At 29.2% G+C, this 57,671-nt stretch carries 47 protein-coding genes (1 of these 47 running past the window's edge); 12 read left to right on the top strand and 35 right to left on the bottom strand.

Annotation, left to right across the window (positions count from 1 at the left end):
* From H8S20_RS11760 to H8S20_RS11750, 3 genes are all read right to left on the bottom strand, one after another.
* Window positions 1-324: the 5' portion of a calcium-binding protein gene (locus H8S20_RS11760; protein ID WP_186860236.1), read on the bottom strand. Its footprint begins 201 nt before the window's first position; the window shows 324 of its 525 coding nt (coding positions 1-324); its start codon is at window positions 322-324; its stop codon lies beyond the left edge, outside the window.
* A 66-nt stretch (window positions 325-390) separates the two neighbouring features.
* Complete coding sequence (locus H8S20_RS11755) at window positions 391-2,625, bottom strand: sensor domain-containing protein (protein ID WP_243177645.1); 2,235 nt, start codon at window positions 2,623-2,625, stop codon at window positions 391-393.
* A 131-nt stretch (window positions 2,626-2,756) separates the two neighbouring features.
* Entirely contained in the window at window positions 2,757-4,040 is a 1,284-nt protein-coding gene (locus tag H8S20_RS11750) for a uracil-xanthine permease family protein (protein ID WP_186860235.1), read from the bottom strand.
* 305 nt (window positions 4,041-4,345) lie between these two features.
* Between H8S20_RS11750 and H8S20_RS11745 the strand changes: the two genes are divergently transcribed.
* Window positions 4,346-5,065: a polysaccharide deacetylase family protein gene (locus tag H8S20_RS11745; protein WP_186860234.1), complete on the top strand. Its 720-nt coding sequence runs from the start codon at window positions 4,346-4,348 to the stop codon at window positions 5,063-5,065.
* A gap of 197 nt (window positions 5,066-5,262) precedes the next feature.
* On the opposite strand, the gene H8S20_RS11740 is transcribed toward H8S20_RS11745, so the two are convergent.
* From H8S20_RS11740 to H8S20_RS11725, 4 genes are all read right to left on the bottom strand, one after another.
* Window positions 5,263-6,627 carry an MATE family efflux transporter gene (locus tag H8S20_RS11740; protein WP_186860233.1) on the bottom strand — a complete coding sequence of 455 codons (1,365 nt, stop codon included), beginning with the start codon at window positions 6,625-6,627 and terminating at the stop codon, window positions 5,263-5,265.
* A gap of 328 nt (window positions 6,628-6,955) precedes the next feature.
* Complete coding sequence (locus tag H8S20_RS11735; protein ID WP_032119603.1) at window positions 6,956-7,144, bottom strand: DUF4250 domain-containing protein; 189 nt, start codon at window positions 7,142-7,144, stop codon at window positions 6,956-6,958.
* A gap of 13 nt (window positions 7,145-7,157) precedes the next feature.
* Window positions 7,158-7,730, bottom strand: a complete 573-nt coding sequence (locus tag H8S20_RS11730; protein ID WP_032119582.1) for a metallophosphoesterase family protein — start codon at window positions 7,728-7,730, stop codon at window positions 7,158-7,160.
* A gap of 286 nt (window positions 7,731-8,016) precedes the next feature.
* A complete protein-coding gene (locus tag H8S20_RS11725; RefSeq protein WP_186860232.1) occupies window positions 8,017-9,312 on the bottom strand; it encodes an NCS2 family permease in 1,296 nt (431 codons plus the stop codon).
* Window positions 9,313-9,517: 205 nt separating this feature from the next.
* Between H8S20_RS11725 and H8S20_RS11720 the strand changes: the two genes are divergently transcribed.
* The 4 genes from H8S20_RS11720 to H8S20_RS11705 all read left to right on the top strand — a co-directional run bounded on the left by H8S20_RS11720 (window position 9,518) and on the right by H8S20_RS11705 (window position 12,601).
* Window positions 9,518-10,465, top strand: coding sequence for a metal ABC transporter substrate-binding protein (locus H8S20_RS11720; RefSeq protein WP_186860231.1), 948 nt, complete (start codon window positions 9,518-9,520; stop codon window positions 10,463-10,465).
* A complete protein-coding gene (locus H8S20_RS11715) occupies window positions 10,465-11,256 on the top strand; it encodes a metal ABC transporter ATP-binding protein (RefSeq protein WP_032119585.1) in 792 nt (263 codons plus the stop codon). Before H8S20_RS11720 ends, H8S20_RS11715 begins: the two co-directional genes overlap by 1 nt.
* Window positions 11,256-12,098, top strand: coding sequence for a metal ABC transporter permease (locus H8S20_RS11710; protein WP_186860230.1), 843 nt, complete (start codon window positions 11,256-11,258; stop codon window positions 12,096-12,098). The genes H8S20_RS11715 and H8S20_RS11710 overlap by 1 nt, the downstream gene beginning before the upstream one ends.
* Before the next feature lie 65 nt (window positions 12,099-12,163).
* Window positions 12,164-12,601, top strand: a complete 438-nt coding sequence (locus tag H8S20_RS11705) for a Fur family transcriptional regulator (protein ID WP_366456139.1) — start codon at window positions 12,164-12,166, stop codon at window positions 12,599-12,601.
* Window positions 12,602-12,717: 116 nt separating this feature from the next.
* Here H8S20_RS11705 and H8S20_RS11700 read toward each other — a convergent pair whose 3' ends face one another.
* A complete protein-coding gene (locus tag H8S20_RS11700; protein ID WP_186860229.1) occupies window positions 12,718-13,521 on the bottom strand; it encodes a DUF4037 domain-containing protein in 804 nt (267 codons plus the stop codon).
* A gap of 80 nt (window positions 13,522-13,601) precedes the next feature.
* Entirely contained in the window at window positions 13,602-15,584 is a 1,983-nt protein-coding gene (pulA, locus tag H8S20_RS11695) for a type I pullulanase (protein WP_186860228.1), read from the bottom strand.
* A 281-nt stretch (window positions 15,585-15,865) separates the two neighbouring features.
* On the opposite strand from pulA, the gene H8S20_RS11690 reads away from it, so the two are divergent.
* The gene (locus H8S20_RS11690; protein ID WP_186860227.1) at window positions 15,866-16,753 is read left to right on the top strand and encodes a hypothetical protein; all 888 of its coding nucleotides are present in this window, start codon (window positions 15,866-15,868) and stop codon (window positions 16,751-16,753) included.
* 208 nt (window positions 16,754-16,961) lie between these two features.
* Window positions 16,962-17,405 (top strand): hypothetical protein, encoded by a 444-nt coding sequence (locus H8S20_RS11685; protein ID WP_186860226.1) that lies wholly within the window; start codon window positions 16,962-16,964, stop codon window positions 17,403-17,405.
* A 242-nt stretch (window positions 17,406-17,647) separates the two neighbouring features.
* Here H8S20_RS11685 and H8S20_RS11680 read toward each other — a convergent pair whose 3' ends face one another.
* Both H8S20_RS11680 and H8S20_RS11675 read right to left on the bottom strand, forming a co-directional pair.
* Window positions 17,648-19,666, bottom strand: coding sequence for an amylo-alpha-1,6-glucosidase (locus H8S20_RS11680; protein WP_186860225.1), 2,019 nt, complete (start codon window positions 19,664-19,666; stop codon window positions 17,648-17,650).
* A 141-nt stretch (window positions 19,667-19,807) separates the two neighbouring features.
* The gene (locus H8S20_RS11675) at window positions 19,808-21,331 is read right to left on the bottom strand and encodes an FAD-dependent oxidoreductase (protein ID WP_186860224.1); all 1,524 of its coding nucleotides are present in this window, start codon (window positions 21,329-21,331) and stop codon (window positions 19,808-19,810) included.
* Between the two features lie 107 nt (window positions 21,332-21,438).
* Here H8S20_RS11675 and H8S20_RS11670 point away from each other — a divergent pair, with 107 nt between their 5' ends.
* Window positions 21,439-22,404 carry a tocopherol cyclase family protein gene (locus H8S20_RS11670; protein ID WP_032119593.1) on the top strand — a complete coding sequence of 322 codons (966 nt, stop codon included), beginning with the start codon at window positions 21,439-21,441 and terminating at the stop codon, window positions 22,402-22,404.
* A 39-nt stretch (window positions 22,405-22,443) separates the two neighbouring features.
* Here H8S20_RS11670 and H8S20_RS11665 read toward each other — a convergent pair whose 3' ends face one another.
* The 5 genes from H8S20_RS11665 to H8S20_RS11645 all read right to left on the bottom strand — a co-directional run bounded on the left by H8S20_RS11665 (window position 22,444) and on the right by H8S20_RS11645 (window position 27,050).
* Window positions 22,444-22,596, bottom strand: a complete 153-nt coding sequence (locus tag H8S20_RS11665; RefSeq protein ID WP_032119594.1) for a zinc-ribbon domain-containing protein — start codon at window positions 22,594-22,596, stop codon at window positions 22,444-22,446.
* 298 nt (window positions 22,597-22,894) lie between these two features.
* Window positions 22,895-23,719 (bottom strand): energy-coupling factor transporter transmembrane component T family protein, encoded by an 825-nt coding sequence (locus H8S20_RS11660; protein ID WP_032119595.1) that lies wholly within the window; start codon window positions 23,717-23,719, stop codon window positions 22,895-22,897.
* Window positions 23,716-25,422 carry an ABC transporter ATP-binding protein gene (locus H8S20_RS11655; RefSeq protein ID WP_186860351.1) on the bottom strand — a complete coding sequence of 569 codons (1,707 nt, stop codon included), beginning with the start codon at window positions 25,420-25,422 and terminating at the stop codon, window positions 23,716-23,718. The genes H8S20_RS11660 and H8S20_RS11655 overlap by 4 nt, the downstream gene beginning before the upstream one ends.
* 152 nt (window positions 25,423-25,574) lie before the next feature.
* The gene (locus tag H8S20_RS11650; protein WP_032119597.1) at window positions 25,575-26,138 is read right to left on the bottom strand and encodes an ECF-type riboflavin transporter substrate-binding protein; all 564 of its coding nucleotides are present in this window, start codon (window positions 26,136-26,138) and stop codon (window positions 25,575-25,577) included.
* Window positions 26,139-26,192: 54 nt separating this feature from the next.
* Window positions 26,193-27,050, bottom strand: a complete 858-nt coding sequence (locus tag H8S20_RS11645) for an SAM hydrolase/SAM-dependent halogenase family protein (RefSeq protein ID WP_186860223.1) — start codon at window positions 27,048-27,050, stop codon at window positions 26,193-26,195.
* 254 nt (window positions 27,051-27,304) lie between these two features.
* On the opposite strand from H8S20_RS11645, the gene H8S20_RS11640 reads away from it, so the two are divergent.
* Window positions 27,305-27,925 carry a DNA-3-methyladenine glycosylase gene (locus H8S20_RS11640; protein ID WP_186860222.1) on the top strand — a complete coding sequence of 207 codons (621 nt, stop codon included), beginning with the start codon at window positions 27,305-27,307 and terminating at the stop codon, window positions 27,923-27,925.
* Window positions 27,926-28,086: 161 nt separating this feature from the next.
* On the opposite strand, the gene H8S20_RS11635 is transcribed toward H8S20_RS11640, so the two are convergent.
* From H8S20_RS11635 to H8S20_RS11600, 8 genes are all read right to left on the bottom strand, one after another.
* Window positions 28,087-28,542, bottom strand: coding sequence for a methylated-DNA--[protein]-cysteine S-methyltransferase (locus H8S20_RS11635; RefSeq protein WP_186860350.1), 456 nt, complete (start codon window positions 28,540-28,542; stop codon window positions 28,087-28,089).
* An 18-nt stretch (window positions 28,543-28,560) separates the two neighbouring features.
* Window positions 28,561-28,905 (bottom strand): hypothetical protein, encoded by a 345-nt coding sequence (locus H8S20_RS11630; protein ID WP_186860221.1) that lies wholly within the window; start codon window positions 28,903-28,905, stop codon window positions 28,561-28,563.
* Window positions 28,906-29,080: 175 nt separating this feature from the next.
* Complete coding sequence (locus H8S20_RS11625) at window positions 29,081-29,968, bottom strand: polysaccharide deacetylase family protein (RefSeq protein WP_051986947.1); 888 nt, start codon at window positions 29,966-29,968, stop codon at window positions 29,081-29,083.
* Between the two features lie 197 nt (window positions 29,969-30,165).
* Complete coding sequence (locus tag H8S20_RS11620; RefSeq protein ID WP_186860220.1) at window positions 30,166-31,338, bottom strand: galactokinase; 1,173 nt, start codon at window positions 31,336-31,338, stop codon at window positions 30,166-30,168.
* Window positions 31,339-31,377: 39 nt separating this feature from the next.
* On the bottom strand, window positions 31,378-32,901 hold the full coding sequence (galT, locus tag H8S20_RS11615; RefSeq protein WP_186860219.1) for a UDP-glucose--hexose-1-phosphate uridylyltransferase: 1,524 nt from the start codon (window positions 32,899-32,901) through the stop codon (window positions 31,378-31,380).
* A 34-nt stretch (window positions 32,902-32,935) separates the two neighbouring features.
* Window positions 32,936-34,156 (bottom strand): ROK family transcriptional regulator, encoded by a 1,221-nt coding sequence (locus tag H8S20_RS11610; protein WP_186860218.1) that lies wholly within the window; start codon window positions 34,154-34,156, stop codon window positions 32,936-32,938.
* Window positions 34,157-34,494: 338 nt separating this feature from the next.
* Window positions 34,495-35,001, bottom strand: coding sequence for a DedA family protein (locus H8S20_RS11605; protein ID WP_032119610.1), 507 nt, complete (start codon window positions 34,999-35,001; stop codon window positions 34,495-34,497).
* Between the two features lie 100 nt (window positions 35,002-35,101).
* Complete coding sequence (locus H8S20_RS11600) at window positions 35,102-36,829, bottom strand: glycoside hydrolase family 13 protein (RefSeq protein WP_186860217.1); 1,728 nt, start codon at window positions 36,827-36,829, stop codon at window positions 35,102-35,104.
* 115 nt (window positions 36,830-36,944) lie between these two features.
* On the opposite strand from H8S20_RS11600, the gene H8S20_RS11595 reads away from it, so the two are divergent.
* Window positions 36,945-37,616: a helix-turn-helix transcriptional regulator gene (locus tag H8S20_RS11595; RefSeq protein ID WP_186860216.1), complete on the top strand. Its 672-nt coding sequence runs from the start codon at window positions 36,945-36,947 to the stop codon at window positions 37,614-37,616.
* Between the two features lie 422 nt (window positions 37,617-38,038).
* On the opposite strand, the gene H8S20_RS11590 is transcribed toward H8S20_RS11595, so the two are convergent.
* The 5 genes from H8S20_RS11590 to H8S20_RS11570 all read right to left on the bottom strand — a co-directional run bounded on the left by H8S20_RS11590 (window position 38,039) and on the right by H8S20_RS11570 (window position 43,857).
* A complete protein-coding gene (locus H8S20_RS11590; RefSeq protein ID WP_186860215.1) occupies window positions 38,039-39,478 on the bottom strand; it encodes a DEAD/DEAH box helicase in 1,440 nt (479 codons plus the stop codon).
* 366 nt (window positions 39,479-39,844) lie between these two features.
* A complete protein-coding gene (locus H8S20_RS11585; RefSeq protein WP_186860214.1) occupies window positions 39,845-40,627 on the bottom strand; it encodes a zf-HC2 domain-containing protein in 783 nt (260 codons plus the stop codon).
* 5 nt (window positions 40,628-40,632) lie between these two features.
* On the bottom strand, window positions 40,633-41,112 hold the full coding sequence (locus H8S20_RS11580) for an RNA polymerase sigma factor (RefSeq protein ID WP_186860213.1): 480 nt from the start codon (window positions 41,110-41,112) through the stop codon (window positions 40,633-40,635).
* A 193-nt stretch (window positions 41,113-41,305) separates the two neighbouring features.
* A complete protein-coding gene (locus H8S20_RS11575; RefSeq protein WP_186860212.1) occupies window positions 41,306-41,968 on the bottom strand; it encodes an NAD(P)/FAD-dependent oxidoreductase in 663 nt (220 codons plus the stop codon).
* Between the two features lie 203 nt (window positions 41,969-42,171).
* Window positions 42,172-43,857: a Mur ligase family protein gene (locus H8S20_RS11570; protein ID WP_186860211.1), complete on the bottom strand. Its 1,686-nt coding sequence runs from the start codon at window positions 43,855-43,857 to the stop codon at window positions 42,172-42,174.
* 169 nt (window positions 43,858-44,026) lie between these two features.
* On the opposite strand from H8S20_RS11570, the gene H8S20_RS11565 reads away from it, so the two are divergent.
* Window positions 44,027-46,000 carry a sensor histidine kinase gene (locus H8S20_RS11565; protein ID WP_186860210.1) on the top strand — a complete coding sequence of 658 codons (1,974 nt, stop codon included), beginning with the start codon at window positions 44,027-44,029 and terminating at the stop codon, window positions 45,998-46,000.
* Window positions 46,001-46,019: 19 nt separating this feature from the next.
* The gene (locus tag H8S20_RS11560) at window positions 46,020-46,700 is read left to right on the top strand and encodes a L,D-transpeptidase family protein (protein ID WP_186860209.1); all 681 of its coding nucleotides are present in this window, start codon (window positions 46,020-46,022) and stop codon (window positions 46,698-46,700) included.
* Between the two features lie 27 nt (window positions 46,701-46,727).
* Here H8S20_RS11560 and H8S20_RS11555 read toward each other — a convergent pair whose 3' ends face one another.
* The 6 genes from H8S20_RS11555 to H8S20_RS11530 all read right to left on the bottom strand — a co-directional run bounded on the left by H8S20_RS11555 (window position 46,728) and on the right by H8S20_RS11530 (window position 57,488).
* Complete coding sequence (locus H8S20_RS11555) at window positions 46,728-48,386, bottom strand: ribonuclease J (protein WP_186860208.1); 1,659 nt, start codon at window positions 48,384-48,386, stop codon at window positions 46,728-46,730.
* Window positions 48,387-48,588: 202 nt separating this feature from the next.
* The gene (locus tag H8S20_RS11550; protein WP_186860207.1) at window positions 48,589-50,097 is read right to left on the bottom strand and encodes a DUF1846 domain-containing protein; all 1,509 of its coding nucleotides are present in this window, start codon (window positions 50,095-50,097) and stop codon (window positions 48,589-48,591) included.
* A gap of 352 nt (window positions 50,098-50,449) precedes the next feature.
* A complete protein-coding gene (locus tag H8S20_RS11545) occupies window positions 50,450-51,784 on the bottom strand; it encodes a CoA-disulfide reductase (protein WP_186860206.1) in 1,335 nt (444 codons plus the stop codon).
* A gap of 83 nt (window positions 51,785-51,867) precedes the next feature.
* Entirely contained in the window at window positions 51,868-55,083 is a 3,216-nt protein-coding gene (locus H8S20_RS11540; protein WP_186860205.1) for a DEAD/DEAH box helicase, read from the bottom strand.
* Window positions 55,084-55,177: 94 nt separating this feature from the next.
* A complete protein-coding gene (locus tag H8S20_RS11535) occupies window positions 55,178-56,560 on the bottom strand; it encodes an MATE family efflux transporter (RefSeq protein ID WP_032119623.1) in 1,383 nt (460 codons plus the stop codon).
* 100 nt (window positions 56,561-56,660) lie between these two features.
* Entirely contained in the window at window positions 56,661-57,488 is an 828-nt protein-coding gene (locus tag H8S20_RS11530; protein WP_186860204.1) for an HAD family hydrolase, read from the bottom strand.
* Window positions 57,489-57,671 lie beyond the last annotated feature (183 nt).

Here is a 57,671-nt window from a genome sequence, read left to right as displayed (position 1 = left end):
TGGAGATACACCATTAAGTACATATAGATTTATTTTTGCTGATGATATCAATGTTCTATTTTTATTAGCTAATCTTGATACTACAGTTATCTTTCCTAAAGTTTCATTATCATTTTCATCATTTTTGTCATCCTGATAATTATTATAATACCCTCTAGAGTATTCCTTGTCATAGTCATATACTTCTTGAAAAGTTGTCTCAATAACATTCTCTTTTAAAATATCATCTTGATGCTGTTCACTTCTATACTTTGAATCATTATTGTTGATATTAAATTTTTCTAAATCATCCTTATCATAATCATCATCTATTCTTATTTTCATAAAAAACCTCCAAAATGTCGTATATTGACATAATACGCATTTGGAGGTATTTTGGTGATATTTTTATTATATTAAAAGCATGTCTTTTATTTCATCAAATTCAGTTGGCTTGCTAAAATAATATCCTTGGATTATATCACAATTAATATGATTTAAATAATTAAATTGTTCTTTATTTTCTACGCCTTCTGCTACTACCTTCAAGTTCAAGTTATGAGATAGTTCTACTATACTTTTCGCAATATTATCACTCTTTTTATCTAGTCCTATCCCATCAATAAAACTCTTATCAATTTTTAATACATCTATTGGAAGTCTCCTTAAATAATTTAAAGAAGAATATCCTGTGCCAAAATCATCAAGTGCTATTGTTATTCCTAGCTTCTTCAATTTTGAAATAGTATCTATATTTTTAGACACTGACTTCATTATAACGCTTTCAGTAATCTCGAATTCTATATACTCTGGGGAAATATCATATTCATTTAATTTTTTGCATATATAATCAACAAAATTATCATCTCTTAATTGTACATCTGATATGTTTATTGCAAAATGGAACCTTTCCTTAGTAAGCAAGCTTAGCTCCTTACATTTCTTCAAACTTTTCTCTATTATAAATTTACCAATATCTATAATCATTCCACTACTTTCAGCAATAGGTATAAATTGATTGGGTGGAACAAATCCTAACTCCTTGCTGTTCCATCTTACTAATATCTCAAATCCATCAATTTTATCATTAATTAAAGATACTTTAGGTTGGAAATTTAAATAAATTTCTCCTTCACCTATAGCTTTTCTTAAAGCTTTCTCAATTTCAAATCTCCTATGTACTGAATTTAAAATACTTTCATTGAAAAATTCGTATCTATTTTTTCCATTTTCCTTAGCTTTATACATAGCTATATCAGCATACTTTAATAATGAATTTATTGAAGTAGCATTATCCGGATATATACTTATCCCTACACTAAATGAACAATATATATCTTTATTATCAATTTTAAGAGGCTTCTTGAATTCATTTATTATATTATCTAGAATTAAATTAACTTTATATAACTCTTTAATATTCTCTATAATAATTACAAATTCATCGCCACCAAATCTTGCTAAGCTATTTTCCTTTTCTAATACAGTATATAGTTTTTCACATACACTTCTAAGCACTAAATCGCCTATATAATGTCCGTATGTATCATTTATAATTTTAAAATTATCTAAATCTATAAATACCAATGCCAATTTACTATTCTCGCTACACCTAGCTATTGCTGATTGTAATTCATCCATAAAGTATCTTCTATTAGGCATACCTGTAACATCATCGTAATAGCTCATAAAATGAATTTCCATTTCACTTTGCTTTCTCTTCGTAATATCCGATAAGGATCCATATATATTTATTTCGCCATTATCAACGATTACTTTTTTACCTTTGCTATTAATCCATGTTGTCTTATTATCTTTTGTCAATATTCTATACTCAACTTCATAAAATTCACTAGTGGAATCTACAAGAACTTTATTGATGACTCTAGAGTAATTTTCTTTATCTCCAGGATGAATAATATCTAGCCATTCATTATAAGGAACTATAATCTCTCGATCATAACTATGTACATTTATATATTTTTTTATCTTACTATCAAAATTTATTATACCTTTTTTAAAATTTAGACAAAAAACTATATCTTTAGAACCTTCTATAACCTGCTTATATTTTTCAAAGCTATCTTGCATTACAATATCTTTTATTCTCTTTTCAGTTACATCGTTTAAAACTCCTGTTAAATAGAAAACTCCTCCCTTTATCTTTCCTTTACCCCTATATGAAAGATACTTAATGGCTCCTTCAAAGTCCTTAACTCTATACGAAAGCACCAAATCTACCTTCAATCTATTAAGGCAAACATTATCTATTTCTCTCTTTACTTTCTCCCTATCTTCATCTAGTACATATTTATACCATTCTTCACACTTTAAATAATTGTTATCTATACTTAATAAAGACGTCATCATATCCGAAATATATATTTTACCCGTCTTTTCATCCCATTCCCATACAGCTCCGTTCATTGCCTCTATAGCCATAACATATCTTTCAGCACTAATCCTAAGTTCATCTTCTTTTTCTTTTACTTCGCTTTTTCTTCTTTCATTTATATAAACTATACTTATAATTGCAAATATCCCGAATAGCTTTGTAATGTAAATCTTATCACTAAGTAAAATCAATATACCTATAGCAAAAATTACAACCCCGTCTAAAAATTTTTTTACTCTATTATTTATCATATTTTTCCCCATAACTTATAATAGTTTATAGTTTAATTATACCATATTTTCTCATAATAATACAATTAATCTAAATATGTATAAGAGTAAAACAAAATACGAAGGATATCTCCTTCGTATTTTGTATATATTTATTCAAATTTTGAAATAATTACGTTTAATAATACTCCCACAATACTTGCTAAGCTTAATCCTGATATGCTTACAGCATCTGTTATTTTTATTCCTATAGCCGTACCAAATATATTTCCTGAAAGTCCTATTAAAAGAATAGTTCCCATTATAATTATGTTTACTATGTTCAATTTAACTTTCTCTCTTTTTATAGTTTGTAAACCTACTATAGCTATCATTGAGAATAACATTAAACTAATTCCACCCATAACAGCACTTGGTATAGTTCTTATAGCTGCGCCTACTTTATCTACAAATCCTAAAATTATTGCGAATACTGCTGCTAATCTTAATATTGCTGGATTATAGTTCTTAGTTATTGCTAATACTCCTGTATTTTCACCATAAGTTGTATTTGCAGGTCCACCTACAAATGACGCTGCTAAAGTAGCCAATCCATCACCTAATAATGTTCTATTTAAACCTGGATCCTCAACAAAGTTCTTACCTACAACTTCACCGTTTGTAGTTATATCTCCAACATGCTCCATTAATACTGCTAGTACTACTGGTACTACTATTAATATTGCTGACATATCAAACTTTGGTAATGTAAAGTTTGGTACTGCTATAAAGCTAGCATTTTGTATTGCTGCTACATCAACTAAGTTTAATCCTAAACTTATACAATACCCAACTACTACTCCTACTAATATTGCTACCTGCTTTAAGAATCCTTTTCCAAATGTTTTTATAATTAATGTTACTGCTAAGGTTATTACTGCTACCATTAATGCTGTTGAAGCACCTGCTTGTCCAGCTACTAAACCATTAACGCCTGCCATGTCTAAAGCTGTTGGTATTAGATTTAATCCAATAACCATAATCATTGGTCCTACAACTCTAGCTGGTAATACTTTTCTTATTTTATCTAATCCAATTTTTTTGATTAAGAATGAAATTGCTATATAAATTAATCCAACTACAACCATTCCACCTTGTGCATATCTTAAATCCCCATTAAATTGTGCTCCTACAGCAACAATTACTGGTATGAATGCAAAAGATGAACCTAAGAATACCGGCACCTTCCCTTTTGTGCATGCATGGAATATAAGCGTTCCCATTCCTGCTGAGAATAATGCTACTGATGGATCTAAACCTGTTAATATAGGTACTAAAACAGTTGCTCCAAACATCGCTATAAGATGTTGAATTGCTAAAACCCCATTCATTAATCCTTCTGTTATTTTTTTTACACCACTTTTTTCTGTCGTTAATTTTTCAGTTATTTGTGCCATAGATGCACCCTCCTTACATTTTATTAAGGAGAAATTTAACTTTCTCCCTTTTCAGCCTCTCTGGACTGCTTTTAAAGGCTATATAAAAAGCTCCTTACCATCGGTAAGAAGCTATAATAATCCCGTAAAATTATGTACTAAGTTTCATTTCTTACCGATCTCTCTGGATCAATTTAAAGACTATTTTCTTATTCATTATATTAAACGCACATTATTTTTGCAACATTTTTTTGTTTGTATTTTAATTTTATTTTTTTTATAGTACATACTAAACATATATTTATATGAAAGGATATGGAGATAATATGAAAAAAATATTTTTATTTAAAAATTTAATTATTATGTTTATAACTGTATTGTTACTTAATTTTTCTAGTTCAGTTCTTTGTGATGACGAGTTTCTAGAGTCAAAAGAAAAAGAGATATATCTTACCTTTGATGATGGTCCTAGTGGAAAAGTTACCTCAGAGATTTTAGATGTTCTTAAATCAGAAGGTGTTCCTGCAACCTTCTTTATAATAGGGAATCAAATAGATAATCAAGAAGATCTTATCTTAAGAATGAGAGATGAAGGTCATGGTATAGGCTTACATAGCTATACACACGAAAGAAATAATCTTTATTCAAATAATGATGGATTTATAAACGAAATGTTAAAAGTACAAAAAAGACTATATGACGTAACAGGTGAATCTTATACTATACTAAGATTTCCCTTTGGTTCAACTAACAATACTTATACATTAACAGCTTCAATGGTTGACCTTGTTCACAATAATGGATTTAAGATATATGATTGGACCCAAGATACCTTAGACGGCGCAAACCCCAAATCTTCACCAGACTCAATATATTCACATGCAATATCTGATAAAGATTCAATAGTTTTATTAATGCACTGTGCTAATGTAAACAAAACATCACCACAAGCATTACCTCAAATAATAAAATATTATAAAGATAAAGGATATACCTTTAAAAAGATAACAGAGGAAACTCCAGAACTTTATAGACTAAAGAAATAAAGTGCGAAACACTTCAATGGAAAATTATAAATGATAAATTATAAATTAAGGAAAATTTCCTTGAGAGGAATTAAAAAAAGAAACTGCCTTAGCAGTTTCCACCTTAATTTAGAATTATGATTTTATAATTTTTCATTAAATAAAGTGCTTCGCACTTTTATTCAATTATGACTTTTCTTATTTATACCACCTTGTTGCTACGCAAGTTCCATTCTTTTTTGTTTAATAGGCTTAAGCACCATAAATATGAATATTGTAACTAATATTAAACCTTTAATTATACTTGTTAAACTTATAGCCCACCAAACTCCGTTTATTCCAAGAAGATTTGCTTGAGATAAGTATAACGCTAATGGTATTCTCATCCCTGTAAATACTATTCCTACTACTGAAGGAGGTATTGTCTTTCCAACTCCGAAGAACGCTCCTGCTGTAGTTATTTCAATACACATAAATAATTGTGAGTATCCTAGTATTCTTAAGTACTCAGCACCTTGTATTATTGCCTCTTGCTCTTGAATAAATATAGAGAATATTTGCTTACCAAATACAATTAAAAGAAATGATGTTACTACTCCAAGAGATAATGATAAAATTAAAGTATATTTATATCCATCTTCAACTCTCTTATATTTTTTAGCACCATAATTTTGACCAGTAAAAGCTGTTAACGCCGATGCAAAACCGCCTGCTGTCATCCATGATATAGATTCAACTTGTGATCCAACCTTTTGGACAGCTATTGGTACTGGTCCCCATGTTGCAACTATTCTTCCTATTAACATTCCAAAGAAAGAAAATAAGCAATTTTGTAACGCATTAGGAGTTCCCCATTTAGTTATTTCTTTCATACAAGCAAAGTCTATATACTTCTTGTCCCAAACCTTTAATCTATATCCTTCTTTTATAAATACATATATAAATATTGATGTTACTACAAATTGTGCAAACACAGTCGCCACAGCAGCACCTACTACACCTAAAGGTCTTATAGGCCCAAATCCAAATATTAATATTGGATCTAATATTATATTTATAATTAATCCTATTGTATTTGCTATAAATGGTGTCTTACTATTTCCCTCTGCAGTAATTATCCCAGTAAACTGTGGATTTAAAAAAGAAAATATCATTCCTATACTTATTATTATAAGGTAGCTAACAGCCATAGATATTATCTCAGGATCATTTAAGTTAAAAAATCCAATTAATCCATCTTTAAAAATTAAAAGTATTAAAGTATATATAATTGCGATAACAATAGCCATTGTTAAACTATTATAAACATATTTTTCTCTTAAACTATTATCCTTCTTCCCAACAGCTTGTGATACTCCCACTTCTGCTCCAGTTTTAGTTACCAACACTAAAGAACTACCAAACCACGCAAAAAATCCTGCTGTTCCAATTGCAGCAACCGCAGCACTTCCAACTCTACCTATCCATATCATATCTACCATACTATAAGCCATTTGTATAAATGATGTTCCTAATATAGGTAATGATAACGCAAATAAAGTCTTAAAAATATTTCCCGACACTAAATCTACCTTTTTTTTCATCTTGCCCTCCTCATAAGTTGGTCCAAAAAATAAAAAGACGAAAATCGCCTTTTTTATTTAACCACACAACTATAAAAATAAAATAATTTAAATTGCTTATTTATTATCTCGATTTTCTTGTTGCTCTTGTTGCTTTTTATCATTAATTAATGTAGCAACTAACGCAGCACTTGCAGCTACTAATATTGCTATTTTCCCTGTTTTTTTGATTCCCATATCTAAATCTCAATCCTTTCAATTGATATTTTAAAATATAATATATTCCATTATACATTAAGCATAATTCAAAATCTATTAAAGTTTCTTTAATTTAATTCTATTTTTTTCTTTACTTAAATTGATTTATGCTATTTTGATAAAAATATCCTGACTTGTTTAATTTCTCTTCTAATTCACTTCTATTTATATCTATATCATCACAAAACATATCTAAAGATGAGTAAAAATCTCTAAGCTTTAGATTTAATATGCTAACCAACATATGCGGATCCATATTTAAAATAGTTTCTCTGTCCATCTCGTTCTCTCCCCTATATCTTATAAAGTTTACATGTAAACTCATCATCTTCTATTTCAATTATAGCAAAATTAACCTTCCCTCCAATAGCTAATCCTAAAGAACCTGGATTTAATATTTTTTTACCATAAAAGTTCTCTATAAATAACTGTATGTGAGTATGTCCAAAACATATTATGTCCATTCCATCTGGATAATCATCCATAAACTCATTAAATGTTCCACCATTATATATTAAAGGTGCACACTTATTTGAACTCGGTCTACTATGTACCATAAGTATCTTTTTACCTTCAACCTCTACAACACGTTCTTTAGGCTGAGTTTTTATCCACTCAACATACTTTTTATCTATTTCTGTTGCAAAGTCTCCTATTTCTAAACAATATGCTTCATCATGGTTACCAATTATACTTTCAAATCTAGAATCATTCATTATATGATCCATTATTTTATCAGGGTCTTTCCCCCTAACAAAATCCCCTAAATTTAACACTTTATTTATACCTTCAGCATCTATTATTTCTAAAAATCTATTAAAAGCTTCAATATTACCATGTATATCTGAGCAAATCGCCACTTTCATAACATCACCCTTTTTTCTCGTTTTAATATATATTATACAAATTAAGCTAAAGTATATCTATACTTTAGCTTAATTTATAATTATTAATCATGTTTTTTTTGATTGCTTATTGCTGGTACTGGTGGTACATCATTTTTCTTTGGTGGTTGGAAATTATCATTTTCCCAAGTTGCTCTTTGACCTTTTTTTGCCATAGAATCACCTCCTACTTTCATAATTTAGTATGAGGATAATTCGAATAAATTATTACCACCTTTTTTTGAATTAAAATTTTATCTATCTTCTTTTAAACTAAAATAAATTTTAAAACAAATATTATTCCAACTATAACTGTTGTAAATGAAATATCTTTATATTTTCCTGTAAATAATTTTAGTGCTATATATGAAATTACTCCAAACACTATACCATCTGATATTGAATATGCAAATGGCATCATTATTATTGTTAAGAAAGCCGGTACAGCCTCTGTATAATCTTCTAAATCAATTTCTTTTATCGTCTCAATCATAAATAATCCAACTATAACTAAAGCTGATGCAGTTACAGCAGGAGTTATAACTCCAAAAAGTGGTGCAAAGAATAGTGCTATTCCAAACATAGCTGCTGTTGCAACTGCTGTTAGTCCAGTTCTTCCACCTTCAGCCACTCCAGCTGCACTTTCCACAAAAGTACTAACTGTACTAGTACCTAAACAAGCACCGACAGTAGTTCCTATAGCATCTGCAAAAAGAGCCTTTTTAATATTAGGAACTCTTCCATTTTCATCCAACATTTTAGCCTTTGTTGCGACACCTACTAAAGTACCTATTGTATCAAACATATCCATAAATAATAAGGTAAATAAAACTATTACCATATCAAAGCTAAATATATTATGCCATTCAAATTGCATAAATGTGCTTGATATTGATGGTGGCATACTTACTATACTTTCTGGCATAGGAGTAACTCCCATTGGTATTCCTATAACAGTAGTTATAACCATTCCTAAGAATAATGCCCCTTTTACTTTTCTAGCTACTAATATACCTGTTATTACTATTCCTATTATAGCTAATAATCCTGGTCCTGATATTATATTACCTAATGATACTATAGTTCCTCCATCAGCAGGATGTACTACTATGCCAGCTCCTTCTAATCCTATTAATGCTATAAATAAACCTATACCTACCGAAATTGCTTTCTTTATATTTGCTGGAATTGAATCCACAATTGCTTCTCTTACATTAAATATTGTTAACAATATAAATATTAAACCTTCTAGTAAAACTGCTGTTAAAGCAAATTGGTATGAATACCCCATACCTAAAACTACTGTAAATGCAAAGAATGCATTTAACCCCATCCCTGGAGCTTGTGCAAATGGTAGTTTAGCATAAAGTCCCATTATTAATGTTCCTATTATTGCTGATACTGCTGTAGCTGTAAATACTGCCCCTTGGTCCATACCTGCCGCAGACAATATGCTTGGATTTACTATTAATATATAAGCCATTGTCATAAAGGTTGTAATACCTGCTACTACTTCTGTCCTTACATTAGTATTGTTTTCTTTAAGTCTAAAAAACTTATCCATCTTTCTCCACCTTTATTAAAGTTTTTGTGCACATACTATAATACTATACATTCGACAATTTTCAAGCTTTTTCGCGAACATTTTTTTATTAATTTAAATAATAGTTCATAATTTGGCGTAATATTTTATCTTTACCTTTTCCTAAAAAAGTGTATAATATACTTATAAATGCAAACTATTCTCATTTGAATTTAGGAGGACAAGAATGAAAAGAAAATTTACTAAAGTTACATCCCTATTATTACTAACATTAATAATGTTTATGGGATGCGGCTCTTCAAAGGAAAAATCAAACAATACATCAAGCGATAAAATTAATATAGTTACATCTTTTTATCCAATATATATTTCTACTTTAAATATAATTAAGGATGTGCCTAATGTTAATTTAATTAATATGACTAAAGCACAGACTGGTTGCCTACACGATTACCAATTAGCACCTGAAGACTTAAAAACTTTATCTACATCAGATATATTTGTAGTAAACGGAGCTGGTATGGAAGGTTTCCTTGATAAAGTTATATCTAATGAAAAAGATTTAGATATAGTGGATGCTAGTGAAGGTATTCAGCTATTAACTGCCGATGCTGAAGGACATAGTCATGATGACGAAGATCCTAATCACGATCACGAAGATAATCCCCATGTTTGGGTAAGTATAAGTAACAATATTAAACAAGTACAAAATATAGCAGATGGATTAGCTAAATATGATCCTGTTAATGCAGATAAATATAAAGCAAATGCAAAAGAATACATAAGTAAACTTGAATCTTTAAAATCAGAAATGCAAGAAGGTATAAACTCTCTTCCAAATCGTAATATAATTACGTTCCACGAAGCATTCCCTTACTTTGCTGAGGAATTTGATCTTAATATAGTTGGAGTTATAGCTTTAGAACCTGGAACAGAACCTTCTCCAAAAGAATTAGAAGAGACTATTGAGCTTGCCAAAAACAATAATGTAAAAGCTTTATTTACTGAACCTCAATACACAGCTAAAGCAGCTACTACTATTTCAAAGGAAGCTGGTGTTCCTATATATACTTTAGACCCTATAGTTACCGGTGACTCTAACCCTGATTCTTATAATGATTATATTAATAAGATGAAACAAAATCTTGAAACTTTAAAAGAGGCGTTAAAATAATGGAAAACTTGAATTATTCTAATCATAATAAATGCTCAGATTTCTGTTGTACTAAAGTTGAAAACTTATCAGTTACTATTGGTACAAACAAAATTTTAGAAGATATTAACCTTCACTTTCATTGTGGAGAATTAACTTCAATAATCGGACCTAATGGAGCTGGTAAAAGTACGCTTTTGAAGGCTTTATTAGGCGAGATTAAACATACTGGAAAATTAACTTACGTAGGTACTTCATCAAAAGGAGTAACAACTCCTATTATTGGTTATGTCCCTCAATATTTAAACTTTGATTTAAGTACACCTGCAAGTGTCCTTGATTTGTTCATAGCTTGTAACTCAAAAGCTCCTGTTTGGCTATATTCTTCAAAAAAATACAGAAATAAAGTTTCTGAAAGTCTCTCAAGAGTAAAAGCAGAATACTTAATAGATAGGAAGCTAGGAGCTTTATCTGGCGGAGAACTTCAAAGAGTTCTATTAGCATTAGCTTTAGATCCTATGCCTAATATTTTACTTCTTGATGAGCCAGTATCTGGAATTGATCAAAACGGACTTGAATTATTCTATGATATATTAATGGATGTAAAATCAAAATATGATTTATCTATTATACTAGTATCTCATGACTTAGACTTAGTTGCTAAATATGCAGATAAGGTTGTTTTATTAAAAGGTACTGTTCTTTGTAGTGGAACGCCTAAAGAAGTTTTTACAAATAAAACTACAAGCAAAATCTTTGGATTGTCTTGGTACGATGAAGATGATTCTAAAAATAAAGGAGGTAAAAAATAATGCTAGAATCTTTATATAGATTTATAGATATCATACTTCCATTTCAATGGGTACAATATGATTTTATGAAAAATGCATTAATTGCTGTTTTATTAGTTACTCCTTTATTTGGAATACTAGGTACTATGGTTGTTAATAACAAAATGGCTTTCTTTGCTGATTCTTTAGGACACGGTGCTTTTACTGGAATCGCAATAGGAATACTTGTTGGTGGAATAAGCCCAACTTGGGGCGCTACTATATTCTCAATATTTTTTGCAATTGCAATTACATTAATAAAAAATAAAGGTAATTCTTCAACAGATACTATAATAGGAGTATTTTCTTCTATAGCTATTGCTTTAGGATTAGTTCTTATGAGCTTAGGAGGAAATATGAATAAATTCTCATCTTATTTAGTTGGAGATCTGTTAAGTATTTCACCTAAAGAAATATTAATGTTAGTAGTATTATTTGTAGTTATTTTATTAATTTGGTCATTTATATTTAATAAACTACTTTTAGTTAGTATTAATAGTTCTCTAGCCAAAAGTCGTGGAACTAACAATTTATTAATTGAATTGTTATTTACTATAACAATAGCTGTTGTTGTTACTATAACAGTTAATTGGGTAGGCCTTTTAATAATTAACTCACTTTTAGTTTTACCTGCAGCAGCTGCACGCAATGTTTCAAAAAACATACGTCAATACCACTTAATCTCAATCTTAATATCTATATCATCAGGTATTATTGGTTTAGTATTATCTTATTATTTAAATACTGTTACTGGTGCAACTATAGTATTAATTTCAGCAGTAATGTTCTTTATCACTTTAGGTTATAAGCAAAAATTTGTATAAATTTATTAAACTCTTTGTCCTAAGGTCTATAAGATGTTATTATAAATCTATTATACTTTGAAAGGGTGGGGATTTTGAATAATAAACCTAACTTCAGCAATTTGTTGAAATGCAAAGGGCTTAAAGTTACTAAACATAGAAATTCAGTATTAGAAGTTATCGAAAGCAGTAACAGACCAGTTACAGCTGAGGATATTTATATTATTCTTAAGCAAAAAGATATTTCTATAAATCTATCTTCTATTTATAGAATTCTAGATACACTTGTTGCTAATTCTTTAATAAATAAATTTATTTTTGAAGAAACTAATAAGACTTGTTACGAAATGAACGATATGCAACATAAACATTATCTTATATGTAATGGCTGTAAAAAAGTATTTCCTATCTCCGGTTGCCCTCTTCATGCTTATGAGTCACAACTTGAAGATACGTTAGACTTTACAATTACAAATCATAAACTTGAGATTTATGGATACTGCAAAGATTGCAAAAAAAAATAAAGTGCGAAGCACTTTATTTAGTTAAAAGTTAAGAGTGTAAAGTTAGAAGTTTAGAAATAAAGTCAAAAACTGCATAGCAGTTTTATCCATAACTTTTCACTTTTAACTCTTCACTATTAACTCACCTTAATCCCTTCTTCAATTAAAAATTCTTTAAGATCATCAACTATCTCATCCATATTTCTTAAAATACTTCTATCACATGTACAGGAATTTTCTATTAATGTATTTATCCCTTCACTCAATAACTTTGGTATCTTCTTACACTTAGAGTTAATTATTGATATTAACCTTTTATCTCCAGGATGAGGCATTTCATTAACAGCAAAAACCACATCAAAGTAGCTATCTAAGAACTTACATATTTTATGACTTACACTTATTAAATCTCCCCTATTTATAGCCTTATCTATTTGATTATAATAAGATGCTATACTATCTCTTAGAATATAATAATTTTTATCTATAATATTCAATTTTAATTTTTCAGGATAAGCTACCCTATATCTCTTTTGAAGATTTTTAAAAGTATTTTCCTTATCATAAGCTATAAACGCTCCTGAAACTACCTTCCATAAACATGTTGTATATCCTACAGATGCTTTACACTTATCAACAACATTAAATAGATTTTCTTTTAATGTATCAAGTGTATAGTAACTTACATCTATTTGCGTTGTTGAATTTCTTAATATAAAGATATCTTTTTCTCCATACTTTCCACTATTAGTTTCAATAGTATCCGAAAACTTCTTTAAAATTTCTCTTCTACTATTAATATCAATTTCATCTTTTAAAATCACATCAACATCTATATCATAAAAAAAATCATTTTTCCCACTAGCCCCTGATCCTGTTAATGTTATTGCCAACACTTCATCGAACCTTTTGTACTCGTTTACAAGTTGGTAAACTATCATATTAACTCCCATACTCTCACCCCAATTTAATATATTCACTTTAGAAGATATAAAAACTCATATCTTCTAAAGCTATAAATTTATTTTGCGATAAGTACATAAGCAGATTTCGCTTTAACATTAAGTCTATAATCTGTTATTTCCCTTATCTCATCTATACCTGCTTTTTCTTCGTTTACAACTAAACTCCACTTCCTATGTGGTATATTAACTTGTACATCTTTGTTATTGCTATTGAAGATTACTAAAATATCATTTTTCTCATCTATTTTCCCTTTAGTATTTAATATATATGCAACAACATTACTATCTGTGAACTCTTTTCCATTTTCTAAAAATTTAATATTATCATTTATGTCCTTATTTGAATCCATTCTAAAAGCTTTGTATGTTTTTCTTAATTTAATTAACCCTTTATAATATTCCATTAAGTCTTTATATTTCTCTCTTCTATCCCATCTTATCTTGTTTACATAATCAGAAGATTCAAAACTATTTTCTATAAGTCGTCCTTCTTCATCTTCTTTAGTTCTAGCTATTTCTTCACCAGCATGAATAAAACTTATTCCTTGTGAAGTTAAGACTATAGCTGCTGATAATTTATTCATCTTTATAAGTTCATCTTCTGATAAATCTTTGCTTACTGTTTGTATTTTATCCCATAATGTTAAATTGTCATGAGCTGAAGCATATGTTACAGTTTGATAAGGTTCATTAGCCCAAAACTCTCTAGCATACATAGCTTTATTAACATCTACTTCCGGATGTTTCGTAGATGCCACTACTGCAAATTTAATAGCTTCCTCAAGGCCTTCTCCTCCATTTATAAACCCAGCCTCCTCTTCATAAAAAACATGTCCTTTTATACCATCCCTACAGTCATCACTAAATGCAGCTATTTGCATTTCATCATATTTGAATGTATTTTTCTTTAATGCGGCTTTATCCTCTGGCAAAGGTGTTGCTCCACCAACCCATCCTTCACCGTATACTATTATAGACTTATCTATTTTATCTAATTCTTCTCTTATTTCCTTCATAGTTTCAATATCATGTAATCCCATAAGATCAAATCTAAAACCATCTATATGATATTCCTTTGCCCAATACACTACAGAATCTACCATATATTTTCTAAACATATATCTATCAGATGCAGTTTCATTTCCACAAGCCGATCCATCTGTATAATTTCCCTCTTCATCTTCCCTATAATAATATTTAGGAACAGCTAAATTTAGAAATGAATTTAAATCATAAGTATGATTATAAACCACATCCATAACAACTCTTAATCCTTCTTTGTGTAACTTCTGTACTAGCTCCTTAAATTCTTTTATTCTTACTTCTCCTTTATAAGGATTAATTGAATATGAACCTTCAGGAACATTATAATTCTTAGGATCATATCCCCAATTAAATTGTGGTATATGAAGCTTAGTCTCATCTACTGATCCATAGTCGAAAGCAGGCAAAAGATGAATATGAGTAAATCCCATTTCTTTCAAATGATTTAATGGTGTCTTATCTTGAATAAATCCTTTGAACTTACCTCTTAAATTAACTTCTACACCTGATGATTCATCTATTGTAAAATCTCTCACATGGACTTCATATATTATTGTATCTGTCCAGCTTTTTAATTCTGGCTTCTTATCTTCATTCCATCCATCTGGATTAGTAGAATATAAATCTACTACCATAGATCTATTACCATTAACCCCTACAGCTTTCGCATATGGGTCCACTAACTCCTTCTCTTCTCTATCTATATTAACTATATAATTATAAAATTCTCCGCTTAAATCTCCTTCAACTTCTAATGTCCAAGTTCCTTTAATATCTTTATCCATTCTTACTACTTTTTTAGCCTCGCAAGTATAGTTATAAGGGTCTTTACCATAAAAAGCGATTTTAACTTCTTCTGCAGTAGGTGCCCATAATATAAATTTTGTTTTATTCTTAGAATATATTGATCCTAATTTCCCATCATAATTATATAAATCTTGAAATTCTTTACTTTCAAAATACTTTTTTACATCTACAACTTCTCTCATCTTCATAATATGATCCTCAACTCTTTCTTAAGTTCTCCGGAAACGATTCCAGTTATTTTTTCAGCTTACTCTTATTTGCTTCTCAATACTATTTTATTATATCATATTTTATTCCCTAATAATGTTAAATATTAATATATTTTATTTTTTTGTATAAACTTCCAAATTAATTAGAAATTTATATTAGTATCATCAATTATTTACCTTATTAATATCTACGACTTTTTCACATAATAAACATATATGACAGGGTAAATATTGTCCTGCCAAAACAAAGGAGGAATATTATGAAGAAAAAAAATTTATCACTAATGTTAATGTCTTTAGTTATCGCTTCTGAGACTTTAATATCTATGCCTTCAGCAACAATTAAAGTTTCAGAATTAAAACCTGTAGAAGTTTCAAACCCTTCAGCGACTTCTAACAAAGGTGGAGACAGGGAATCTAAAGAAGATAAAACTAAGAAAGAAAAACATTATAAAGAAAAAGAAGAAAAGAAAGAAATGAAAAATGAGCAAAAAAATGAGAAACCTCAAGCTCCAGCTCAAAATAAAGAAGAAAAACCTAAAGATCAAACACCAACTACTCCTACTAAAGAGCAAAAACCAACAGAAGATATGAACAAAAAAACTCCAACTCCAGCTTCACCTTCACAAGATTTAAATAAAAAGCCTTGCGAAGATAAAGCTAAAAATCAAGTACCACTTGCTCCTGCGAAGGAAGAAAAGCCTTCAGAAAATATTAATAAAAAACCTATTGAGAAAGAAAAAACTCCAACTATGCCTTCTCAAGATTTAAATAAAAAACCTGCAGAAGATAAAAGTAAAACTCCAGCAGAAACTACTCCTGCTAAAGAGCAAAAACCTGCAGAGGATATAAAGCAAAAAACTCCAGCTACACCTTCACAAGATTCAACTAAGAAACCTTGTGAAGATAAAGCTAAAGACTCTACAAAAACTAAAGAGCAAATGCCAGCTGCTCCTACTAAAGAATTAAAACCAAAAGCTACAGAAGATAAAAAAGATAAGAACGAAAAAGAAGCCAAAGAAAACAAAAAATGTAAAGATAAGAAAGATAAACACGGTCATAAAAAGCATAAACATGACCACGAAGAAAAACATGATAAAAATAAAAACAACTGCAAAACTCCTTGTAGAGATTCAGAAGATCAATAAATATATTATATAATTGATATCATATTAATAAATATACATTAATATTTTGTTTATATAAAAGTATTAAAAATTTTTAATATGACTATAATTTATACTTTTAAAAAGTTCTACTACATATATGTAGCAGAACTTTTTATTTTAAGAATTATATAAATTTAAATAATATAGTAAATTATGAGAAATAATATATTTAAAGGAGTGATATTAAATGTTCAAAAGAAAACTTATAACGTTAATACTAATATCTTTAATAATAGAAAGTCTTACTATTATTAAACCTCTCATAAATTCCACTGCTTCATATAATCTTCCTTGTACTTGTGATGATGAGTTTAACTCTTTTTATACAGATGATGATAGTTCAAACAGTAAATATATTGATATTTTTTGGACTGAGAGCAATATAAAACTTTTAAACGAAAATGAACGAAAAATTTTAGATGATATCCAAAATAGAATGATTACTAACAACCGATTAGGTAAAGAAGATATTGAACAAATGTCTACACTAAAAGATGTAGTTTTTAAAAACAAATTAACCGAGGATGAATTTACTGACTTTAAAGAAATTATAGAAAAGAAAAGAAGTAGAGAAAAACTAACTACCGAAGAAGTTGTTAGGCTTAAATCCTATTTCAATTCTATACAATAACCACTTATTTTTATTTTTTTATGCAAATTATGTAATTATTAAAGCAACTACTGTAATAATAAAATCTATAAAGCCATTTACTGAACTTTGTAAAAAAGAGTTGTAGCTATACCGCTACAACTCAAAACTCATAAAAAAACTCATAACACTTTTAATAACGACACTTTAAGGCATTACTCTGTCGCCTACTTATATATTATAATTAAAATATAATTTAGTCAAATTTAACTTTTATCCCTATATTAGTAAATGATGTAAGGTAGTACATCATTCACATATGCTCTTAAAACTTCTGCTATGCTCCACGCTTGAGAATAACACCCTCTGCTTGTTGCTGCAAAATCACCATCAAAAATTTCGGCTATTCCATTTATACAACCATCCTTCATTGTATCCTCAAATACCTTGCACATATACTCAGCTTTTTCTACTGCCTCTTTAGAATAATCATTCACTTTACAATAAGCAGTTATAAAACCTCCTATTAAAAATCCCCATGTTGTTCCCATATGATAAGCACAATCTCTATCAAAAAGCTTACCTATATATTTACTTTTATAATCTTCATCCATAAAAGATAATGATCGTAACCCATAAGTAGCATATAAATGTTTATAAACTATATTTACAATACTCTTTTCTTTTTCTCTGGTTAATATTGAAAATGGTAATGAAACAGCCCAGATTTGATTTGGTCTAATTCTATCATCATTTTCATCAACTACGTCGTATAAACATCCTTTTTCTTCATTCCAAAATTTCCTGTTAAATGATTCCTTAACTTTTTCTGATAATATTTCATACTGCCTACCATCTTCTCCAAACTCCTTAGATAATATCTCCATTATCTTTAATGCATTAAACCATAAAGCATTAATCTCTACAGGCTTTCCATGCCTAGGTGTAACTACATAGTCTCCAACTCTTACATCCATCCAAGTTACTTGATCCAAGCCTCCCCCAGCATGAATTAGTCCATCTTTATCCATACCTATTGAGAAATCAGTGCTCGTTGAATATGCTTTATAAATTTCTTTTAATTTTGGATATATCTTTTCTTTAATAAAATCATAATCCTCTTCATTTCCTGTGTAATTTAAGTATTGATAAACAGCTTGAAAGTACCAAAGTGAAGCATCAACAGTATTATATCCTGGTTCTGTATTGATATCTGGAAATACATTGGGTACTAATCCATTTTTAATATATCTTGCAAATGATTCCAATATCTCTTTTGCATCATTAAATCTCTTTGTAACTAAAGTAAGTCCTTCAAAAGCTATCATAGTATCCCTTCCCCAATCAGTGAACCAAGGATATCCTGCTAGTACTGTTTTAAGGCCTGTACTTTCTCTCTTAACTATAAAGTGATCTGCTGCTTTAACAAGATTATTAGCAAATCTATCTTCCAAATCAGCTTGTCTCACTAATCCTTCTGCTCTATCTTTATATTCTTTTACTATATCAAATCCTGATTTAGTATCCAAATCTTCTATCGTGCATTTAACATAAAACTTCTTTTTTTCGAAAGGCTTTAAATTAACTTGCACTTCATAAGGAGTATAATGATTATCTACACCTAAAAAACCAGTCCTATGATCTATCATATAAAAATGATTTTCCTCAATTAAGTAATTAGGTGTTGCCATACTTGTAGGAATTAAACTTCTATCATAAAATTCTCCTTCAGAAGAATAAAACTTAATTTCCCTATCCTTATCTTTATTAGGTATTAAAGATAAACTTCTATTTCCTAAATTTATATCAAATTTTAATTCATTTTTTTCACTTACATCTGTTGATGCTCTATAATTAAATAGTGGAACTATTCTTATTTTTGCTTCATCCATTCCATTTTCTATTTCATAACATATAGCTACAGTATTATGCCCGTATTCTACTGCTATTGTTTTCTTTATACTAATATCCTCAACCCTATATATGTATTCTGGAACAGAATCAAATGTAAATCTTTCTAGATACTCTTGTCCATTTTTTGAACTTCCTATATATTGTTGAGACGTCAAATCATACTCTCTCCCATTAATTTCTATTAACTCTTGAGTTCTTGTAAGTATAAGGGTTCTATTAACTGGTGCATTTAATGATGCCACTAAATAGCCATGGAAGCATTGTGCTCCTCCACCAGCAACTGTATGATTAGCAAAGCCCCCTATCCCATTTCCTACCATCCAAATTAATTCGTTTCCTTCTTCTATACTCTTAAAGCTTCCTCTCCCATACTTATAAATCCTCTCCAAATTTATCCCTCCCATTTCTATCTCTTATTAATAGATTATATCGGAATCGTTTCCAAGTCAACGATTTTTAAGTTAAGAGTTAATATAGAATGTTTAAAATCTCTCTAAAAAAAATTATAACTATTAACTCTTAGCTTTTAACTATATAAGATTAGGGTTTATTTCATTATAAGTTTCTGACCCATATTGTTTTAATGGTACAGTGGCTGGGCCTTCTAATATCTCTCCATCTATGCCAAATCTTGAACCATGACATGGACAATCCCAACTTTTCTCTAAAGGATTCCATTTAAGTTCACATCCCATATGAGTACAAGTCGTATCAACTATATGAAATATATCCTCCGCATCTCTATATACTCCGAACTTAGATTTATCAATACTAACTATCTTCCCTTTATCTCTATCAGGCATATCTTTTGATGCAATCTTAACCTTCCCCATTATGTACTGAATCCCTACATCAGTATTCTCTTTTAAAAACTCTCCTGTTAAATATCCTTCACTTCTTGATGGCGTGAATGTACTTAAATATTTACTTTTCCCATTTATATAAAGCTGACTTAAAATAATCCCAGCTACAGTTCCATTACTCATTCCCCATTTTCCAAATCCAGTAGCTACTAATATATTTTTTGTTACTGAATTTAAATATCCTATATATGGTACGTTATCTGAAGTAATATAATCTTGAGTGCTCCATCTATATTGATATTTCTCAACTCCAAATTTTTCTTTGCCATACTCCTCTAATGCTCCATAATGATCCTCATCTTCCTTATGAGCAACTTTATGACTTTCTCCTGCTACAAGCAAAAGCCTTCTTTCTCCATCATTATAAATTCTTAAACTCCTCTTTGGTGTGGATGCATTAATAAATGTCGCCTGTGGAAATTCACCATTATATTCCCCTGCAACTACATATGATCTTTCTGGTCTTAATCTTGCGAAATAAAAGCTCAATCCATCATAAAATGGATAATGAGAAGCTATAATAAGTTTATCCGTTTTTATTTCATATCCCCCTAAACTATGTACAGTTATAATGTCTTTATACTTATCTATCGATTTCATAGGAGCCTTCTCATATATTTCTCCACCTAACTCCTCTACTTTTCTTGCTAAATAATCTATATATTTCTTAGGATTAAATTGGGCTCCTACATTAAACTTTATAGCTCCGTAAGATTCTATAGGTAATGGTATATCCATTATAAATTCACAATTAATACCTATTTCTTTACATATATCAAACTCTTTCAATACCTTTTTACTATCACTTTTATTTTCTGCATAAATATAAGCCGGAGCCCTCTCATAATCACAATCAATTTTATTCTCATCAATTATTTTCTCAATTAACTTTAAAGCCTCATTATTAGCCTCATAATATTTTTTAGCATTTTCTGCTCCGTAACGTTTATATATATCAGAATATTTTATTCCATTTTGAGGAGTTATCTTTCCTGTATTTCTCCCTGTTGCACCATATCCAATATAATCTGCATCTACCACCACAGGTTTATATCCTTCTTTACATAGCAAATAAGCAGTAGTAATCCCAACAATCCCTCCCCCTACAATCAAACACTCAACTCTCTTATCTTCATCTAGTACCCTGTATTTATTACCTTCAGAACTACTTATCCATAAAGATTTATTCATTATTAACTTCCTTTCTTTTAATTACTTCATATAAGTAGTATACCCCTGCATATTTATCCTATGTTTGATAAGACTAATCTTATAATAATAATTAATTGGAGGAAAAAATGAACGTTATATTAGATCCAAATCTCTATCATGGAGAGAATAAAAAAGATAACTTTTTTGAAGGTTGGTACTTTAAAATGGTAACTAAAGATAGAAAACACACTCTTGCTATTATACCTGGTATATCACTTTCAAAAGACTCTCACTCTTTTATTCAAGTTTTACAAGGTGAAAAGAATTCATTTAATTATTTTAGGTATCCTACCTTTAAGTTTTCTTATTCAAATTCACCTTTTTCTATCAATATAGACCAAAGCTCATTTTCATTAAAAAGACTATTATTAAATATACGTAATGAAAAGTTGAAAATTATAGGAGCATTATATTTTGATAATATAATTCCTTGGAAAGATTCAACTCTAAATCCAGGTAGTATGGGATTTTATAATTACTTAAACTTCATGGAGTGTTATAGCCAAGTATGTGCCTTAGATGGCAATATACAAGGTGTACTGACTATTAACGATGAACTAATAGATTTTCACGGTGGTAAGGTTTATATAGAAAAGAATTGGGGAAAAAGCTTCCCTTTAAGCTGGCTTTGGATCCAAAGTAACTATTTTAATGATAAAAGAGCTACTGTTACATGTTCAGTAGGCGAAATTCCTTTCCCGTTAAAAAGCTTTAGAGGATTTTTAATAGGTGTTACTGTTGATGATATATTTTTCAAATTTACTACTATGAATAGAAGTCATTTAGATATTAAACTTAATAATAATGATATTACCCTACAAGTTAAAAATAAGAATTTCAAACTTTCTTTAAAAACTAAAAGTACTAAGGATAATTTTATCCTTTGCCATGGACCTAAAGATGGTAAAATGATTCCTTATGTTAAAGAAACACTAACAGGTACTGTACAAATAGAACTATTAGATTTAAAAAATGATAAGCTAATCTATTCAGGTGAAGGCTATAATACAGGAATAGAATATGGTGGTAATTTAATAAATAGTTTAGAATAAAAAAAGAGTTGTAATATTAAATTACAACTCTAAAAACAATTATCTGTTGTTTTGTGCTTTCTTAGCTCTTCTACAAGCTAAACATCTCTTTGGCTCGTTGTCGAATCCTTTTTCTTTGTAGAATTCTTGTTCTCCTACTGTGAATACGAATTCAGCGCCACAATCAACACATACTAAAGTCTTATCTGTCATGAAAATTCCCTCCTAGGATTAAAGATTACATATGGATTAATAATTCTCAGTCTAGGAGAAAATATTATCTATCTGAACCTTTATTTAATTTAAATTTATAATTTAGTCTTTTGTTTCAAGACCTAATTATATTTTAACATAATCTTCTTATAAATCAAGTCAAATTTTATATTTTTTATACTCTTTAGAATTTTTTTACTCCCATAAAATTTAGAATTTCCCATAATAAATAATCTTATAAATAATAAATTTATAAAAATAAACCTACACATATTAATTCATATGTGTAGGCTTTTTTCTAGAATGGGTTGAAGAATCTTCCTCCATTTAACTTGGTTGCTACTAAAGCTGCTATAAATACGCATATTACTACTGCTATAGCTATATAATCCCTCTTTTCAAAAGGTCTACCACTATACCAAGTACGCTTTTTATTATTTCCGAAAGCTCTAAGTTCCATAGCTGAACTTATACTTTCTATCCTCTCTAAACTTGAGAATATAAGAGGCATAATTATAGCTGCTGAATTTTTTATACGACTAGTTAATCCAGCCTTTTTAGACATATCTATTCCTCTAGCTTGTTGCGCAAAAGATATATCGTGATAATCTCTTTGGATATCCGGTATATATCTTAAAGCTATAGCAACAGAATAAGATATTTTATAACTAACTCCTATACGATTTAATGATGCTGCAAATTCACTTGGGTTAGTGGTAACCATAAATAGCAACGCCATTGGTATTATAGAGAAATATTTTAAAGTTACATTAAACTGATAAAATAATTGTTGTGTTGTTAATGTATAAGGTCCAACAAGATGGAAAAGATCCGTTCTTGAATTATATATCTCAACTCCCTCATAAGGTGAAAAGAAAAATATAGCAATATTATTTATAAGTAGAAATACTAAAATAAAATATAATACAAAAGAAATATCCTTAAATTTTACTTTAGACACTTTAAACATAATAATACTAAATATAAACATTGCACCTAATATACGTGTATCATAAGTAACCATAGATGCTAAAGCCCAAAATACTAATGCAATAAGCTTAGTTGCTCCTGTTAGCTTATGAATAGGTGATTTTAAGTCTTGGTATTCTAACATAGCACTCATTTCGCTCTAACACTCCTGTCATAATCAATAAATCTCTTAACAAAATTTCTTGGATTTTCTAAGTTAGCCTTTAAAGCTAGTTCATAAACTGATGTCTCTTTAAGATTAGCAGCTTCTATTACCTTACTATCTGTAAGAATATTTGCAGCTGTATCATCAGCTATCTTTAATCCATCAGCTAAAGCAATAGCTCTATTAGTGTACTCTAACATTAAATGCATATCATGAGTTATCATGACTATAGTTACACCTTTATTATTTATTTCCTTTAAGAATTCCATTATTTCTGTATAATGTTTAAAATCTTGCCCTGCTGTTGGTTCATCTAAAATAATAACCTCTGGATTAAGTACTAAAATAGATGCTATAGTAACACGCTTCTTTTGCCCATAGCTAAGAGCTGATATCGGCCAATTACGGAATTCGTATAATCCACATATCTTTAATGTTTCATGTACTCTTTCCTTAATCTCTGACTCACTAACACCTCTTACTTTAAGCCCTAAAGCTACTTCATCAAAAATCATAGTTTTAGATATCATTTGATTAGGGTTTTGCATTACTATACCAATTTTTTCAGCACGTTCTTTTATAGATTCATTTTTAATATCTTTTCCATTAAATAGTATCTTTCCTGCTGTTGGTTTATAGAACCCACATATAAGCTTTGAAATAGTAGATTTTCCTGCACCATTTTTACCAACGATACTTACCATTTCACCTTTATTAATCTTAAAGGATAATCCATGTAAAATTTCTTTCTTTTCGTTATATGCAAACTTTATGTCTTGAAGCTCTAAAATAGCTTCATCGTTTGTAACTGCAACTTCTTCTTTTACATCCTCTACCCATGATTTTAATTTTTCTTCATAGGAATCAAGTTTTACAGTATCTATATGCTCTGGAGCTATTTCAGGAGTTATTTTACATCCTGCATACTTTAAAGCTGTTATATATAACGGTTCTCTTATTCCTGTTTCCTCTAATATATTAGAAGATAATAATTCATTTGGAGTGATATCAGCTTTTATAACTCCTCTATCTACAACTATTATTCTATCAATACTTGAGTGAAGAACATCTTCCAAACGATGCTCTATAATAAGTATTGTCTTATTTGTCTTTTCTTTTATTTGATCTATAAGTTCAATAGCATTCTTCCCAGTAGCAGGATCTAAGCTTGCTAATGGTTCGTCAAATAATAGTATGTCCACGTTATCTACCATAACCCCAGCTAGTGTAACACGTTGCTTTTGTCCCCCTGATAATCTATGAGGAGCAGATTCTAGGTGATTATCTATTCCTACTATCTTTGATACTATATCAACTGTATCCTTCATCTCATCTTGAGGAACACAATCATTTTCTAATTTAAAAGCAATATCTTCCCCTACTGTTAACCCAATAAATTGGCTATCTGGATCTTGAAGTACTGTTCCAACAACATTTGAAAGCTTTGCTATACTCATATCCTTAGTTTCTTGCCCGTTTATTTTAAGACTTCCTGTTATTTTACCTTCATATGAGAAAGGTACAAGTCCATTTATACAGTTTGATAATGTACTTTTTCCTGATCCAGATGGACCAACTATAAGTACTTTTTCACCTTCATATATAGTTAAATTTATATTGTTTAGTGTTGGCTTCGCTTGAGCTCTATATTGAAACGAAAAATCTTTGAACTCAATTACAGGTCTTTTCATATAAATCTCCCTCTTTACCTTCTGTTCGTCTATTTTGTTCATACTTAAAAATAATACTATATTTTTTAACTTCTGTATATCGCGAAGTTTTTCCATAAGCTATCTAAAAATACCGGAGAACATTACCCCGGTATTAAAAATTTAAGTATTTACTAAGCTATGTCGTCTTCTCTATCTAAGCTTCCTTTTTTAACTCTGCTCTTTGCATAAGAGTAAAGTAATATAGTTCCTAGTACTGCTACTGTAATCATATTTAAGAAACCAGCTACAGCTCCTTGTACATATACTTTATTTGCAGGCTCAGCATATATTAATATATCTAATGAAGGTGCTACAACAAACCACGCTATTGCATTTGCTACAAATTGATATATATTAAATAATATCATTTCTTTTTTACCAAATTCACCTTCATTAATCTTTAATCTCTTAGCTGAAAATCCAATAACTAATCCAACTATTGCAGAAGCAATTATCCAACTGAACCATGGTGACCCATATGCAGTTAAATCAGTTAAAGTATGTCCAATAAACCCTATAGATACCCCAGCTATTGGTCCAAATATTACTGCCATTAAAGCTAAGAATCCATAAGCTGTATTAAATGTAGTATTTGGGATTGGAGTTGGAATCGCTGCAAAACGTGCTAATATCATGAAAACTGCTGAACCGATACCTATAGCAACTATTGTTTTTATGCTTAAGTTGTTTTTCATCTACTTCTTCTCCCCTTGTTTTTTTATTATTAGTTTAAAAATATTATAATAATATTATTCGTAAATTATTCTTGGAGCCTTTCTTATTGATATTCTCCAATTTGTACCTGTTTGTATGTTATATGCCTTAGAGAATGAACCTTGATTTATAGCAACTGCTAAACAATCTAATGAGTTAACATAAACTAAAGTTTCTCCAACATGTACTTCTGCAAAAGAAGTTGCAAATACCATTATGTTTCTATAAACTTCTCTTGTATCATTTTTAATAGATACTTCTACTCTATCACCATAGTTGATACCGCTATTCATAAATAATTCTCTACCAATGTTTGTCCAAAGACTTCCGAATCTTACATCTAGAACATCTATTGTACCTGTAACTGCTTCTCCGTCCTTAGCTGGTTCTACAGTTGGTAATTCAACTATATCTTCAACATTTATCTTAGGTCCAACACCTTCAAAATCTATTACTCCAGCAGCAAGTCTAGCACCTGTATAAGCATATACATCTCTTCCATGGAATGTATAAGATGCTCCTGAGTTTGGTAATCTATTTATATTTTCATCTATCTCTCTCGCTTCAACAATTCCACACATACGTTTAACATGTGTTAATGTTCCATTGTCTGGAGTAACTATATATTGTCCTGTAATAGTTTTTGCTACTATACTCTTTCTATCAGTTCCTACTCCTGGATCAACAACTGATACGAAAACTGTACCTGACGCCCAATATGTAACAGTTTGAATTAATCTATATGAAGCCTCCCAAATATTATATTGTGGAATATCATGTGTTAAATTAAATATTCTTAAATCGCAATCAACTCCGTGCGCAACTCCATACATAGCACTAACTGCACCATCAGCTAAACCAAAATCCGTTTGAAATACTAAAGCACTTTTCATGTCTTTTCCTCCGTCATGTTAAATTTACACTCCAAGTATATTACACGAACATTACTTTAGTCAATACATTTTTTGTTCGTTGTTGTAGTTTTTTGTTCTATTTTGTTGAATTATTGTTTTTAGACATACCTTTCAAGTATACTTTTATTAAGTAGTTATAGTCAAGTACATTTATATACATACTATTAATATACTAAACAATACTTTATAGGAGGTTATTAAGACGTCTAACTAATATCGTCTTAAGATAAATTATGAAAATTTTAGATAAATCATTTTATAATATCGACGCCCTTTCTCTTTCTAAAAAGTTATTAGGTAAAGTTCTTGTAAACCAAGTAAATGGAAAATCTCTTAAAGGAATAATCGTAGAAACAGAAGCATATATAGGCGCTGTAGATAAAGCCTCACATGCTTATGGTGGTAGGAGAACCGAAAGAACTGAAACGTTATACGGAGAGCCAGGAATAGTTTATGTTTATTCAATATATGGAATGTATTTTTGCTTTAATGTGATTTGCGGTGAAAAAGATGTTGCAGAAGGAGTGCTTATCAGAGGTTTGGAACCATTAGAAGGTTTTGAAGAAATGTCTTTTAATCGTTTTAAAAAGCCATATGAAGAGCTTACAAAATCACAAATAAAAAATCTTACTAACGGACCATCAAAGTTATGTATAGCTATGAATATAAATAAAAGCAATAATAAAGAAAAGCTTATAAAAGAAAACTCACTTTATATTGAAGATCATGACATCGAAGTTTTACCTTCAAATATAGTAGAGACTACAAGAATAGGAATAGATTACGCTGAAGAAGCAGTTCATTTCCCTTGGAGATTTTATATTAAAGATAATCCTTATGTATCAAAAAAATAAAGTACGAAACACTTCAATGGAAAATTATAAATGATAAATTATAAATTAAGGAAAATTTCCTTGAGAGGAATTAAAAAAAGAAACTGCCTTAGCAGTTTCCACCTTAATTTAGAATTATGATTTTATAATTTTTCATTAAATAAAGTGCTTCGCACTTTTATTCACTTATTATCTTCTTCTAACCTTAAAAGAAACTCTTTCTTATCTATCCCTTCAGCATAGCCTACCATTTTACCATTTGCTCCAATAACTCTATGACAAGGAACTATAATAGCTATAGGATTTTTGTTATTTGCTCCTCCAACAGCTCTTACCGCCTTAGGATTATTAATTTTTTCTGCTATATATTTATAGCTTACCTTTTCTCCATAAGGTATTTCTGAAAGTGCTTTCCATACACTTAATTGAAACTCTGTTCCTTTTAGAAATTTTATATTTAAATCAAAGTCTTTTCTTTTTCTATCAAAGTATTCTTTAAGCTGTTTTTTACACTCAATAATAGCTCTATTTTCGCTACTCTCCGAACATTCATCACAAAAATAAACTCCAGTAATACTATCTTCATCAGCTTCTATTTTTATTTTCCCTATAGGTGATTCATAATAACTACAATACATATCCATTCCTACCTTCAACTAATCTAGGTAACCATAACCTATAATATCTAAAAATCCATCATTTACAAATATAACTTTATTATTAGGTATCGTTCCTGTATCTTTCCCAATGAAGTCTATTTTATACACCTCTTCGTCAATATATCTCTCATCAAGAATAATACCACTATCTTTAGTCAAAACTACTCTCTCAACAGATGCCTTTAAATAATCTCCATCTAATTTTATCTTATCTTCATCTTCTAGCTTTTCATATACCACTCTTTTAAGAGTATTTAATTTCCCATCTTCTAACTTAGTGCACCCTACTAATATTATTGTTAACACTAAAGATAAAGCTAATATTATTGAATATTTTTTCATTTTCCCACCATCCATTTATACCATTTAATAAATATACGTTTAATAACTTTGCTTTTTATGGCTATTTTTAAATATACAGTAATTATTATCTTAAATTCTATCAATATATAGAATTTTTTTAAATATTTTTTAAATAAAAAAGGAACAAGAGTTAACTCTTGTTCCTTTTTATATCCTATTTCAATGTCCTAAACTCATAGCCTAAATCTTTCAAATAAATTATAGCTTCATTTAAAAACTCTGCCTCATTTATATTTTTATCTGTATCATGCATTAAGACTACTATTGTATCATTATTTTTTTCCATTTTCTTAACATATTTTTTTAGATTATTCATCATTTGATCTTTACTTAAAACTGCTGAGTGAGCATCTCCATTTACTATATTCCAATCTATGAAAGCATAATCTTTTTCTGTTAACACCTTATCTATTGCTCCAGTTCTCCAAGAATTGTGACCTCCTGGAAATCTTATTACTCTTGTATGAAAGCTTTCTCCTAAAACCCCTCTCATACTTTCTAAAGATTTATCCATATCATTCATAAAAGCATTTACATTAACATAACTATTGGGATATAGTACTTCATACTTATGACAATATCCATGATTACCTATAGAATGACCTTCTTCAACCATTCTTATCAATGCAATTCTTGAATCTTCACTTTTCTCAAGCATTGATCCTAAAACAAAAAATGTAGCTTTCACATCATGTTCTTTAAGAACATCTAGAACCTCTGATGTAACTTTGGTAGATGGTCCATCGTCAAAAGTCAAGTATGCACTTTTCCTCCCATCCGCTGATTGAAAATTCCACTTAACTAAAGCATTTTCAACAATCTTTGCATCATCTGCGTTTGGATCTTCTGATAATGATAAATAATTTAACTCTCTTCTCTTAGCCTCCTCTATTTCATCGAAACTTACAGAAACTTCATCCCCTTGCATTTGAGCTATTTCGTCTTCAGTTTTATATACTTTAACACCTAATATCATAAATGCACTAACTATACAAACGGCTATAATATAACTTACTATAAAAACGATTTTCCCTTTTTTCATCTTAAAGCCTCCTAACACTACTACTTCAAAATTATTATAACCATCAATATAAAATATATTATTTTATAACAAAGAAATAATAGGTCAACAATTGAAAATTACAAATGCTAAATTAAAAATTATAGAAATTCAAAAAAAGAAACTGCAAAAGCAGTTTCATAATTAATTTTTATTATTCATTTTAAATTTTTAATTTATTAAAGTCTATGAGTTCCTTCTCCTAATTTACTTGTATAGAATAATGGTCTTATTCCTGTTACTTTTTCATAGTTTGTTGATACTTTTTCTTTAAATTCATCTACTTTAGCTTCGTCTACTAGAGCTATAGCACATCCTCCAAAGCCTGCTCCTGTCATTCTAGCACCAATACATCCTTCTATTTTAAGAGCTTCGTGAACTAGTGTGTCTAAATGTAATCCTGTAACTTCATAATCATTTTCTAAAGATATATGCGATTTAGTCATTAATTCTCCAAACCCTTTAATATCTCCCATCTTTAATGATTCCATTGATTGTTTAACTCTTTCATTTTCAGTTACTACATGCATAGCTCTTCTCTTTACAGCATCATCTGTTATTAATGAATTAATATCTTCAACTGTTGCTGCACAAAGATTTGGTATTTTTTCTTCTTTATTTGAGTTAATTATTTCTAAAGCTTTTTCACACTCGCCTCTTCTTTCATTATACTTAGAATCTGCAAGTTCTCTTCTTTTATTAGTATTCATAATTACTAAGCTATAATTTCCAAGTTTTAATGGAGCATATTCATAATAAAGTGAATTACAGTCTAGAAGAATTGCATTATCTTTTTTTCCTAAACAAACCGCAAATTGGTCCATTATACCACAGTTAACTCCAATAAATTGATTTTCAACTTTTTGACAAAGTCTTGAAACTTCAACCCTATCTATCTCTTCACATTTTTCAGGATTTTCTAAATAAAGTACAATATAAGCCATTAAAACTTCAAGAGCAGCTGATGAAGAAAGTCCAGCTCCATCTGGAAGATTACTATAGAATAAAATATCCATTCCACCTATTTTATGACCTCTATCCTTAAGTTCCTTAATAACTCCCTTTGGATAATTACCCCAATCATCTTGTTTATCGTAAACTAATTCTTTATCTAAATTAATTACAACTTCACCTTTAACATTTTTTGATCTCATTCTTACTATATTATCTTCTCTTAAAGTTAGAGCTCCATAAATCCCTACTGTTAATGCTGCTGGAAAAACAAATCCTCCGTTATAATCAATATGTTCTCCTATCAAATTAACTCTGCCTGGTGAAAGGAATGTAATTATCTCCTTATCAACACTCCCATATTCTTCTCTAAATAAATCCATCATTTCATTTTTATTCATCTTAACCTCTCCTTTTTATAAATTAACTTTTATTTATACCTATATAACTGATTTTATAAATTTCTCCAAAGCGGCTTGTCCTTTTTCATCTCTCTTAAACACTCCTGAATCTTCTAGAACCTTAGAGAATATTACACCAACCTCTTCTTTAACTAAAGCTCTCGCTTCTTCAATTTTCATATTACTATTTTTATTAAGCATTTCTTCAATCCAATCTATATGCTTATTTAAATCATTATCCTCTAAAGCACTTTCTCTATTATAAGAAAGTTCTCCTGAAATAATTCTTGATATCTTTTCTAATTCTTTTTCTAATCTTCCTGGCAGAACAGCTAGTCCCATAACTTCAATTAAACCGATATTTTCTTTTTTAATATGGTGTAATTCCTTATGTGGATGGAATATTCCATCTGGATGCTCTTCCGAAGTTCTATTATTTCTTAAAACAATATCAAGCTCAAAAGCTCCATTATTTCTTCTAGCTATTGGAGTAACAGTGTTGTGTGGAGTATCTCCTGTAAATGCCATCACATTATTTTCTTCATCTGAGTATACCTTCCACGCTTCAAATATTTCCATAGCAGCATCTATTAAGGTTTTCTTATCTTCTGACTTTAATCTTATAACAGTCATTGGCCATTTTACTGTACCAATTTCAACATTTTTGAACTTAGCACTTTCATAACGCTTTTCAATCTTAGCCTTCTCCATCGGAAAGACATGTCTACCACCTTGATAATGATCATGAGTTAATATTGATCCTCCAACTATAGGTAAATCTGCATTTGAACCGATAAAATAATGTGGGAATTTATCTGTAAATTCTACTAACCTCTCTAAAGCATCTCTTCCTAATTTCATTGGACTATGTTCACCTTTAAATACTATGCAATGCTCATTATAATAAACATAAGGCGAATATTGCATATACCAATCATTCCCTTGTAACTCAAAAGGAATAACTCTATGATTATGTCTTCCTGGATGATTTAATCTTCCTGCATATCCGACATTATCTATACACAAAAGACATTTTGGATAAGAGGATTGTTTAACAAGTTTAGCCTTAGCTATTTCTTTAGGATCCTTTTCAGGTTTTGAAAGGTTAACTGTTATTTCTAAATCACCATATTCAGTTTCTGCTAACCAATATAAATTCTTTGATATTCTTTCTGTCATTATATAATTTGAAGCTTTACTCAAATCATAAAACCAATTTGTAGCGTCTTCTAACCCTTTACGATCTGCTATCTTATTAAACCTTTTTACTACTTCTCCTTCACGTGGCATTACTAACCCCATAACTCTTGAATCAAAAAGGTCTCTATATGTTACAGTATCTTCTTCTATTAACTTATTCTCTGCTGCATAATCTAAAATGTTTTTTAATATTTTAACTGGCGTCTCTTCTACTACCTCTTCTATTTCTCCTTCATAAGGAGATTCTACTTTCAATAAATCTAACAACGCATTTCTTGAAGGAATAACATCCCACTTTGAAATCATCTCTTTTTTTAATGCAAATTTTAAAAGCCTTTCTATTTCATATCCTATATTGACCATCTTTTTTGCCTCCTATATAAATTATATTTATTAGTTACATAAACTCTCTGCCTTTGAAGACTTCTTGTATTACTAATGTAGCTGCACCAATTACAGCTGCATTTTCTCCTAAATCTGATTTTAATATTTTTACATTCTCACTTGAAATCTTTAATCCTCGTTTTTTAACTACTTCACTTAAAGTCTTAATCATAATTTTATCTTGTTCAAATATCTCTCCTACTAGAACTATAAGTTTTGGATTAAGTATATTAACTAAACCTGAAATACCAACACCTATATACCTAGCCGTCTCCTTCAAAACAGTAATTGATAATTCATCACCTTTTGATGCTGCTATTGATATATCTCTAATACTTATTTTTTCAATATCTTCAACTTCATTAGTTAATAAAGTCTTAGCTCCTTGCTTTATACTTCTAATTACCTTTCTTTCAACACTTCTATTTGATGCAACAGATTCTAAGCAACCATAATTCCCACAATTGCATAAAGCTCCATCTTGCTCTACTACCATATGACCAATTTCACCTGCGCTGTAATCTACTCCATAATAAGGCTTATTATCAATTATTATTCCAGCACCTATTCCATTAGAAATATTTATAGCTACAAAGTTATCTATTCTTTTAGCGGCTCCAAATAAACTCTCTCCTAAAGCTATTGCCCTTACATCGTTATCTAAAAATACTGGGTATTCAAATTTTTCTTCAAGTACTGACTTTACATTTACATTTTCCCAATTGTAATAAGGGGCATATTGAGATATCCCTAGCGTTGGATTAACAACGCCATGCATAGCCACACCTATTCCAACTATTTTATTTCTATCTATTTCAGATATTTCTACAACTTCATTAATTAAATTAACTAAGTTTGCAAATACATACTCTTCACTAACATTACTTTCATCTATGTATATAGATTTCTTTGCAACTATCTCAGCGCCTAAATCAGTTAATACCACATCTATACTTCCCACGCCTATACTTACACCTATTATATATCTAGCTTTTATATTAATCTCTAATATTATAGGCGGCCTTCCTCCACTAGATTCGCCTATACCTCTTTCTATAAGATAATCACTTTCAATTAATATTTTTGTAATATTTGTTACACTAGCGGGGGTAAGCCCTGTTAATTTAGCAATATCAGCTCTAGATAAACTTCCATTATTTTTTATCACTTTCAATATAGCTTCAACATTAAGCTTTTTCATTAATTCGAAACTACCTTTAACTACTTTACTCATTTAATCACTTCTTTATTAATTATATTAATTAAGTATACAAAACTTATATGTAATTGTTACCATTAATTTTATTTTATCATATTTTTATAAAAAGTAAATATACTTTTATATATACAGTATATTTTATTTGTTGGAGTTATGATTAGATTATTGTTCCACTCAAAATACTTACTATTTTACTCATTCTTCTCCTTCTCGTTTTTCTATTATATATAAATATATATATTTCATTTACTCCATCATTTAAATATAAATTTTATAATAGTAAGTATTTTGATTAATTAAGCAGAAAAAGTGTGTTACTTCTAAAAAGTATCACACTTTCTTATTCTAAAATATTATAAAGTAATTATAGCTTTACTTGCTAAATACCCAATCATTATAGTTGCTGCATTCCATATTGCAATTCCTGGTAGTGAATATAAAGTAAAATTTATTACTCCATCTCTTAAAGTTCCTGCTGTCAATGATACAAGCGTTCTCGCTACAGGTACTAATCTACAAATAAATATTCCTTTATTTCCAAACCTTTCACAGTACATAGTAACCTTATCTACAGATTTTCTTGTTTTAGGAAATTTTGAATATATCCAATGTAATACTGGATTTCCTACAAAGTATCCAACATAATACAAACATATACTTCCTAATATTCCTGCCGCAACCGATATAATTAAAACAAATAAAAAGTTATACTTACTATGTGCAACTAGAGCTCCTATGGCCGGCATTATTATTCCAGCTGGAAGTCCTGGTAAGTTTAAATACTCTAAATATACAATTATAAACAAAAACCATAATCCGTATGTTTCAAAATAAACCATTGCTTCATTTATACTACCCATATTTCTAGCACCATCTTACTTTCATAACATAATTTTTATTATACTTACATTATAGTATACTCCTTACGGAATAGTATATAGCAACACTCTTAATTTTTTCTTAAAACTTTATTATCATAACTCCAATCTGCCCTACTTTTATCTCATCTTTGAAGTTAACTTTTTTATTTGTTACTAATTCACGTCCATAACCTTTTATATCAAATTTAATATATCTCTCTTCTTCTGAGTTATTTAAAATAACTAGAACTCTATCATCACCATACTCTCTTGTAAATCCAATTACTTCATCTTTACAATAAACTATATCAAAATCTCCATAAATCAATGATTTATTATTTTTCCTTATGTTAATTAATGTTTTATAAAAATTAAGCAATTCTTTATTCTGCTTTTTCTCATCCCAAATCATACATTTTCTATTATCAGGATCATCTTCACCGGTTATCCCAACTTCATCTCCATAATAAATATATGGTACTCCTACATAAGTAAACTGCATTGTTATCGCCAGTTTCATTCTCCCTATATTATTATTACACTCATTTATAATTCTCTTTGTATCATGACTTCCTACTAAATTCCACATCTGCTTTGTAATACTATTCATATAAAGCATCCTATTAGCAGATAATATATCTAAATACTCTAATGCTGAAATATTATGCTTTCCAAAGAAATCTATAGTAGCATTCTTAAAAGGATAATTCATTATTGAATCTAGTTGATCCCCTTTCAAGAAGGAATTTGCCTCATGCATTATTTCCCCAACTATTATGGCATCACTTTTAACACTTTTTACTTCTTTCCTAAACTCTCTCCAAAACTCATGAGAAACCTCATCACAAACATCAAGTCTCCAACCATCTATATTTATTTCTTTTACCCAGTACTTAGCAACACTTAATAAATATTCTCTAACCTCTTTATTACTAGTATTTAATTTGGGCATATTACTACACCCATTTGCAAAGGTATAATAATTGCACTTTTTTATATCTACCGGAAGACTATCTATAAAATACCAATCAACATACTTAGAATTCTCTTGGTTTGCTAATAAATCTTTAAAAGCAAAAAAATCACTTCCTGAATGATTAAAAACAGCATCAAAAACTATCCTAATACCCTTTTCATGACAAGTTAAAACTAATTCCTTAGCATCTTCTAAAGTTCCAAAGGTAGGGTCTATTTCAAAATAATCAGCTGTATTATATTTATGATTTGTACTTGATTTAAATATAGGAGTTAAATAGATTAAATCTATTCCAAGTTCCTTCAGATAGTCTAACTTCTGAATAATACCTCTTATGTCCCCTCCATACATTGAATGTCTTCCAACTTTCCCCTTTCCCCAATCTTTTATATAATCAGGATTAATATCAGGATTTCCATTAAAAAATCTATCTGGGAAAATTTGATATACTATTGATTCTTGAAGCCATTTTTCTTCTTTATACAAATCATCATCTGATATATATGGGAATTGAAAGGCAGCTACATCTATATTGGAATAATCTACCCCTAATAACCCCCTTTCAGTATATATACATATATTGTTTTCTTTATCCTTTAACTCAAAATAGTATCTATATCTATTTCTATATATGGATAACTCAACTTCATAATATGTAAATATTTCTGTTTGAGCCACTATTCTCATAGGTTTTCTTTTATATTCACTTTCCCAATCATATCTACATCTATATAAAACAGAGCATTCCTCTATATCATCTGTAGCAACTCTTATTCTTAATACTAATGTATCTATATCTTTTCCATATGCATATGGTACATCTAAAACATGATAGATTGCATGTTTATTCATAATAATCACCTCATAACTTCTTCTTTTAATACATCTTATATTAATACTTGTTGCAAACGATTGTATATTTTAAATATAATATATATATAATTAATACAATTTATGGGAGGGTATTATGTACGAGAGTTTTATATCAGATATAAGTATATTTAGTAACGAATTTGATTCTTTTATAGATACTAGAAACAGACCGGCTATACTTTATAACATACGACAAAAACATATCGGTGAACTTAGGGATGTTGTTCCTTGTGACTTAAAAAGAGATGATTTACTTATTTGGAATGCGGTATTTGCTAGAGAAATAATAAGAAGTGGAGTAGCAAAAACCTATCTTCACCCTGTTTATAATAAATATTATGAAAAAATAACTAAAGCTACTGAGCTACCAGTTCTTCAAACTATTGAACTAGATATGGCTAATACATATTTAGAATTATTAATAAGTGATATTGAAGTTAAAGATAACTTTATAGTAAATAAAATCTTACAGTATCTTCATATGAATATAGAAAGTCATGTTTCCTTAGAAGATATTGCACATAATCTTGATATAACGCCCCAATACGCTGTATCATGCTTTAAAAAACATATGGGTATTTCTTTAATGAAGTACTCAAAAAAAATAAGAATTGATAGATCAAAAGTATTACTTATGACTACAACCAAAAGCATTCTTGATATAGCCTTAATCCTAGGATTTTACGATCAAAGTCATTTTAGCAAAACCTTTAAATCCTTTGAAGGAGTTTCCCCTTCAGAATTTAGGAATACACACTATAAATAAATTGCGCACTAAGTGCGCAGTCCAAAAGTCGACTTCGTCGAGTCCAATAGCGCCTACGGCAGTTCAAGATATTTACTCCGTAAATATCCACAAGCCTTTTTAATTCTAAGCAATTGCTCTCGGACTTTGACGAAGTCAAACTTTTAACTCTTACTAAATAAATAATTATTACATAGAAGAAAATGATAAAATTAATAGCGTAAGAAACATAGAATGAGCTTTAGAACTTTAGTCACTATCGTTGTGAAAATGCGTTAAGAAATTTAAATGTTTGAGCATAGCGAGTTTTTAAATTTTAGCATTTTTGCATAAGATAGTGGCTAAAAGCTCTTAGCGAATGGGTCAGTTTCTGTAGCTGTCAATTTTATCATTTTCTATGTCATATTATTTCGCACTTTCTTTCTATCACTCATAAATATAAACTATTTTCTTGCTCTTTCAACCTTTAGCTTTTTCCCTTTTATGGTAGAGTTTTTAAGTCCTTCTAGAACTTTATTACCTTTCCCATTTAAGATATCTACATAAGATACTGTATCTTGAACATCTATTATTCCTATATCCTCTGCTGTTATACCTTCAATTCTTGATATAGCCCCAACTATATCTCCTGGTCTTATTTTTTTCTTTTTACCACCATTAAGGTATATCTTAGTAATATCTTTACTTACAGCTTTAGTTTTCTGCTTTTTGACTGTTGGATTTGACTTTAATATCTTTATTGCTTCTACTTCTTTGGCTTTTACCTGTTCTAAACTTGGTAAATCTTTTAGAGGAACTTCAAATCCTATATATTCTTGAATCGTATTTAATAATCTATCCTCATATTGATTCACTAAACTTAAAGCCTTGCCTTTAGCTCCAGCTCTTCCTGTTCTACCTATACGATGTACATAAGCTTCTTTTTCTACTGGCAAGTCATAGTTAATAACATGAGTTATTCCCTCAACATCTATCCCTCTAGCAGCAACATCTGTGGCAATAAGAATTCTAAAGTTACCTTTCTTAAATCTCTCCATTTGGTCCATTCTTTCTTTTTGTAGCATTCCACCATGAATCTTACCAATAGAATATTTCTTTCTTACTAAAGCTTCAAAAACTTTATCTACATTTTCTTTTGTCTTACAAAATACAACTGCTGTTTTAGGCGATTCAGTTATTAAAAGCTTATTTAATTCTTCCATTTTATATTGTTCATTTACTTTATAAAGTTCATGGCTAATATTATCTGTTATTAACTTTTGAGCTTTAATTTCTATACTTATAGGATTATTCATATATTCATTACATAATTTTAAAATCTCTTCTGATATAGTTGCTGATAAAAGTATGCTTTGCCTACTTTTATTTAACCCCCTAAGTATATCTCTAACTTGATCGATAAATCCCATATTAAGCATTTCATCTGCTTCATCTATTATTAAATATTTTATATTTGATGTATCTAAAGATCCCCTATCTATGTGATCCATAACTCTACCTGGAGTTCCTACTACAATATGAGTTCTTTGCTTTAACTCCCTTGCCTGATCCGAAAAAGGTTGCTTTCCAAACACAGCAACAGGTCTTACTCTCTTAAATCTACCAATGCTCATTATTTCTTCTTTAACCTGAATTGCAAGTTCTCTCGTAGGAGTTAAAACTAGAGCTTGAGGCTTTTGTTCATCCCAATTTATATTTTCACATAAAGGTATTCCAAAGGCTGCAGTTTTTCCACTTCCTGTTTGTGATTTAACTATAACATCTTTACCTTGCAGTAATTCTGGTATAACTCTTTGTTGTACATCAGATGGCTCCTTGTACCCTAAAGCATCTAAAGCCTTTAATATTTCATCACTTATTCTATAATCATTAAATTTTTTCAATTGTTTCCCTCATTTCCTCTATTGAAATAAAGTGCTAAGCACTCTATTTAGTTAAAAATTAAAATTATAGAGTTAAGAGTTTAGGAACAAAATCAGCTAATATGACTTTAAACACTTATAAATTTAGAAATTGCATAGCAGTTTCATCATTAACTTTTAACTCTTCACTCTTAACTTATATTATCTCCTATTTTCTGTTGTGTAAATATGTTTGTCATTCTTTCCGAAAGAAAAGACTCTATTTCATGTATCTGAAATAAAGTCTCTTAACATCTAATCCTAATTTAAAAGTTGCATTTAATTCAATTTATTATTACTCATATCACTTGGTATACCTTCAATTACATTCGTTATTTAATATAATTTTTAATTAGGGTATTTAGGCAATTCCATTCCTTCTTCCCATATTAAAAGTTTATCATCATCATTTCTTCCAATATAGTAAACTTTACTATCAGAATTAACTATATCAATATTGTTTTTTTCAGTTGTTTTATTTTTAGCATAATTAATTATTTTCTCTGCAGTTATATTATCATTTGTCCTTATGAAGCTACCTACATCAATTAGCTTTTTATTTTCTATATCTATTACAAAGCTTGCTTCTAAATTCAATTCTTTTTCTTCTTCTGATACTTTAGATAGTTTTTTCCCAATTACAGGCCTTAAAAAATGTATTTCCGTACCAACATAGCCCTTATCTATTTTTCCAGGTCCGAATGTCATAGCACTAATTAGATATTCACTTTTACTTCTAAGATTAAAATAAACATAATTATCATTTAATTGATAAAGCTCTGTAACTTCTGTATTTTCACTTGGCTCATTATAGTTACATATATTCACTAAATTATCGTATAATAAATAACTTCCACCTAAAACCAAGCATGCAATAATTACTCCTAAAAATAAATTTCTTAATCTAACCTTTTTCATATAATACTTTAATTCTTTTACTTCATCAATATTTTTCTTTTGTAAATTTTCATTTTCCGCACCTTTCACACTTAATAACTGATATGTTTTTTTACAACTTTCACATTTTTCAAAATGCTCCTCCATTACTTCATTAGTATATTCACTAGTCAATCCTTCAATATAATTTGGCAATAAATCTTTTACAATTTCACAGTTTAAATCCTCTCTCATTAACTCTATACCTCCAACAATTTTTGTTTTGCACGATAAAATGAAACTCTGGCCCAGTTTTCACTTTTATTAAATATGTCCCCAATCTCTCTAAAACTTAACTCACCACTTATCCTTAGAAAAATAATTTCCTTACTTTGTGAATCAAGCAAATGAATCTTTTTAAACAATTCCATCTTATCCTCATTTTTAAGTAAATCTGACTCCAGGTTTTGATATCCTGCAATTTCAAATGATACATTTTCGTAAGAATCACAATTATACTTTTTGCTTTTTTCCAAATGCTTGTACCAAGAATACTTTGCAATTTGACATAACCACACTGATACTTTACATTCACCTTTAAAATTTTTAATAGTTTTCGAGGCTTGATAAAATGTTTCTTGCGTTAAGTCTTCTGCTATATTTAAATCATTAGTCAAACATATTAAATATTTATGAACTGTCTTTGCATAGTTAAGGTACAGTTCCTCCATCTGTTTCATTTACTCACCTCCATTACATATGTCCGTAATTTTTTACTTTCGTTACAAACTTTATATAAACTTTTTTAATTTCTTTTACCTTTAAATATAATTTTACTTACTGTTATTATAATATAACCTTAACCAAAACAAAAAATATCACTAGGAACGTTTAAACTCCCAGTGATATTTTCACTTTCTTATCTAATTATTGTTAGCTTATACCTAACTTAGACTTAAATTCATCTAACCCAACTCTATCAATATAATCGCCTAATCTTTCTTTTCCTAAAGCATTATCTCCATATACATTTATTATTTTCTCTACAACTTCAAATATCTCATCATTAGATACATTCATTAACACTCTGTCTCCAAGTCTTGGCTTAACTCCACCTTTTCCACCTACATATACCATCCAACCTTTAGCCGTTCCAATAAGTCCAACATCTCTAGTATGGCTATCAGAACAGCTATTAACACATCCACTGACTCCAATTTTAAGTTTATTTGGTAAATTTCTTCCATGATAAGCTCCATCAAGTTTTGATCCAACAGCCACTGAATCCTGCATTCCCTTTTTACAAAAAGTAGTTCCAGGACATATTTTTACACTTCTTACACATAAGCCTATAGCTGCTCCCGGCTTCATTCCCAAGTCGCTCCAAGCCTTATCTATATCCTCTTCCTTTATTCCTACTATAGCTATTCTTTGAGCCCCTGTTACCTTTAATGTTGCTGCATTATACTTTTCTGCAACATCAGCAATTTTTCTTAATTGTTCTGGTGTAACTAGTCCTCCAGTTAAATGAGGTGCTATTGCATAAGTTTCTTTATCCCTTTGAATTACAGCACCCTTATCTAATAAATCCTTCATAAATAATATAACCTCCATAAAAATATAATTCCTTGTAAAACACAAAAATAGTTTTTGTATCTTAAAAGGAATTAATACTTTAATATATTCATTTAAAAACTTTTTCAGCTATTTCTTTTAATATAGCAAAATCCTCCCCCCTTGTTATATATATTTCAGCATTATACAATAGCAATATTGAAAATCATATAACATATAAGCTGTCAATGTACTAATTCTATATTTTCTCCTATCTTTTCTAATCCTATCTCTGATCTAAATTTATTTATAACCGGAAATGTTAGATATAAAAACTGACTAAACGATACTATTACATCTCCACTATTAGCATTTTTCAATGCATATAAAACTGCCTCTTCCTCTTCTAATATTATTTTAATATTTTTTTCATCATAACCAGTATACAATACACCCTCTTTTAACAGTGTAGCAGTTTCTCCCTTACTTCTTCCTCTTAAATCCGGTTGCTCTTTTATTATTATTTCGTCACAAAATCTTGCGGCTATACTTCCTAACTCTTTTATATAAATATCTTCCCTATCTCCAGCTGCTGTTATTAATCCTACTATTTTTTTATTTCCTATACTATTTGCAATAGAAAATACTTCCTTGAACGCTTCGCTATTATGACCATAATCAATTATCATTTTAAAACCGTTAAAATCTATAATATTCTGTCTTCCTAAATTAGTATCTATATTGCACTCTAATCTTTTTACCACATTAATAATATTACTAATATCTTTGTCTATATGCTCAACAGCTATCATTGCTACCATAATATTTCTTGTATTACTCTTCGATATCCCATAAAAAGCAAAGGGTACTTCTTTTACTGAAATTATTCTTTCCTCAATTCCACCACTATTCTTAACTATATAATCATCTTTTACATAATATGCAGTGTTTCCCCTTTCTATATGTTCCTTTATTAAGCTATCTTCAAAATCATTAAACAAAATTACATTGCTCTTTTTTTTAAACCTCTCTACTAAAGCTGGTATAGATTTAATAACCACTATTCCATCTTGATCTACTTCTTCCGCAATTAAAGATTTTATCTTTATTAAGTCATCTACTGACTTTATATTTTCCATACCTATATGATCTTCACTTACAGAAGTTATTATAGCAACTTTAGCATTCTTATATCCTAATCCCTTTTTCAAAATGCCACCTCTTGCCGTCTCAAGAACCGCAACATTTACATTTTTATTTTTAAGCACTTCCCTAGCACTATAGAATCCTGTAGTATCACCATGCTTAATAGATTTATCTCCTATATATATTCCACCTGTTGAAGCCAATCCACTTTTATATCCTAAAGAAAGTAGTATTTTATGAATTAATCTCACAGTTGTTGTTTTGCCATTAGTCCCAGTAACAGATATTATTGGTATATTTAATATTTTTTCTTTAATTTCATCAAATACCCTTAAGTTATCTTCATTATATTTATTAATATAATCTTTCTTAGTTATTACAAATGAATTTTCTCCATATCCTAAATTAACTTCATCTTCATTTATCTTTACAAATGAAATATTTTTATCATCTGCTAACTCTTTTATTTTCTTACTCCAATCATTACCCATACTATTTTTCGCCTTTTCTAATATATCATATTTATCTAAATTGTTTATTATAGAGCTAATAATAAGATTGCATAGATTGACATTCTTGTTTCTTATGAAAACTTCAACAGCTTCATTTTTTTCAAATATCTCAATATAACTATGTAAATTCAAATCTTCTTCAATACTTTTATAACTTTTAATAATCTTAAAAATTTCACTTTTATCTACATCTTTATTTGCTCTCAAATAAACGCCATTATCTTTACCAAATAAATTTCTACCTTCTAAGACTCTTACCATTATATTCTCCATAATAATCACTCTATTCTTTACACATATTGTTTCCTCATATAATTTTCCAAATAGAAATAATATTTATACCAAATATATTAGATTTATTATTATTTTTTTCTTTATCCCATAAGAATTTATTTTATTGCTTATACAAATACTAAATATTAGTAATATTGGAGGTATTATTATGTCATTTTTTAAACAATTATTTAAACTAATATTAATAAGCTTATTAGCTTTTATTTTTTTACAATGTAAAACTACTTGGTGTTCATTAATAGAAGAAAAAAACTTCAACATTTTAATATTAAACTCCTATAATGCTGAAAATGAATGGGAGCGTCTTATTTCCTCAGGCTTAAAAAAGAAATTATCTATAGCTCCAAATATAAGCTTAATCTATGAATTTTTAGATAGTAAAACTTTATTTACAGACGAATACAAAAATAGTTTTATGGAACTTTTAAATATGAAATATAAAAATACTCAGATAGATGTTATTTTAACAGTAGATGATGAAGCCTTATCTTTCCTAAGAGAAAATTTATTCATTGAAAACTCTACATTGTATAAAAAGCCTACGGTATTCATAGGATCAAATAGTCAAATTAGTCTTTCTTCGGAAGAGAAAAATTATATATCTGGTGTTATTGAAACAGAGGATAATCTTAGATTTTTAAACTTACTAATTACCCTTGAGAAAAATTTGAAAGATGTGATCGTTTTATTAGATAACTCAACTTTTTGTAACGTTTTAAAAAACAACATAGCTAATATGAAATCCTTAGCTAGTGAGCCCTTAAATATTTCTTTTTTGGAAAAAGAATACATAGAAGATATTATTTCCGAAATTGCTAAAAGTGATCCTGATTCTTCTGCTTTGGTAATAGTTGGAGAGTATAAAGATAGGATTAACAATTCATACTTAGACTTATCAGATACTATTAAAATAATTAGAAACAATACTAATACTCCTATTTATACTAAGGTTCAACCTTATATATTAGCTGGAGCAATAGGAGGAATAGTCGATACTGGAGATTACCATGGTTCTATTGCAGGAGAATTAATTCTAAAACTAGCATCTGGTATTCCCATTAACGAAATCCCTTTAGTATATAACAGCTTAGATTTAACTATTTTTAATTATGACTCACTTAATTATTATCATGTAAATCCACTTTTGTTACCAAAAGAAAGTATTATTTTAAATAAAGGACCTTTTGATTTTTTATTGCCTCCATTCTTTAAAATATTATTATGGATATTTATAATATCTTTTGTAATATTCGTGATCTATATAATAATATTTTCTTCGAGGCAAAAGAGGTCAATAGCAATAAAAGATGCTGTTTATAAAAAAGCATTAGAAACAGAGAAACTAAAGTCAATTTTCATTACTACTATGTCTCATGAATTCAGAACTCCTATAAATATTATTTTAGCAACTTCTCATTTACTTTCAATTAAGGTAGGAGATCCTTCAATAGACAAAGATTATCTTATAAAAAAGTTAGATTACATAACAAAAAGCGGTAATAGATTATTAAAACTTGTTAACAACATTATTGATGTTACTAGGTTAGAATCTGGTTTTTTAACTATTAACTTTTCCTATAAAAATATAGTTCAAGTAATAGAAGATACTGTTATGTCAACAGTTGATTTAGCCAAGGGATTTAATATAGAAATTATCTTCGATACAGAAAAAGAAGAGATAAACACCTATATAGATACCACTAAAATAGAACGTAGCATATTAAACCTCTTATCTAACAGTATCAAATTTACTCCTTCTGGTGGCAGAATATATGTAAGTATAAATGTAAATAATAATGAGGTAATTATAAAAGTACAAGATACTGGTATAGGCATACCTGAGGAGAAACTAAAAAATATCTTTAATAGATTTTACCAAGCCGACTCTTCCTTACATAGAAGTTCAGAAGGAAGTGGTTTAGGATTATACATAGTAAAAGGGCTGATTCAACTTCATCATGGGACTATATCAGTAGAAAGTACTTGTGGCGAAGGTACTACATTTACAATAACCTTACCTATAATATTGTCTATTAAAGATAATACCGAATTTACTTCTTCAGACGATGCTTTATCTCGTTTAGTTATGATTGAATTATCAGATATCCTAGAAAAAGATTAACTAATTTGTAGGTGATAATATGAAAAATAAACTTATTACAATAGTTTTACTAGTTGTCTTAATTTTAAACACTCCACAACTATCTATAGCCTCAACGCTATCTACTGATAGTAATAAATATATTATTTTGATAGATTTATACGCTAGAACGTTAACATTAGTAGATAAAAAAACACAAGAGGAGGTTAAGGTTTATCCTATAGCTATAGGAAAAAAATCTACTCCTTCACCAATAGGAATATGGCAGGTTAAAAGCAAAGCATTAATGAAGGGGCCTTTTGGAGGCTATTGGCTAGGCTTAAATGCACCTTGGGATACCTTTGGAATTCACGGAACAAGCAACCCTAGTAGCATAGGAAATATGGCTTCTAATGGATGTATTCGTCTTTATAATCATAATATAAAAGAACTTTTCAATTTGGTTGATTATGATACTTCCGTTATTATTTCTGGTGGACCTAATTGGAGATTTTCCCCTTATGATAGAGATATAACTCCTAATTGTAAAGGTGCTGATGTTTATCATGTGCAACGAATTTTAAATGCATTAGGCTATTTCGATCATCCTGCTGATGGCATCTACGGCTATTCTTTAGAATTAGCTGTACAAAAATATAAAGCAGACCATAATCTTGAACCGATCGATAGTTATATCGATGATGATTTTCTAAAAAGCATAGGATGTGAAAGATTTGAATAAAAATTTAAGGAGCTAAATTAGCTCCTTTTATGTTTCCATTATTATTGGTATTATAGTTGGTCTTCTCTTAGTTTTTTCGTATATATAATTCTCAACAGCTTTTTTAACAGCTGATTTTAATAAATACCATTCAATTATTCCCTTTTTTAAGCACTTATCCAACTCTTCTGAAGCAATATCCTTTACCTCTTTTATTAACGCTTCTGATTCCTTAACATAAACAAATCCTCTTGTTATTATATCTGGTCCTGAAAGAATGCTTAAACTTTCCCTTTCTATAGCAACTACTATTGTAAGCATTCCATCTTGTGCTAAGTGCCTTCTATCCCTAAGCACTATATTTCCAACATCTCCAACACCTAATCCATCTACAAATATTGATCCAGCCTTTACCTTTCCTTCTTTCTTACATTCGTTGGAATATATTTCAAGAACCTCTCCTGTATCTAAAGTAAATATATTTTCTTTCGGAGTTCCTAACTTTTCAGCCAAATCAGCATGATGTTTTAAATGCCTAAACTCTCCATGTACTGGTACAAAATACTTTGGTTTAACTAAAGAATGAATAAGCTTTAATTCCTCTTGATACGCATGACCTGATACGTGTACATCTTCCAAATCTTCATATACAACATTTGCACCTCTTTTAAATAATTGATTTATAACCTTTGAAATAAGCTTATCATTTCCTGGAATTGGAGATGCAGATATTATAAACGTATCATTTGGTTCTATAGATATCTTTCTATGATTAGAAAATGCTATTCTTGCTAAAGATGCCATTGGTTCTCCCTGGCTTCCTGTAGTTAAAATAGTTACTTTATCATTAGGATAACTGCTTATTTCATCTACATCTATTATTTCTGTATCTGGTACATGAAGATATCCTAGTTCTCTAGCTACCTTTGATACATTCTCCATACTTCTTCCATTAAAGACCACTTTTCTTCCATAAATCATAGATGCATCTACTACTTGTTGCATTCTATGAATATTAGATGCAAAAGTAGCTACTATAACACGACCTTTTGCTGTAGAAAAAATTCTTTTTAACGTATGTCCTATTGTACTTTCTGATGATGAATGTCCTGTTCGTTCTACATTAGTACTATCTGCCATAAGGAGCAAAACTCCTTCTCTTCCTATAGTTGATATACGTTGCAAATCCATAAGCTTGCCATCAATAGGAGTGTAATCTATTTTAAAGTCACCTGTATGTAATATTGTTCCTAAAGGTGTATAAATAGCTAAACTACAAGAATCTGCTATACTATGTGTGGCTCTTATAAACTCTACCTTAAAGGAACCAAGCTCTAATATATCACCAATCTCTACACTTTCTACTTTTGTCTCATTCAACAACTTATGTTCTTCAAGCTTAGTCTTTACTAATCCTATAGTTAATTTAGTTCCATAAATAGGCATCTGAAGTTGTTTTAAAATATATGGTATTGCTCCAATATGATCCTCATGCCCATGAGTTAAAACTAACCCTCTAACCTTATCCTTATTATTTATAAGATATGATATATCAGGAATAATTAAATCTACTCCATACATTTCTTCATCTGGAAAGGCTAACCCACAATCTATAACAATAATATCATCATTATATTCTATGGCAGTTATATTCTTACCTATTTCGCCCATACCACCCAGTGGTATTACTTTTAATTTATCTTTCATCAAACTACCTCCTTATAAAGATTCATTATTTATATTTTGTACATAATAACTTATTTAATTCTCAATTGTTCTATTAACCTTTACCTTCATCTTGATTAATTAATAATAAAAAGAGTACCATGAAAAAATTCATAGTACTCTTTAATAATAAATATAATATCAAAGTGATATTTATATAACAAATTTAATTTTAAATAAATTTTTAGTTACTATAGTATAAACTCTCTGATGGATAAACAGCATCACAAGTTATATCTATTCCTAACTTTCTAAATGTTTGCTCATCACTAGTTGGTAAAATTGTTGTTGAATGTGCTTGGCAATTCTTAAGCATTGGAAGTTTTTCCATAGCTACTTGCGCTGTAGGATTAGTTGCTGCACAAATACTTAATGCAATAAGTACTTCTTCACAATTTAATGATACATTTTTATTTGCTAATGTTTGTGACTTCAGCTTTATAATCGGCTCTAATATTACTGGCGATATTAAGTGCATATCATCTGATATATTTGCTAAATACTTTATAGCATTTAATAAAACAGCTGCTGCATCATCTAAAACTTCTGTATTTCTTCCAGTTAGTATAGTTCCATCCTCAAGTTCTAATGCAATAACTGGACATATTTCATTTTTACATGACTTTTCCTTTAACTCTTCAGCACGTCTTCTTGCTGGCATTACTACACTTCTATCTTCTTCTTTTAAGTTAACTTGCTCCATTATAAGCTTAGCAGCATCGAATGTTTCTTTATCAACATATCCTTTTTTATATTCGCATCCAGTTTTGAAATATCTTCTTATAATTTCTTGCTTTGATGCTTCTCTAACAACTTCATCATCAACTATACCAAAACCAACTCTATTAACGCCCATATCAGTTGGTGATTTATAAACTGACTCTTCTCCTGTTATCTTTTCAATTATTCTTTTAAGCACTGGGAAGCTTTCAAGATCTCTATTATAATTTACAGCTGTTTCTCCATAAGCTTCTAAATGGAAGTAATCTATCATATTTACATCCTTAAGATCTACTGTTGCAGCTTCATAAGCTATGTTTAGCGGATGCTTTAATGGCACATTCCATACTGGGAATGTTTCAAATTTAGAGTATCCAGCTGAATTACCTCTTCTATATTCATGGTAAAGTTGACTTAAACAAGTAGCAAGTTTACCACTTCCTGGTCCTGGTGCTGTAACAACAACTATTGGTTTACTGGTTTCTATATAAGGGTTCTTTCCATAGCCTTCGTCACTAACTATAGTATCAACATCTGTTGGATACCCCTTAGTAGCTCTGTGCTTATAAACCTTTATTCCTCTTCTTTCAAGTTTATTTATAAATACAGTAGCTGATGGTTGGTCATTATATCTTGTTATTACTACTGAATTCACTTCTAAGTCATAAGATCTTAAATCATCGATAAGCCTCATTACATCCATATCATAAGTAATTCCAAAATCTCCCCTGATTTTGTTTCTTTCGATATCTCCAGCATAAACACAAATAACTACTTCAACGTTCTCTCTTAGTTTATGTAATAACTTAATCTTTGCATTTTCATCAAATCCTGGTAATACTCTTTTCGCATGAAGGTCAAATAATAACTTTCCTCCAAACTCTAAGTATAATTTATCATAGTTATTAACTCTTTCTAAAATATATTTAGACTGTTCTTCTAAGTACTTTTCGTGATCAAATCCTATTTTCATATGTACACTCCTAATTTTATAGTTTTTTTTTAGTATAAGTAATTTTCATAAATAAAATTACTTATACTTAAGCTCGATTAAGTAAATCATATTCACCTTTAAATCTCACTTATGTAACTATTAATAGAAACCTAAGTTTAGTCTATTAATTAGGCACAAAATCTATAATATTATTGCATAAATTTTCAAACTTGTAAACCAAAAAACCAAATTCGCCATTATGTTTAATTTATATTTCGTAAATAGTAAATATTAAAGTTCTTCCTCCAAGTAGTAACGTAAATTTATTTAAGCAAAAAAGCTACCATAAAATTGGTAGCTTTTTTTATCTTTATATATAATCTTTTAATAATTACTTAGACACATTTCCAGCTACATTTAGAACATCCCATGTTCTTGCAAATGGTGGTGCATAACAAAGGTCTAGCATTCCTAATTGCTCTGTAGTTAGCTTACCAAAAATACAAGCAGCTAAAACATTACATCTTTGAACTGCATCTTTATATCCAGCAACTTGACCACCTAATATTACTTTGCTATGTGCATCATATATAAGCTTAACATATATTTTTTGTCTTCCTGGATAGTAGCTAGTTTGATTCATATCACTTATAAACTTAGTTTTATAAGCAAAGCCTAACTCTTTTACTTCTTTTTCAGAAAGTCCAGTTCTTGCCGCTTCCATGTTCATAACTTTAATACAGCTTGAAGCTAAAGAACCTTGGAATGAATTATTTTGACCTGCTAAATTTTCACCGACTATTCTTCCAAGCTTATTTGCCCCTGTAGCTAACGGAACGTAAGCTTCTTTTTCTGTTACATAACTGTTTATTGTTGCACAATCTCCAGCTGAATAAACATCTTCTATTGATGTTCTTCCAAACTTATCTACAACTATAGCACCATTTCTTAATTTTTCTATTCTATCATCAGTTATAAATTCAGTATTAGGTCTTACTCCTGTTGCAAGTATAACTAAATCTGTTTCAAATTCACCTTTATTAGTTATAACCTTGTTAACCTTAGTGTCTCCACCTAACTCTAAAACAGTTTCGTTTAATAAAAGATTTACTTCATGACTTCTTATTTCTTCTTCTAAAAGATCAGTAATTTCCTTATCGAAAACTTCTGCTAAAACTCTATCCTGAAGTTGAACAACAGTTACTTCTTTACCTTTTTGCTTTGCAGCTTCTACAGCTTCAAGTCCAATAAATCCAGCCCCTATAATAGTTACCTTCTTTAATTCAGGATTAGAAAGTAATGCTTTTATTTTATTACCATCCTCCATAGATTTTAATGTTAATACATTTTCTAAATTAACATTTTTTATTGGAGGAATTATAGCTCTTGCTCCTGTGGCAATCATTAGCTTATCATATGAATCAGTAAACTCTTCATCATCTCTTAAATTTTTAACTTTTAGAGTCTTAGAATTAAAATCTATACCTAATACTTCATGTTTAGTAAATATATCTACTCCTGATTCTCTAAATTTTTCTGGCGTTCTTGCTATCATTTGATCTGAATCTTCAAAGAACCCTCCAACATAGTAAGGAAGTCCACAAGCTCCAAAAGAAACTATCTCTCCCTTTTCATAAACTATAACTTCGTCATTTGGACAAAGTCTTTTAAACTTTGCAGCTGCACTCATTCCTGCTGCTATTCCACCTATAACTACTACTTTCATAAACACCATCCTTTGTTTTTTATATTATAAACATACTAACTTATCGTTTTTATGTTCAGTATTTTTATTTATTATATACCAAGTTAATAAAATAATGAAATAATTTCTTCATCACTTATTTTCATTATTGTATTATCAAGCTCTGTCTCTTTCCCAACTATTTTATCTATAAGAGCTTTTTTCTCTTCTTGAAGGCTTATTATTTTTTCTTCAATAGTATCTTGAGCTACTATTTTTATTACTTCTACTATATTATTTTGCCCAATTCTATGCGCTCTATCAGTAGCTTGATCTTCTACTGCTGGATTCCACCATGGGTCTAAATGAATAACTACATCTGCACTAGTTAAATTAAGCCCTGTTCCACCTGCTTTAAGTGAAATTAAGAAGACTTCCGTATTGTCATTATTAAAATCATCAACAAGCTTTGCTCTTTCCTTTGAAGGTGTAGACCCATCTAAATACTTATAAGAAACACCATTATTATAAAATATATTTTTCACATTTTTTAATATTGTGGTAAATTGAGAAAATACTAATATTTTATGTCCTTGCTCTATACACTCTATTACTGTTTCTGTTAATGCTGTTAACTTACTACTTCCTCCAGTATAGTTTTCCATTATAACTGATGGATCCAAACATATTTGTCTTAACTTTGTTATGTAAGAAAGTATTTCTATCTTACTCTTTGTAAACTCATCATTTTTAACTTTTTTATCTATAAGCTCTTGAACATAATTTGCATAGGTTCCATACACCTTCTTTTGCTCATCCTCAAGTGGAACTATAAGCTTTTTCTCAATTTTTTCTGGAAGCTCTTTTATAACATCACTTTTAAACCTTCTTAAAATAAATGGTCTTATAAGCTTATTTACTTCGTCAATAATAACCTTATCTTCTTCAAGTCTTCTGTGATATCTAGTTAGAAATCTCTTTTCATCATATAAATATCCTGGCATTATAAAATCAAATATTGACCAAAGTTCCATAAGAGAATTCTCTATTGGAGTCCCTGTTAAAGCAAATTTCCTCTTTGCATTTATACTCTTTGTAGCTACAGCATTTTGTGATGATGAATTCTTTATATTTTGGGCTTCATCTAAAATGCAGTAATCAAATTCCTTATCCTCATAAAAGCTAATATCCCTTCTTAAAAGGTTATATGTTGTTATTAATACATCGTAATCTTCATTATTATTTATTAATTCCTCTCTATCCTTAACAGCTCCATTAACTATTGCAACTTTTATATCTGGTGAAAACTTTACAAACTCATCTCTCCAATTGTAGATTAAAGATGTCGGCGCTACTATTAAACTTTTCTTACCTTTGTTTGACGTTATAAAAGTTATAGTTTGTAGTGTTTTACCCAAACCCATCTCATCTCCTAAAATACCACCGAACCCTAAGTAATCCAAAGTCTTGAGCCACTTATAACCTTCAACTTGGTATTCTCTTAAATTAGCATTTATAGTATTAGGTACAACATATTCCTTATCTCTATAAGATGATAAATAATTTTTTATCTCTTTTATGATTTTACGTCCTCTTACCCCCTTTATTCCTGAATCATTTATATAATCTTCTATTACTCCTGCTTTACTTTTATTAAAAATAGCCTTATTTTCATTTTCAATAAGCTCCATGGAATCTAAAAGTGCTAATATTTTATTTAACTCTAAATCATTTAGATCTAAAAACTCTCCATTTTCTAACCTATAATACTTTTTATTATCTCTAAAAGCTCTTAATATATTAACTATTTCTCTATCTTGAATATTTCCTAGAGTAAACTTAAGTTCAAAATAATCAAACTTCCCTTTTCTTATTTCGCCCTTAAATGTTCCTGAACCTATTGATTTTATCCCAGTAAAGTTCTCTGAATAATATACTTCTCCTATATCTTGAAGCTCTGATATATCACGGCTAAAAAATCTAAATAAATCATCTTCACTTTTGAAGAACACAAATTTATCATCTATTTTTTCAAACCCTAACTCTTTTAGTTTTCTTACTACTTCATCTTCCTTAACCTTATCCCTATATATAATCTTCTCCTCAAAGCTATGTTCAATATTAAACTCATATTGTCCATAACATACCTTAAGTATTAAATATGTTTCATCCTCTTTATCAAAATAAAACTTAAAACTAACAGGAGATATAATTATTTTTTCCCTAAGACTTTTAGACAATCTTATGTTTTTACTTATACCTTGCATCGATGGAATTAAGTCTCTTAAAATTCTTTTCTCTTCCTCTTTATCAAAAAATATAGTTTTACCATGACTAAAAGATTCTACATAAGGAATTAAAATATCTATTTGCTCTTCTGGTGGCAAGTAAATATTAGAGTTATATAAGTATACATCATTAGTTGATGTTAAGCTTTCAGGAATACCATTTTCGGCCTCTAACTTTATTACCTTGCCACCATCTTCTAAGGACATAGGTAAATCAATTTTTTCTTCTAATACATCTACTTCTATCAGTCTTGAATAAAATCCACTACCTAAGTAAACTCTATTATTCTTTATTACATTAAAGAATTCTCTAACTAAATAATCTGGTATTATAACTTGTTTTCCTGAAATAAACTTTCTATCAATATCTCTTATGAGATTTATAAGTTTAATAATTCTTTTATCACTGTTAGATAATTTTTGTTCATTTATATCAAAAGTAAAATCTTTTCCATAAGCTAACGGAACTTTATTATATAAAGATATCAAAAAACTTCCTATGTCTTTTAATGTATATAATTTATTAGAACTCATTCCCTTTAAGCCTATTCTAAATTCTGCTGCTATTTTCCCGTACCAATTTACCCTATTTATCACTACTTCAAATTTTATTTCTCTCTTTACCTTTTTATTTCCAAGTAATAAATCCAGTACTGAATCTGTAGTTGACTTAATAAGTTCTTTTGATGTCTCTCCAATTCCCAATTCCTGTTGTACTAAAGTATCTTGTTCTATATCATCTAAAAATCTATAAAATGTTGCAACTAAATGCTTGCAACAATATGTAATTCTCTTTTTACCATTTTTCTCGTAATCACTACAGCTACACTTGGTTAAAATAATTTCCTTGCTCTTTTTATCCATATCTAGTCTGCAATTATACTGACTATAAAGACTTTCAGATATAACTAAGCTATTAATAAAAATTTCACTCTCATCAGCTTCATATTTTGTATCTGCAATTAAATCATTATTTAATACTCGTCTTCCATCTCTCTCATTTTTACCATAAGTACTTTTTTCAAATGCCTTTAATAAAACCTGTTTTATCATAAATTCACCTACGTTACATATAATGGGTATATTATATCACAAAACAAATAAAAGCCTTATAGAATAAATTAATTATTCCATAAGGCTTTAAACGTTAAGCTATGCTTTCATTATTCATTTTTTGTGAACTTCCACCCAATTTTTTCTTATAGAAAATTATAAATGTACTAACAGTTACTGCTGTTGCCACTATATCTGCTATAGGTTCTGCTAATAAAACTGCTTGCAATCCATCTTGTAAGAATAATGGAAGTATAAATATTAATGGTACTAATAAAACTATTTTTCTTAATAATGCAAGCACCGTAGATATTTTAGCTTGACCAAGTGCCAAAAACGTTTGTTGACATGCTATTTGCGCTCCAAACACTAATATTCCAGCAAAGTATATTCTCATACTCCAAGATGTAATTTCCATAAGTTCAGGCTTATTATTGAATATTCTTACGAAAGTTTCTGGAGTTATCATTATAGCTGCCCACATTGATACTGTGTAAGTTAAACAACATATAAGTAATAACTTAAATGTCTTTTTAACTCTATCTAATTGATTTGCACCAAAATTATAACTTATTATAGGTTGAGCTCCCTGAGTCAATCCAGTTAAAGGTAATAATATAATTTGCATTACACTACTCATTATAGTCATAGCGCCAACAGCTAAATCCCCACCATATTTTAATAATTGATTGTTTAATGATATTAAAACTATACTTTCAGTAGCTTGCATAATAAATGGAGATATACCTAACGCCATAACTGGAATTATAACTTTTAAACTAGGAATTATATATTTTTTTCTTATCTTCAATATACTCTTCTTACCAAATAAGAACTGTAAAACCCAAATTGCTGAAACCATTTGACCAACAACTGTAGCTAATGCAGCTCCTTTTACTCCCATATTTAATCCGAATATAAATATCGGATCTAATACTATATTGATTATCGCTCCAATAGCTACTGTTATCATCCCAATTTTAGCAAATCCTTGAGTATTTATAAAAGGATTCATTCCTAATGCAATTTGAACAAATATTGTTCCTATTAAATATATAGTTAAATAATCTAGTGCATATCCAAGCGTTGCTTCACTTGCACCAAATGCCAATAATATTGGTTCTCTAAAGATTAACAATCCTACTGTTAAAATAATACTTATTATGATAAGCGTAGAAAAACTATTACTCATAATTTTTTCTGCACCATCATTATCTTTTTCTCCCATTTTCATTGCAACTAGCGGTGCACCACCAAAACCAATTAATGCACTAAAAGCAGATACAAGCATAATTATTGGAAATGCTACTCCTACACCTGCCATCGCAATTTCCCCATTTGGAATTCTACCAATAAAAACTCTGTCAACAATGTTATAAAGAACGTTAACTAACTGAGCTATTATAGACGGTAAAGCTAAGCTAACTAAAAGTTTCCCAACTTTTCCTGTTCCAAGGTCTACATTCTTTTTACTCATATATTTCACCTCTTAATTTTATTCATTAGTATATCATATACTAATAATAACAAAATTTAAAGGTATTTGATAATCTTTACAATATGTTAATAAATAAATTTTATTTATTAAAACGTTCCTCTAAAAATCTAGCAACTCCATCTTCATCACAACTTCCAATAACCGCTGTTGCCATAGTCTTAAGTTCACCTACTGCATTAGCTGTAGCATAAGCTTCATTTGCAAGCTCAAACATAGGTATGTCATTTAAGTTATCTCCAAAACAAACTAAATTATCATGTTCAATATATCTTTCTAGGAACTTAATTCCATTAGCTTTAGAAGCTTCATTGCTATACGCTTCCAAGAAATAACAATCCTCTTCATAGATATCTTCATAATAATTAACAGTTAATCCTTCAATCTTAGCCAACTCTTCATTTATCTTTTTAATGTTTTCAAATTTATCAAAAACTATAAAATTAATTACTTTAGAATCCTTTATAGCTTCCTTATAGTCAGTTACTTCTAAGAAAGTTTTAAGTTTTTTATCTGCTCTTTCTTTATAAAAATTATATTCCCAAGCATATTTAAATTCTTTATAATACACCCATAAATGATTATCCTTAATTCCGTATACTAATACATTTTTATCTAATCCTTCAAATATATCTAAACACTTCATTACTGAATCTTTACTTATTTCTTTTATATCTATATATCTTTCTTCTTTAACATCATATATTAGCACTCCATTCATTAGAGCTACAGGAAGTTTTAAGTTTATACCTTCTAATAACTCTACAACTGTAGCTGGTGTTCTAGCTGTAGCTACTGTGAAGTTAACTCCTTGATCTATTAATCTGTTTAAAGTATCACATGAATATTTAGATACTTCTTTTTTACTATTTAATAATGTTCCATCTAAATCTGTAACAAATAATTCCATAATCTATCCTCTTCTTTTCTTCACTTGTTTTTTATTTATAGTCAATCAATTTATATTTATCTAAAAGATATTATTTATTGTATAAATATATTTTTTATTATGCCCATAAATTGATTCTAATTTGTATTTTTATAGCTTGTACAACTATAAGTAATTTTAAAATTAATATTGGAGGAATAGTAT

Origin of the sequence: Clostridium hominis (genome assembly GCF_014287825.1) — a bacterium.
In the GTDB taxonomy this organism is placed as follows: Bacteria; Bacillota; Clostridia; order Clostridiales; family Clostridiaceae; genus Clostridium; species Clostridium hominis.
The sequence above is the reverse complement of the archived record's forward strand: the minus strand, read 5'-3'. Positions and strand labels throughout refer to the sequence as shown.

Excerpts from the sequence above, each read along its gene's own strand:
- H8S20_RS11635 (WP_186860350.1), bottom strand. The coding sequence starts at position 28,542 with ATGTATTGTAGTTATTATGAATCACCTATAGGGAAAATAAAAATAGAA.
- H8S20_RS11670 (WP_032119593.1), top strand. The coding sequence starts at position 21,439 with ATGAACGTTATATTAGATCCAAATCTCTATCATGGAGAGAATAAAAAA.
- H8S20_RS11655 (WP_186860351.1), bottom strand. The coding sequence starts at position 25,422 with ATGAAAAGACCTGTAATTGAGTTCAAAGATTTTTCGTTTCAATATAGA.
- H8S20_RS11530 (WP_186860204.1), bottom strand. The coding sequence starts at position 57,488 with ATGGAATTATTTGTTACAGATTTAGATGGAACATTATTAAATAGTAAA.
- H8S20_RS11640 (WP_186860222.1), top strand. The coding sequence starts at position 27,305 with ATGAAAATTTTAGATAAATCATTTTATAATATCGACGCCCTTTCTCTT.
- H8S20_RS11595 (WP_186860216.1), top strand. The coding sequence starts at position 36,945 with ATGTACGAGAGTTTTATATCAGATATAAGTATATTTAGTAACGAATTT.
- H8S20_RS11575 (WP_186860212.1), bottom strand. The coding sequence starts at position 41,968 with ATGAAGGATTTATTAGATAAGGGTGCTGTAATTCAAAGGGATAAAGAA.
- H8S20_RS11690 (WP_186860227.1), top strand. The coding sequence starts at position 15,866 with ATGAAGAAAAAAAATTTATCACTAATGTTAATGTCTTTAGTTATCGCT.
- H8S20_RS11550 (WP_186860207.1), bottom strand. The coding sequence starts at position 50,097 with ATGAAAATAGGATTTGATCACGAAAAGTACTTAGAAGAACAGTCTAAA.
- H8S20_RS11570 (WP_186860211.1), bottom strand. The coding sequence starts at position 43,857 with ATGGAGAATATAATGGTAAGAGTCTTAGAAGGTAGAAATTTATTTGGT.
- H8S20_RS11685 (WP_186860226.1), top strand. The coding sequence starts at position 16,962 with ATGTTCAAAAGAAAACTTATAACGTTAATACTAATATCTTTAATAATA.
- H8S20_RS11755 (WP_243177645.1), bottom strand. The coding sequence starts at position 2,625 with ATGATAAATAATAGAGTAAAAAAATTTTTAGACGGGGTTGTAATTTTT.
- H8S20_RS11540 (WP_186860205.1), bottom strand. The coding sequence starts at position 55,083 with ATGATAAAACAGGTTTTATTAAAGGCATTTGAAAAAAGTACTTATGGT.
- H8S20_RS11580 (WP_186860213.1), bottom strand. The coding sequence starts at position 41,112 with ATGAAACAGATGGAGGAACTGTACCTTAACTATGCAAAGACAGTTCAT.
- H8S20_RS11725 (WP_186860232.1), bottom strand. The coding sequence starts at position 9,312 with ATGGATAAGTTTTTTAGACTTAAAGAAAACAATACTAATGTAAGGACA.
- H8S20_RS11535 (WP_032119623.1), bottom strand. The coding sequence starts at position 56,560 with ATGAGTAAAAAGAATGTAGACCTTGGAACAGGAAAAGTTGGGAAACTT.
- H8S20_RS11600 (WP_186860217.1), bottom strand. The coding sequence starts at position 36,829 with ATGAATAAACATGCAATCTATCATGTTTTAGATGTACCATATGCATAT.
- H8S20_RS11610 (WP_186860218.1), bottom strand. The coding sequence starts at position 34,156 with ATGAGTAAAGTAGTTAAAGGTAGTTTCGAATTAATGAAAAAGCTTAAT.
- H8S20_RS11730 (WP_032119582.1), bottom strand. The coding sequence starts at position 7,730 with ATGAAAGTGGCGATTTGCTCAGATATACATGGTAATATTGAAGCTTTT.
- H8S20_RS11560 (WP_186860209.1), top strand. The coding sequence starts at position 46,020 with ATGAAAAATAAACTTATTACAATAGTTTTACTAGTTGTCTTAATTTTA.
- H8S20_RS11710 (WP_186860230.1), top strand. The coding sequence starts at position 11,256 with ATGCTAGAATCTTTATATAGATTTATAGATATCATACTTCCATTTCAA.
- H8S20_RS11645 (WP_186860223.1), bottom strand. The coding sequence starts at position 27,050 with ATGAAAAGTGCTTTAGTATTTCAAACGGATTTTGGTTTAGCTGATGGT.
- H8S20_RS11745 (WP_186860234.1), top strand. The coding sequence starts at position 4,346 with ATGAAAAAAATATTTTTATTTAAAAATTTAATTATTATGTTTATAACT.
- H8S20_RS11545 (WP_186860206.1), bottom strand. The coding sequence starts at position 51,784 with ATGAAAGTAGTAGTTATAGGTGGAATAGCAGCAGGAATGAGTGCAGCT.
- H8S20_RS11715 (WP_032119585.1), top strand. The coding sequence starts at position 10,465 with ATGGAAAACTTGAATTATTCTAATCATAATAAATGCTCAGATTTCTGT.
- H8S20_RS11740 (WP_186860233.1), bottom strand. The coding sequence starts at position 6,627 with ATGAAAAAAAAGGTAGATTTAGTGTCGGGAAATATTTTTAAGACTTTA.
- H8S20_RS11565 (WP_186860210.1), top strand. The coding sequence starts at position 44,027 with ATGTCATTTTTTAAACAATTATTTAAACTAATATTAATAAGCTTATTA.
- H8S20_RS11620 (WP_186860220.1), bottom strand. The coding sequence starts at position 31,338 with ATGAATAAAAATGAAATGATGGATTTATTTAGAGAAGAATATGGGAGT.
- H8S20_RS11630 (WP_186860221.1), bottom strand. The coding sequence starts at position 28,905 with ATGAAAAAATATTCAATAATATTAGCTTTATCTTTAGTGTTAACAATA.
- H8S20_RS11665 (WP_032119594.1), bottom strand. The coding sequence starts at position 22,596 with ATGACAGATAAGACTTTAGTATGTGTTGATTGTGGCGCTGAATTCGTA.
- pulA (WP_186860228.1), bottom strand. The coding sequence starts at position 15,584 with ATGAAGATGAGAGAAGTTGTAGATGTAAAAAAGTATTTTGAAAGTAAA.
- H8S20_RS11720 (WP_186860231.1), top strand. The coding sequence starts at position 9,518 with ATGAAAAGAAAATTTACTAAAGTTACATCCCTATTATTACTAACATTA.
- galT (WP_186860219.1), bottom strand. The coding sequence starts at position 32,901 with ATGGTCAATATAGGATATGAAATAGAAAGGCTTTTAAAATTTGCATTA.
- H8S20_RS11750 (WP_186860235.1), bottom strand. The coding sequence starts at position 4,040 with ATGGCACAAATAACTGAAAAATTAACGACAGAAAAAAGTGGTGTAAAA.
- H8S20_RS11585 (WP_186860214.1), bottom strand. The coding sequence starts at position 40,627 with ATGAGAGAGGATTTAAACTGTGAAATTGTAAAAGATTTATTGCCAAAT.
- H8S20_RS11700 (WP_186860229.1), bottom strand. The coding sequence starts at position 13,521 with ATGATAGTTTACCAACTTGTAAACGAGTACAAAAGGTTCGATGAAGTG.
- H8S20_RS11625 (WP_051986947.1), bottom strand. The coding sequence starts at position 29,968 with ATGAAAAAAGGGAAAATCGTTTTTATAGTAAGTTATATTATAGCCGTT.
- H8S20_RS11735 (WP_032119603.1), bottom strand. The coding sequence starts at position 7,144 with ATGGACAGAGAAACTATTTTAAATATGGATCCGCATATGTTGGTTAGC.
- H8S20_RS11660 (WP_032119595.1), bottom strand. The coding sequence starts at position 23,719 with ATGAGTGCTATGTTAGAATACCAAGACTTAAAATCACCTATTCATAAG.
- H8S20_RS11650 (WP_032119597.1), bottom strand. The coding sequence starts at position 26,138 with ATGAAAAACAACTTAAGCATAAAAACAATAGTTGCTATAGGTATCGGT.
- H8S20_RS11675 (WP_186860224.1), bottom strand. The coding sequence starts at position 21,331 with ATGAATAAATCTTTATGGATAAGTAGTTCTGAAGGTAATAAATACAGG.
- H8S20_RS11555 (WP_186860208.1), bottom strand. The coding sequence starts at position 48,386 with ATGAAAGATAAATTAAAAGTAATACCACTGGGTGGTATGGGCGAAATA.
- H8S20_RS11605 (WP_032119610.1), bottom strand. The coding sequence starts at position 35,001 with ATGGGTAGTATAAATGAAGCAATGGTTTATTTTGAAACATACGGATTA.